The 54,933-nt window shown below is 71.9% G+C and carries 53 protein-coding genes (1 of these 53 running past the window's edge); 21 read left to right on the top strand and 32 right to left on the bottom strand.

Annotated elements, in window-relative coordinates; translation table 11 throughout:
* Positions 1-37 precede the first annotated feature (37 nt).
* Complete coding sequence (locus ACIQNU_RS07720) at positions 38-1,114, bottom strand: alkene reductase (RefSeq protein ID WP_401362064.1); 1,077 nt, start codon at positions 1,112-1,114, stop codon at positions 38-40.
* A 193-nt stretch (positions 1,115-1,307) separates the two neighbouring features.
* Here ACIQNU_RS07720 and ACIQNU_RS07715 point away from each other — a divergent pair, with 193 nt between their 5' ends.
* A complete protein-coding gene (locus tag ACIQNU_RS07715) occupies positions 1,308-1,859 on the top strand; it encodes a MarR family winged helix-turn-helix transcriptional regulator (protein WP_401362061.1) in 552 nt (183 codons plus the stop codon).
* A gap of 439 nt (positions 1,860-2,298) precedes the next feature.
* Here the strand turns inward: ACIQNU_RS07715 and ACIQNU_RS07710 are convergent, their stop codons facing one another.
* From ACIQNU_RS07710 to ACIQNU_RS07695, 4 genes are all read right to left on the bottom strand, one after another.
* Complete coding sequence (locus ACIQNU_RS07710; RefSeq protein ID WP_401362060.1) at positions 2,299-3,357, bottom strand: aminotransferase class V-fold PLP-dependent enzyme; 1,059 nt, start codon at positions 3,355-3,357, stop codon at positions 2,299-2,301.
* Positions 3,358-3,426: 69 nt separating this feature from the next.
* Complete coding sequence (locus tag ACIQNU_RS07705) at positions 3,427-4,185, bottom strand: DsbA family oxidoreductase (RefSeq protein WP_401362057.1); 759 nt, start codon at positions 4,183-4,185, stop codon at positions 3,427-3,429.
* 72 nt (positions 4,186-4,257) lie between these two features.
* Positions 4,258-4,872: a DUF1349 domain-containing protein gene (locus ACIQNU_RS07700; protein WP_401362054.1), complete on the bottom strand. Its 615-nt coding sequence runs from the start codon at positions 4,870-4,872 to the stop codon at positions 4,258-4,260.
* A 4-nt stretch (positions 4,873-4,876) separates the two neighbouring features.
* Complete coding sequence (locus tag ACIQNU_RS07695) at positions 4,877-6,406, bottom strand: aldehyde dehydrogenase (NADP(+)) (protein WP_401362052.1); 1,530 nt, start codon at positions 6,404-6,406, stop codon at positions 4,877-4,879.
* 115 nt (positions 6,407-6,521) lie between these two features.
* Here ACIQNU_RS07695 and ACIQNU_RS07690 point away from each other — a divergent pair, with 115 nt between their 5' ends.
* The 6 genes from ACIQNU_RS07690 to ACIQNU_RS07665 all read left to right on the top strand — a co-directional run bounded on the left by ACIQNU_RS07690 (position 6,522) and on the right by ACIQNU_RS07665 (position 12,664).
* Entirely contained in the window at positions 6,522-7,325 is an 804-nt protein-coding gene (locus ACIQNU_RS07690) for an IclR family transcriptional regulator (protein ID WP_401362049.1), read from the top strand.
* A gap of 35 nt (positions 7,326-7,360) precedes the next feature.
* Positions 7,361-7,834, top strand: a complete 474-nt coding sequence (locus ACIQNU_RS07685; RefSeq protein ID WP_401362548.1) for a GNAT family N-acetyltransferase — start codon at positions 7,361-7,363, stop codon at positions 7,832-7,834.
* A gap of 131 nt (positions 7,835-7,965) precedes the next feature.
* Positions 7,966-9,042, top strand: coding sequence for a hypothetical protein (locus ACIQNU_RS07680; protein WP_401362046.1), 1,077 nt, complete (start codon positions 7,966-7,968; stop codon positions 9,040-9,042).
* Positions 9,039-10,385: a sensor histidine kinase gene (locus tag ACIQNU_RS07675; protein WP_401362044.1), complete on the top strand. Its 1,347-nt coding sequence runs from the start codon at positions 9,039-9,041 to the stop codon at positions 10,383-10,385. The genes ACIQNU_RS07680 and ACIQNU_RS07675 overlap by 4 nt, the downstream gene beginning before the upstream one ends.
* Positions 10,382-11,062 carry a response regulator gene (locus ACIQNU_RS07670; protein WP_401362041.1) on the top strand — a complete coding sequence of 227 codons (681 nt, stop codon included), beginning with the start codon at positions 10,382-10,384 and terminating at the stop codon, positions 11,060-11,062. Before ACIQNU_RS07675 ends, ACIQNU_RS07670 begins: the two co-directional genes overlap by 4 nt.
* Before the next feature lie 144 nt (positions 11,063-11,206).
* Positions 11,207-12,664, top strand: a complete 1,458-nt coding sequence (locus ACIQNU_RS07665; RefSeq protein WP_401362039.1) for a peptidoglycan D,D-transpeptidase FtsI family protein — start codon at positions 11,207-11,209, stop codon at positions 12,662-12,664.
* A gap of 25 nt (positions 12,665-12,689) precedes the next feature.
* Here ACIQNU_RS07665 and ACIQNU_RS07660 read toward each other — a convergent pair whose 3' ends face one another.
* Positions 12,690-14,141: an NCS2 family permease gene (locus ACIQNU_RS07660; protein ID WP_401362036.1), complete on the bottom strand. Its 1,452-nt coding sequence runs from the start codon at positions 14,139-14,141 to the stop codon at positions 12,690-12,692.
* A gap of 137 nt (positions 14,142-14,278) precedes the next feature.
* Entirely contained in the window at positions 14,279-14,866 is a 588-nt protein-coding gene (locus ACIQNU_RS07655; RefSeq protein ID WP_401362033.1) for a TIGR03086 family metal-binding protein, read from the bottom strand.
* 156 nt (positions 14,867-15,022) lie between these two features.
* Between ACIQNU_RS07655 and ACIQNU_RS07650 the strand changes: the two genes are divergently transcribed.
* Positions 15,023-16,204 (top strand): MFS transporter, encoded by a 1,182-nt coding sequence (locus tag ACIQNU_RS07650; protein WP_401362031.1) that lies wholly within the window; start codon positions 15,023-15,025, stop codon positions 16,202-16,204.
* On the opposite strand, the gene ACIQNU_RS07645 is transcribed toward ACIQNU_RS07650, so the two are convergent.
* Complete coding sequence (locus ACIQNU_RS07645; RefSeq protein WP_401362028.1) at positions 16,201-17,385, bottom strand: hypothetical protein; 1,185 nt, start codon at positions 17,383-17,385, stop codon at positions 16,201-16,203. The two genes, ACIQNU_RS07650 and ACIQNU_RS07645, sit on opposite strands and share 4 nt — an antisense overlap.
* Positions 17,382-18,314, bottom strand: a complete 933-nt coding sequence (locus tag ACIQNU_RS07640; RefSeq protein ID WP_401362025.1) for a 5-dehydro-4-deoxyglucarate dehydratase — start codon at positions 18,312-18,314, stop codon at positions 17,382-17,384. Before ACIQNU_RS07640 ends, ACIQNU_RS07645 begins: the two co-directional genes overlap by 4 nt.
* 283 nt (positions 18,315-18,597) lie before the next feature.
* Between ACIQNU_RS07640 and ACIQNU_RS07635 the strand changes: the two genes are divergently transcribed.
* The 7 genes from ACIQNU_RS07635 to ACIQNU_RS07605 all read left to right on the top strand — a co-directional run bounded on the left by ACIQNU_RS07635 (position 18,598) and on the right by ACIQNU_RS07605 (position 25,286).
* A complete protein-coding gene (locus tag ACIQNU_RS07635; RefSeq protein ID WP_401362022.1) occupies positions 18,598-19,485 on the top strand; it encodes an NAD-dependent epimerase/dehydratase family protein in 888 nt (295 codons plus the stop codon).
* A gap of 335 nt (positions 19,486-19,820) precedes the next feature.
* Positions 19,821-20,582, top strand: a complete 762-nt coding sequence (locus ACIQNU_RS07630) for a DeoR/GlpR family DNA-binding transcription regulator (RefSeq protein ID WP_401362020.1) — start codon at positions 19,821-19,823, stop codon at positions 20,580-20,582.
* A gap of 124 nt (positions 20,583-20,706) precedes the next feature.
* The gene (locus tag ACIQNU_RS07625; protein WP_401362017.1) at positions 20,707-22,077 is read left to right on the top strand and encodes an ABC transporter substrate-binding protein; all 1,371 of its coding nucleotides are present in this window, start codon (positions 20,707-20,709) and stop codon (positions 22,075-22,077) included.
* Positions 22,074-23,021 carry a carbohydrate ABC transporter permease gene (locus tag ACIQNU_RS07620; protein ID WP_401362014.1) on the top strand — a complete coding sequence of 316 codons (948 nt, stop codon included), beginning with the start codon at positions 22,074-22,076 and terminating at the stop codon, positions 23,019-23,021. Before ACIQNU_RS07625 ends, ACIQNU_RS07620 begins: the two co-directional genes overlap by 4 nt.
* Positions 23,018-23,932, top strand: coding sequence for a carbohydrate ABC transporter permease (locus ACIQNU_RS07615; RefSeq protein ID WP_401362011.1), 915 nt, complete (start codon positions 23,018-23,020; stop codon positions 23,930-23,932). The genes ACIQNU_RS07620 and ACIQNU_RS07615 overlap by 4 nt, the downstream gene beginning before the upstream one ends.
* Positions 23,929-24,927, top strand: coding sequence for a zinc-dependent alcohol dehydrogenase family protein (locus ACIQNU_RS07610; RefSeq protein ID WP_401362009.1), 999 nt, complete (start codon positions 23,929-23,931; stop codon positions 24,925-24,927). The genes ACIQNU_RS07615 and ACIQNU_RS07610 overlap by 4 nt, the downstream gene beginning before the upstream one ends.
* 131 nt (positions 24,928-25,058) lie before the next feature.
* Positions 25,059-25,286 (top strand): hypothetical protein, encoded by a 228-nt coding sequence (locus tag ACIQNU_RS07605; protein ID WP_401362007.1) that lies wholly within the window; start codon positions 25,059-25,061, stop codon positions 25,284-25,286.
* Between the two features lie 13 nt (positions 25,287-25,299).
* Here ACIQNU_RS07605 and ACIQNU_RS07600 read toward each other — a convergent pair whose 3' ends face one another.
* From ACIQNU_RS07600 to ACIQNU_RS07590, 3 genes are all read right to left on the bottom strand, one after another.
* Positions 25,300-26,508 carry a TerD family protein gene (locus ACIQNU_RS07600; protein ID WP_401362545.1) on the bottom strand — a complete coding sequence of 403 codons (1,209 nt, stop codon included), beginning with the start codon at positions 26,506-26,508 and terminating at the stop codon, positions 25,300-25,302.
* A gap of 128 nt (positions 26,509-26,636) precedes the next feature.
* Positions 26,637-27,659 (bottom strand): 1-aminocyclopropane-1-carboxylate deaminase, encoded by a 1,023-nt coding sequence (locus ACIQNU_RS07595; RefSeq protein WP_401362005.1) that lies wholly within the window; start codon positions 27,657-27,659, stop codon positions 26,637-26,639.
* A 108-nt stretch (positions 27,660-27,767) separates the two neighbouring features.
* Positions 27,768-28,415 carry a GntR family transcriptional regulator gene (locus ACIQNU_RS07590; protein WP_401362002.1) on the bottom strand — a complete coding sequence of 216 codons (648 nt, stop codon included), beginning with the start codon at positions 28,413-28,415 and terminating at the stop codon, positions 27,768-27,770.
* A gap of 162 nt (positions 28,416-28,577) precedes the next feature.
* On the opposite strand from ACIQNU_RS07590, the gene ACIQNU_RS07585 reads away from it, so the two are divergent.
* Both ACIQNU_RS07585 and ACIQNU_RS07580 read left to right on the top strand, forming a co-directional pair.
* A complete protein-coding gene (locus ACIQNU_RS07585) occupies positions 28,578-30,884 on the top strand; it encodes a protein kinase (protein WP_401362001.1) in 2,307 nt (768 codons plus the stop codon).
* Positions 30,881-33,199, top strand: a complete 2,319-nt coding sequence (locus ACIQNU_RS07580) for a protein kinase (protein ID WP_401361998.1) — start codon at positions 30,881-30,883, stop codon at positions 33,197-33,199. The genes ACIQNU_RS07585 and ACIQNU_RS07580 overlap by 4 nt, the downstream gene beginning before the upstream one ends.
* A gap of 75 nt (positions 33,200-33,274) precedes the next feature.
* Here ACIQNU_RS07580 and ACIQNU_RS07575 read toward each other — a convergent pair whose 3' ends face one another.
* The 6 genes from ACIQNU_RS07575 to ACIQNU_RS07550 form a co-directional block, all read right to left on the bottom strand.
* On the bottom strand, positions 33,275-34,744 hold the full coding sequence (locus ACIQNU_RS07575; protein ID WP_401361995.1) for an alkaline phosphatase PhoX: 1,470 nt from the start codon (positions 34,742-34,744) through the stop codon (positions 33,275-33,277).
* Positions 34,745-34,946: 202 nt separating this feature from the next.
* Positions 34,947-36,407, bottom strand: a complete 1,461-nt coding sequence (locus ACIQNU_RS07570; RefSeq protein WP_401361992.1) for a hypothetical protein — start codon at positions 36,405-36,407, stop codon at positions 34,947-34,949.
* A 113-nt stretch (positions 36,408-36,520) separates the two neighbouring features.
* Positions 36,521-37,258 (bottom strand): SRPBCC domain-containing protein, encoded by a 738-nt coding sequence (locus ACIQNU_RS07565; RefSeq protein WP_401361990.1) that lies wholly within the window; start codon positions 37,256-37,258, stop codon positions 36,521-36,523.
* Between the two features lie 77 nt (positions 37,259-37,335).
* On the bottom strand, positions 37,336-37,917 hold the full coding sequence (locus ACIQNU_RS07560) for a dihydrofolate reductase family protein (RefSeq protein ID WP_401361988.1): 582 nt from the start codon (positions 37,915-37,917) through the stop codon (positions 37,336-37,338).
* The gene (locus ACIQNU_RS07555; RefSeq protein WP_401361985.1) at positions 37,914-38,591 is read right to left on the bottom strand and encodes an ArsR/SmtB family transcription factor; all 678 of its coding nucleotides are present in this window, start codon (positions 38,589-38,591) and stop codon (positions 37,914-37,916) included. The genes ACIQNU_RS07560 and ACIQNU_RS07555 overlap by 4 nt, the downstream gene beginning before the upstream one ends.
* Before the next feature lie 79 nt (positions 38,592-38,670).
* Positions 38,671-39,441 carry an antibiotic biosynthesis monooxygenase gene (locus ACIQNU_RS07550; RefSeq protein WP_401361982.1) on the bottom strand — a complete coding sequence of 257 codons (771 nt, stop codon included), beginning with the start codon at positions 39,439-39,441 and terminating at the stop codon, positions 38,671-38,673.
* A 181-nt stretch (positions 39,442-39,622) separates the two neighbouring features.
* Between ACIQNU_RS07550 and dapA the strand changes: the two genes are divergently transcribed.
* Positions 39,623-40,567 carry a 4-hydroxy-tetrahydrodipicolinate synthase gene (gene dapA / locus ACIQNU_RS07545; protein WP_401361979.1) on the top strand — a complete coding sequence of 315 codons (945 nt, stop codon included), beginning with the start codon at positions 39,623-39,625 and terminating at the stop codon, positions 40,565-40,567.
* Here dapA and ACIQNU_RS07540 read toward each other — a convergent pair.
* The 12 genes from ACIQNU_RS07540 to ACIQNU_RS07485 all read right to left on the bottom strand — a co-directional run bounded on the left by ACIQNU_RS07540 (position 40,554) and on the right by ACIQNU_RS07485 (position 50,201).
* Positions 40,554-41,135 (bottom strand): hypothetical protein, encoded by a 582-nt coding sequence (locus ACIQNU_RS07540; protein WP_401361977.1) that lies wholly within the window; start codon positions 41,133-41,135, stop codon positions 40,554-40,556. The two genes, dapA and ACIQNU_RS07540, sit on opposite strands and share 14 nt — an antisense overlap.
* Before the next feature lie 47 nt (positions 41,136-41,182).
* Positions 41,183-42,172, bottom strand: coding sequence for a 2,3,4,5-tetrahydropyridine-2,6-dicarboxylate N-succinyltransferase (gene dapD / locus ACIQNU_RS07535; protein WP_401361974.1), 990 nt, complete (start codon positions 42,170-42,172; stop codon positions 41,183-41,185).
* Positions 42,173-42,323: 151 nt separating this feature from the next.
* Entirely contained in the window at positions 42,324-42,875 is a 552-nt protein-coding gene (locus ACIQNU_RS07530) for a TetR/AcrR family transcriptional regulator (protein ID WP_401361971.1), read from the bottom strand.
* Positions 42,875-43,195: a DMT family transporter gene (locus tag ACIQNU_RS07525; RefSeq protein ID WP_401361969.1), complete on the bottom strand. Its 321-nt coding sequence runs from the start codon at positions 43,193-43,195 to the stop codon at positions 42,875-42,877. Before ACIQNU_RS07525 ends, ACIQNU_RS07530 begins: the two co-directional genes overlap by 1 nt.
* 105 nt (positions 43,196-43,300) lie before the next feature.
* The gene (locus ACIQNU_RS07520; RefSeq protein ID WP_389891180.1) at positions 43,301-43,636 is read right to left on the bottom strand and encodes a metal-sulfur cluster assembly factor; all 336 of its coding nucleotides are present in this window, start codon (positions 43,634-43,636) and stop codon (positions 43,301-43,303) included.
* On the bottom strand, positions 43,633-44,091 hold the full coding sequence (gene sufU, locus ACIQNU_RS07515) for a Fe-S cluster assembly sulfur transfer protein SufU (RefSeq protein ID WP_401361966.1): 459 nt from the start codon (positions 44,089-44,091) through the stop codon (positions 43,633-43,635). Before sufU ends, ACIQNU_RS07520 begins: the two co-directional genes overlap by 4 nt.
* Positions 44,092-44,132: 41 nt before the next feature.
* Entirely contained in the window at positions 44,133-45,395 is a 1,263-nt protein-coding gene (locus tag ACIQNU_RS07510; RefSeq protein WP_401362543.1) for a cysteine desulfurase, read from the bottom strand.
* A gap of 2 nt (positions 45,396-45,397) precedes the next feature.
* Positions 45,398-46,162 carry a Fe-S cluster assembly ATPase SufC gene (gene sufC / locus ACIQNU_RS07505; RefSeq protein WP_401361963.1) on the bottom strand — a complete coding sequence of 255 codons (765 nt, stop codon included), beginning with the start codon at positions 46,160-46,162 and terminating at the stop codon, positions 45,398-45,400.
* Positions 46,163-46,169: 7 nt separating this feature from the next.
* A complete protein-coding gene (locus ACIQNU_RS07500) occupies positions 46,170-46,511 on the bottom strand; it encodes a non-heme iron oxygenase ferredoxin subunit (protein WP_401361961.1) in 342 nt (113 codons plus the stop codon).
* Positions 46,508-47,707 (bottom strand): Fe-S cluster assembly protein SufD, encoded by a 1,200-nt coding sequence (sufD, locus tag ACIQNU_RS07495; RefSeq protein WP_401361958.1) that lies wholly within the window; start codon positions 47,705-47,707, stop codon positions 46,508-46,510. Before sufD ends, ACIQNU_RS07500 begins: the two co-directional genes overlap by 4 nt.
* A 188-nt stretch (positions 47,708-47,895) precedes the next feature.
* Positions 47,896-49,317 carry a Fe-S cluster assembly protein SufB gene (sufB, locus tag ACIQNU_RS07490; RefSeq protein WP_401361956.1) on the bottom strand — a complete coding sequence of 474 codons (1,422 nt, stop codon included), beginning with the start codon at positions 49,315-49,317 and terminating at the stop codon, positions 47,896-47,898.
* A complete protein-coding gene (locus ACIQNU_RS07485) occupies positions 49,314-50,201 on the bottom strand; it encodes a helix-turn-helix transcriptional regulator (RefSeq protein ID WP_401361953.1) in 888 nt (295 codons plus the stop codon). The genes sufB and ACIQNU_RS07485 overlap by 4 nt, the downstream gene beginning before the upstream one ends.
* A 170-nt stretch (positions 50,202-50,371) precedes the next feature.
* Between ACIQNU_RS07485 and ACIQNU_RS07480 the strand changes: the two genes are divergently transcribed.
* The 3 genes from ACIQNU_RS07480 to ACIQNU_RS07470 all read left to right on the top strand — a co-directional run bounded on the left by ACIQNU_RS07480 (position 50,372) and on the right by ACIQNU_RS07470 (position 53,190).
* Positions 50,372-51,295, top strand: coding sequence for an ABC transporter ATP-binding protein (locus ACIQNU_RS07480; RefSeq protein WP_401361951.1), 924 nt, complete (start codon positions 50,372-50,374; stop codon positions 51,293-51,295).
* Positions 51,292-52,107, top strand: a complete 816-nt coding sequence (locus tag ACIQNU_RS07475; RefSeq protein WP_401361949.1) for an ABC transporter permease — start codon at positions 51,292-51,294, stop codon at positions 52,105-52,107. The genes ACIQNU_RS07480 and ACIQNU_RS07475 overlap by 4 nt, the downstream gene beginning before the upstream one ends.
* A 78-nt stretch (positions 52,108-52,185) precedes the next feature.
* Positions 52,186-53,190 carry a heme A synthase gene (locus tag ACIQNU_RS07470; RefSeq protein ID WP_401362540.1) on the top strand — a complete coding sequence of 335 codons (1,005 nt, stop codon included), beginning with the start codon at positions 52,186-52,188 and terminating at the stop codon, positions 53,188-53,190.
* A gap of 13 nt (positions 53,191-53,203) precedes the next feature.
* Here the strand turns inward: ACIQNU_RS07470 and ACIQNU_RS07465 are convergent, their stop codons facing one another.
* Together ACIQNU_RS07465 and ACIQNU_RS07460 are read right to left on the bottom strand one after the other, a co-directional pair.
* Positions 53,204-54,307, bottom strand: coding sequence for an amidohydrolase family protein (locus ACIQNU_RS07465; protein ID WP_401361946.1), 1,104 nt, complete (start codon positions 54,305-54,307; stop codon positions 53,204-53,206).
* Positions 54,307-54,933, bottom strand: partial view of a glutamine synthetase gene (locus tag ACIQNU_RS07460; protein WP_401361943.1) — the 3' end only. 702 nt of this gene lie beyond the right edge of the window; 627 of the gene's 1,329 nt are visible here — the last part of the coding sequence; its start codon lies off the right edge, out of view — the gene reads right to left on this strand; it ends in the stop codon at positions 54,307-54,309. The genes ACIQNU_RS07465 and ACIQNU_RS07460 overlap by 1 nt, the downstream gene beginning before the upstream one ends.

Here is a 54,933-nt window from a genome sequence, read left to right as displayed (position 1 = left end):
CCGCGTCGTGTGCGGTTCCGGGCCCTCCGACGGTGCGTCAGACTCCTTGCAGGGCCGGGTAGTCCGTGTAGCCCTTGGCGTCGCCGCCGTAGAAGGTGGCGCGGTCGGGGGTGTTGTAGGGGCCCGCGGTCCTGAGGCGGGCGGGCAGGTCGGGGTTGGCCAGGAACAGGGTGCCGAACGAGACCAGGTCGGCGGTGCCGTCCTCGATGAGCGCGAGCGCGTCGTGGTCGGTGGAGTGCGGTGCCGTGGCCGGGTTGAGCACGAGGGCACCGGAGAACTGCTTGCGCAGGGCGAGGGTCAGCTCCCGGGTCTCGGTGGAGCACTCGGAGAGGTGCAGATAGGCGAGCCCGAGCGGTTCCAGCTCCTTGACCAGCGCGGTGTACGTGGGCTCCGGGTCCGGCTCGTCGATGTCGTTGAACGCGTTGCCCGGGGAGAGCCGGATGCCGGTCCTCGCCGCGCCGATCTCGGCGGCGACCGCCTTCGTGACCTCGACGGCGAAGCGGATACGGCCCTCGTCGGAACCGCCCCACTCGTCCTCGCGGACATTGGAGTTCGGCGCGAGGAACTGGTGGACGAGATAGCCGTTGGCGCCGTGCACCTCGACGCCGTCGAAACCGGCGTCCACGGCGTTACGGGCCGCCGCGGCGAAGTCCCGTACGGTGGCCCGCACTTCGGCGTCGGTCAGCTCCCGGGGCACCACGAACACCTTGGGCCCTTCGGGGGTGAAGACCTGGCCCTGGGCGGGCACGGCCGACGCGCCGACGTTCTCCAGTCCGTCCGGCAGCAGGACGGGGTGGCCGATACGGCCCGCGTGCATGAGCTGGGCGAAGATCCGGCCGCCGGCCGCGTGCACCGCGTCCGTGACTCCGCGCCAGCCCGCCACCTGCTCGGCGCTGTGCAGACCCGGTGTGCTCGGGTAGCCCTGGCCGACCGGCGACGGCTGGATGCCCTCGGTGATGATCAGGCCCGCGGTGGCCCGCTGCCCGTAGTACTCCGCCGTGAGATCGGTGGGGGCCCCGCCCCCGCCGGCCCGGCTGCGGGTCATCGGCGCCATGGCGATGCGGTTCGCGAGCTGGACGCCGGACAGGTCGATCGGGTCGAAAGCGGTGGTCATGATGCTCCCGGTACGGAGTTTATTGGTCGGCCAAGTAGTTCGGCCGGGGGCTACTGTAGCGCATTACTTGGTCGACCAAGGTAATCTCTCGGTATACCTGTGGAGGCCAGTGCCGGTGCGGTGGTTGCCGGTCCGCCGACCGCTGGTATCCATGTCCCGTTCGCCGCCGCACAGGTCCGCGCAGGAGCATCCGATGAAGGCACCGACCCGTCACTCCACGGCAGCACCGTCCGACCCCGACTGTCCCGAGCCGCCGAGCGCGGTCGAGGGCGGTCCCGTCAGCCATGCCCTGTCGCGGGTCGCGCGGCTGCACCGGATCGCGGCGGGAAAGCGGTTGCGCGGCGCTGGGCTCTATCCGGGGCAGGAGTTCGTGATGATGCATCTGTGGGACAAGGGGCCGGTGCGGCAGTCGGAGCTGATCAAGGCGTGTGATCTGGATCCGTCGACGGTCACGAAGATGCTTCAGCGGCTGGAGTCGGCCGGGCATGTGCGGCGGAGTCCCGATCCGGTGGATCGGCGGGCGGTGTTGGTGGAGGCGACGGAGGAGAGTTGCGCGCTGCTGAGTCAGGTGCGGGGGGCTTGGGGCGACCTGGAGGGCGCGACGTTGGCGGGGTTGGGGGGCGGTGAGCGGGCGGAGTTGATGAGGTTGTTGCGGAAGGTGGAGGCGAATCTTTGTGGGGAGGCGGCGGAGGGCGATTCGGCGGGGGGTTGCGCAGTTCCCCGCGCCCCTGATGGGGGTGGTTAGCCCGGGGGGCAGCCTGCGGGTCCGCTTTGGCTGGGTGCGCAGTTCCCCGCGGCGGCCCTGCCGGGCGCCTCGGCAGATCCGACGCGGGCGTAGTCAGTCAGGTGCGGGTCCGTCGTGGCGGGTTGCGCAGTTCCCCGCGGTGGCCCTGCCGGGCGCCTCGGCAGATCCGACGCGGGCGTAGTCAGTCAGGTGCGGGTCCGTCGTGGCGGGTTGCGCAGTTCCCCTCGCCCCTGATGGGGGTGGTTAGCCCGGCGGTCAGCCTGCGGGTCCGCTGGGGCTGGGTGCGCAGTTCCCCGCGCCCCTTGAGGGCGGCTGGTGTGCCGGGCGCCTTGACAGAACCCCGTTCCCCGCGCCCCTTGAGGGGCGACTGGCGTGCCCGGCGCCTTGACAGAAGCCCGTTCTCCGCGCCCCTTGAGGGCGACTGGCGCGCCGTACGCCTCTATGTCGACAAGGCGTTCAGCAAGTGGTCCACGTTCTCTTCCGTGTTGTAGAGGTGGAAGGCCGCTCTCAGGTTTCCTGCTCGGTTGGAGACTTCGATTCCTGCTGTGCTCAGGGTTGGCTGGCGGTGGCCCAGGTTCGGGACCGAGACGATGGGGGAGCCGGGGGACGGTACGGGGGTGTGGCCCAGGTCGGCGAGGCCGGTGCGGAAGCGGTCCGCCAAAGCCAGGTCGTGGGCGCCGATCGCCGCCACGCCCAGTTCTTCCAGGAGGGCCAGGGAGTGGCGGGCGCCCGCGTACGAGAACAGGCTCGGGCTCTCGTCGAAGCGGCGGGCCGAGTGGGCCAGCTCCTCGACGGGTCCGTAGCAGCTCTCCCACGGCTCCTCGCCCGCGACCCAGCCCGCGAACACCGGCGACAGGCCGCCCAGGTCGTCGGGGACGATCAGGAACGCGACGCCGCGCGGGCAGAGCAGCCACTTGAAGGCGACGGACGCCACGAAGTCGTAGCCGTCGGCGGCCACGTCCATGGGCAGCCAGCCCGCGGCCTGCGACATGTCGACATAGGTACGGGCGCCATGGGTGCGGGCGGCCTCGCGGAGCGCGGGCAGATCCACCAGCCGGCCGTCGGCCGACTGGGCGGCGCTCACCGCGACCAGGTCGGTCCCGGGCCGTACGGACTCCGCGATCCGCTCCAGCGGGACGGTGCGCACCTTGAGGTCCTGGCGGACGTGGAACGGCGTGACGACCGAGCTGAAGTCCTGCTCGGCCGTCAGGACCTCGGCGCCCGGCGGCAGCGAGGCCGCGATGAGTCCTGTGTAGACGGCGACGGACGCGCCGGCCGCGACGCGCCGTGCCGGTACGCCCATCAGCCGGGCGAAGGAGGCGCGGGATGCCTCGACGTCCGCGAACATGTCGGCCGGGGCGCCCTGGGCCACGGACTCCACGGCGTGCCGCATGGCGGCCACCGCGCGGGCGGGCAGGAGGCCGGTGCTGGCGGTGTTCAGGTAGGTGGTGCCGGGGGTGAACTCGGTGCGGACGAGGCTGTCTGCGAGAGGCTCCATGAGCCCACTGTGCCGCCCCCGGGGTTAGGGGTCCATTGCGAGTTTCTGACGGGTTTCTCCAAGAAACGCTTATGCGTGGTCGCTGACCTGCGCGTTCCGGGCGTTCTGCGGTACGGCGCAGCCGTCGGGGCCGCACGCCTCGCCGCTGTCGCCCGTGTCCCCGGCCGGCGTGAGCGTGGTCAGCGGTGACCGGGCGCCCCACGCCTGCTCCAGTGCCTGGGCGAAGAGGTCGGCCGGCTGGGCGCCGGAGACGCCGTACTTGCGGTCGAGGACGAAGAACGGCACCCCGTTCGCGCCGAGTTCGGCGGCCTCGCGCTCATCGGTCCGTACCTCGTCGGCGTACCGCTGCGGGTCCGCGAGGACCGCGCGGGCGGCGTCGGCGTCGAGCCCCGCCTCCTCGGCGAGCGCGACCAGGCGCTCGTCGTCACCGAAGACGGAGCGCTCGTCGGCGAAGTTCGCGCGGTAGAGCAGTCCGATCAGCTCGTCCTGGCGGCCGTGCTCCTTGGCGAAGTGGAGCAGCCGGTGCATGTCGAAGGTGCTGCCGTGGTCCCGGCCCTCGGTGCGGTAGGGGAGCCCTTCCGCCGCCGCGTTCTCGCCGAGCCGCTGCTCGGCTTCGCGCGCCTGCGCCTCGCTCATGCCGTACTTCTTGGCGAGCATCGGCAGGACCTCGGCGACGTCGTCCTTGGCCCGGTGCGGGTCCAGCTCGAAGGAGCGGTGCACGACCTCGACCTGGTCGCGGTGCGGGAAGGCCGCGAGAGCCTTCTCGAACCGGGCCTTTCCGACGTAGCACCAGGGGCAGGCGATGTCACTCCAGATCTCGACACGCATCACGAACATCTCTCCCGGGAAATAGGTTTGTCCGGACGCGTCAACAGAAGAGAGCGCGCCGTCATTCCCGGGTCAGCTGCCGTCCCGCAGCGCCTTCGGCCACGAGTCCAGATACTCGACGTTCTCGAAGGTGACCACGCACCCCTCCCCCACCGGCGACTGCGCGAGGAACCCGACCAGGGCGTGGGCCGCCTCCTCGGGCGTGCCGAGCGAGAAGATCCGTACGAAGGTCCAGTACGAGCCGTCCGTCGACGCGTGGAACGCGAAGGCGCCGCCCGTGCGGCTCACCCGCAGCCAGACGGTGCTGCCCTCGACGACGAAGGAGTTGGCGTCGTCGGAGTGCCCCCGGGTGACCACCGAGCAGATGGTCGGCAGGTCCGGGGACCGCTCCAGACAGAGCTTCGCCCATTCCCGCTCGCCGACATGGACGTACAGCACTCCCGCGTCGAAGGCGCCCGCGAAGCCCACCGTGACCTTGGCGATCAGCTGGAAGTCGCCCTCGGGAGGCGCCCCGAGCAGCCGGGGCGCGTCCGACGCCGGTTCCAGGCTCTCCCCGGTGGGCGCCACGAAGCGGTCGTGCCGGGCGCCCGCCCAGCCGGTGAGCACCCCGTCCTCGTACGACCAGTCGCCGTCGGGGCCGTAGGGGCGCAGGGGGAAGGGGAGTTCGGGGAGTGCCAGTTCGTCCATGCCGTCAGTGTTCCAGGCGGCCGTCGATCCTGCGGGGCAGACCGAGCGGGTTGTCGTCGCGCAGCTCGGGCGGAAGGAGGGCTTCCGGCGTGGTCTGGTAGACGACGGGCCGCAGCCAGCGCTCGATGGCCGTGCCACCGACGGATGTCGAGGTGGAGGTCGTCGCCGGGTAGGGGCCGCCGTGGTGCTGGGCGGGGGCGACGGCGACGCCGGTGGGCCAGCCGTTGACCAGGACGCGCCCCGCGAGCGGGGTCAGCTCGGCGAGGATCTCGGCGCCCCGCCCCTCGCCCGCCGCCTCGCCGGCGGAGAGCTGCACGGTGGCGGTGAGGTTGCCGGGGAGCCGGGACAGGACGGCGGCGGCCTCCCCCTCGTCCGCGTACCGGGCGACCACGGTGACCGGCCCGAAGCACTCCTCCAGGAGCAGATCATGGGCGCCGGGCCCGGTGAGCCGCCGCGCGGGCACGGTGAGGAAGCCCGCGCCGACGCCGTTCTCGCCGTCCGCGCCCGGTGTGACCGGGGCCTGGACGTCGGGCAGCGCGGCGCGCTCGGCGACCCCGGCGACGAAGTTGTCCCGCATCCGGTGGTCGAGGAGCACCCCGGCGCCGGTGGCGCCGACGGCCTCCGTGAGGGACTTCACCAGCCGGTCGCCGCCCTCGCCGGACGGCGCGAGGACCAGGCCCGGCTTGACGCAGAACTGGCCGACACCCAGGGTCATCGAGCCCGCGAGCCCGGCGCCGATCTCCTCGCCGCGCTCGGCGGCGGCGGCCTCGGTCACCAGGACCGGGTTGAGGGAGCCCAGCTCGCCGTGGAAGGGGATCGGTACGGGGCGTGCGGCGGCGGCGTCGAAGAGGGCGCGCCCGCCGCGTACGGAACCGGTGAAGCCCGCCGCGGCGACCAGCGGGTGCTTGATCAGTTCGACGCCGGCGTCGAAGCCGTGGACCAGGCCGACGACGCCCTCGGAGATGCCGTGCGCGGCGGCGGCCCGGCGCAGCAGAGCCGCGACCCGCGCGGAGAGCCCGGGGTGGTCGGGGTGGGCCTTGACGACGACCGGGCAGCCGGCGGCGAGCGCGCTGGCGGTGTCGCCGCCCGCGACGGAGAAGGCGAAGGGAAAGTTCGACGCGGAGTACACGGCGACGGTGCCCAGCGGGATCTTGTAGCGGCGAAGGTCGGGCACCGGCGGGGTCGCGGCCGGGTCCGGGTGGTCGATGACGACGCCGAGGAAGGCGCCCTCGTCCACGATGTCCGCGAAGGCCCGCAACTGGTAGGTGGTACGGGCCAGTTCGCCGGTGAGCCGGGCCGGGCCGAGCGCGCTCTCGGCGTCGGCGACCTCGACCAGCCGGTCCCGGGCCTCGTCCAGGAGGCCGGCGGCGGTCCGCAGGAACGCGGCGCGTACCGTGCGGTCCGTGAGGGACGCGCGGGCCGCGTGGGCGGCACGGACGGCCGCGTCCACGTCGGCGGCCGTGGCCTCCACGGCAACCTGTTCCCGGCGCTTCCCGGTTCGGGGGTCGACACTCCAGACTGGTGCTGCTGTCACCGCGGATTCCTCCAGATGTACGCCACTCACCAGGGCTGTTCGGTATGCTGAACACTGTCTCTGATGATGAACCTGCCGCGAGCGTATTTCGCGGCGAACGAAGGGGTCAAGGGCGATGTCGGCTGGTGACGGGGGTACCCCCAAGCGTGCGGCCCTGCCGGACAGCGGCGGTGCGCAGGTCAAGTCCGCGGTGCGGACCGTCGAGCTGCTCGAATACTTCGCGGGCCGCCCCGGAATGCACTCCCTGGCCGCCGTGCAGGAAGCCGTCGGCTACCCCAAGTCGAGCCTCTACATGCTGCTGCGCACACTGGTCGAGCTGGGCTGGGTGGAGACGGACGCGACGGGCACCCGGTACGGCATCGGGGTGCGCGCGCTGCTCGTCGGCACGTCGTACATCGACGGCGACGAGGTGGTGGCGGCGGCCCGGCCGACCCTGGACCGGCTCTCCGACGACACCACGGAGACCATCCACCTGGCCAGGCTCGACGGCACGAACGTCGTGTACCTCGCCACCCGGCAGTCCCAGCACTATCTGCGCCCCTTCACGCGCGTGGGACGCCGTCTGCCCGCGCACTCCACGTCGCTCGGCAAGGCGCTCCTGGCCACCCACACCGACGAGCAGGTCCGCAAGCTGCTCCCGGAGACGCTGCCCGCGCTGACCGAGCACACCATCACGGACCGCGAGCAGCTCATCGACGAGCTGCGCCAGATCCGGGAGCAGGGCTTCGCGGTGGACCGCGAGGAGAACACGCTCGGACTGCGCTGCTTCGGTGTCGCGATCCCTTACCGCACACCCGCGCGCGATGCCATCAGTTGCTCGGTGCCAGTGGCCCGGCTGACGCCCGCGCACGAACAGATGGTCAAGGACGCCCTGTTCGACGCGCGGGACCGTCTGACGCTCGCCACTCGGAGGCTCTGATGGACCCGACGGCTCCCATGCCTCCGGTGCCTCCGATGGACGTCGCCCTGCGCAAGGTGCACGACAGCGATCTGCCGGTGTTCTTCCGGCAGATGGCCGACCCCGAGTCGAACCAGGTCGCCGCGTTCACCGCGAAGGACCCCACCGACCGCGACGCCTTCGACGCCCACTGGGCGCGCATCCGGGCGGCGGACGACGTCCTCACGCGCGCGGTGCTCGCCGACGGCGACGTCATCGGCAGCGCGGCGGTGTACGGGCCGCCGGAGGAGCGCGAGGTGACGTACTGGATCGACCGCGCCTACTGGGGCCGCGGGGTGGCGACCGCCGCACTGCGGGCGCTGCTCGCCGAGGAGACCGTACGGCCGCTCTACGCGCGCGTGGCGGCGGACAACGCGGGCTCACGGCGGGTCCTGGAGAAGTGCGGGTTCCGGATCACGGAGCGGACCCGGGGGTTCGCGGAGGCGCGGGGCGAGGAGATCGACGAGCTGGTGCTCACGCTGGACGCGTGACGCCGTCTCCTTGACGAGGGTTCTCCCGCCTCGGTCGGGGCGGTCTCGATGAGGGTTCTCCCCCGCGCGGCGGAGGCGGATCGTCTCCGGGCATGAGGTGGGTGCCCGCCCGCGCGCGGGAGCGTGGACGCATGCCACAGACGCGCGCCCAGGCCACCGGACCCGGCTCTCCCGAAGCCCCCCACTCCCCCGGGCCCTCCAGCGCCCCCGCCCCTCCCGTACCGCTCAGCCGTGCGCGCCGCGCCCTCCGCGCCGTCGCCGTCGTGTCGTGCCTGCCGTACATGACCCTCAAGTCCGCCTGGGTCGCGGGCAGTCACGTCGGCATTCCCGAGGGCAGCTCACTCCTGGAGCACAACACGACGCTCGCCGTCGCCAATGGCATCGGCGTGCTGCTGGACGCCGTCGTCGTGGTGCTCGCGCTTTTGTTCACCCGCCCGTGGGGTCTGCGGGTCCCCGCCTGGCTCCTGGTGTTCCCGATGTGGGTCGCTACCGGGCTGCTGACGCCGATCATGGCCGGATATCCGCTGCAACTGCTGGTCAAGGCGGTAGGCGGGACAGTGAACCGATCCGCGGGCGAAGGCAGTGAACCCTTCCTGCACGAATGGGTGTTCGGGATGGTGTACACCGGCTTCATCGTCCAGGGACTCGCCCTGGGCGCCCTGTTCGTGCTGTACGCGCGCGACCGCTGGGGCCATCTCTGGCAGGGCCGCGTCCATGAACTGCCGGTCAGCCGCGTCGCCGCCGCCCAGCGCGCGACCGCCGTCGCGGCTGCCGTCCTGGCGCTGCTGCCCGCCACGATGCACGCCCTGTGGGCCTGCGGCGGAACGGCGGGGCTCGCCCCGGCCCGGATCGCGGACCGCACCAGCGACTTCTACGTACTGGAGATCTCCGACGCCCTCTTCCTCGCGGCGGCCGTCGCCGGCGGCTGGCTGCTCGCGTTCCGGCGGGTCCCGCGCGCGTGGCGCGTGAGAACGCCGTTCGCCCTGCCCGTGAAGGTGCCGCTCGCGCTCGCCTGGACGGGTTCCGGCGCGCTGACCTGCTGGGGCGGCTGGCTGTCGATGGCGTCGCTCGGCGGCGTGGACGACCTCGCCCGGCGGCCCAGCGAGCTGATGAACCTCACCTACTCTGTGCAGATGATCGTCGGCATCCTGGTGGCGAGCGTCGGCACGCACTTCCTCGCGGAACGCGCCGGGTCCCCGGCCCCATGAGGACGTGCGCCGCCGCCCTGATCGGGCACCGGGCCCGCCGCCGCTGGATCCATCTCGTACTCGGCGGCGCGCTCGCCATGCCGTACGTCCTCGTCGGCGCCGTCGTCGTCGGCCCGCTGACCGGCACCACGGACATCTTCTCGTCCCTGCCCCTGCAACTGTCCTCGCTCGCCGTGGGACTCCCGCTCGCCGCGCTCACCGCGCTGTTCCCGCTCACCCGTCCCCTGTCGGTGGCCGCGGTCCGCGCGCTGTGCGGTGTCGACGGCGTGCGCGACCGTGGTGCACTCGAACCTGGCGCACCCGAACCTGCCGCACCCGACCTTGGCGTACTCGCCGACGGGCCGGCGCGCTCGGCCGCGGCAAGGGTGCGTACGTCCGCGTGGTTCGTGCTGCATCTGGGGACCGGCGCCGTGATCAGCGGAATGACGCTCGCCACGCCCCCGTTCGCGGTCGCGCTGATGGTGCTGCCGCTGGTCCCGGCGTGGCACGACGACGCCCGGTTCCGGCCAGGGCTGCTGCCCGCGGGCGACCTCGGACTCGTGCTCGCACCGGTCGTGGGCGCCGCGCTGCTCGTGGCGCTCGCCGGGTGCGCGGCCCTCGCCGCCGGGCTCCTCGCGCGCGGTGCGCCGATGCTGCTCGGCCCCGCGCCCGCCGACCGGCTCGCGGCGGCCGAACGGCGCGCCGCCGATCTCGCCGTACGCAACCGGCTCGCCCGCGAACTCCACGACTCCGTGGGCCACGCCCTCAGCGCCGTGACCCTTCAGGCGGGCGCGGCCCGCCGGGTGCTCGACAGCGACCCGGAGTTCGTCCGCGAGGCGCTCGCCGCGATCGAGGACACCACGCGCCGCACGGTCGGCGAACTCGACACCGTGCTCGGCGTGTTGCGGGACGGCGACCCCGGCACGCCGACCGCGCCCGCACCGACCCTCGCCGCCGATCTCGACGGGCTGCTGCGCCGGACCCGCGCCGGCGGCCTGCGCGTCGACGCGGCCGTGGACCCCGGGCCGCACGGCCTGGACGCCCTGCCGCCGCCGGTCTCCCGCGAGGCGTACCGCATCGTGCAGGAAGCCCTCGGCAACGCGCTGCGCTACGCGGGCACCGGCGCCACCGTCACGCTGCGGGTCGCCGTGGCGGACGGGTCGCTGGAGATCATGGCGGCCAATCCCCTCCCGCCCGCCGACGCCCCACCCGTACGGCTGGGCGGCGGCCACGGGCTGCGCGGTGTCACCGACCGGGCCCGGCTGCTCGGCGGCACCGCGTCGGCGGGACCCGGGGCCGACGGCTGGCTCCTGCGCGTACGCCTGCCGCTGGCGGGCCCCGATCCCCTGGAGGAACCCGTATGACGGCCGCCTCCCCTCCCCCCGCCCCTCCCGTGCGCGTGGTCGTCGCCGACGACGAGCGCATGGTGCGCACCGCGCTGCGGGTCATCATCGACGCGGAGGACGACCTGACCGTGGTCGGTGAGGCGGCGAGCGACGCGGAGGCGGTCGCCGTGGTGCGGGAGCTGCGGCCCGACGTCGTCCTGATGGATGTCCGGATGCCGGAGACCGACGGCATCCGCGCCACCGAACAGATCCTGCGGAACCTGGCCGATCCGCCGCGGATCGTGGTGGTGACGACCTTCGAGAACGACGCGTACGTGTACGAGGCCCTGCGCGCGGGGGCGTCGGGCTTCCTGCTCAAGCGGGCCGAGGCGGACGCGCTGGTGCAGGCGGTCCGGGTGGTCGCGCGCAGCGACAGCTTGCTGTTCCCGGCCGCCGTCCGCGCGCTCGCGGGCCGGTACGCGGCCGGGCGGCGGGCCGCTCCGGCGTGGGTGGCCCGGCTCACCGCGCGCGAGGACGAGGTGCTGCGGCAGATGGCGCGGGGGCTGACCAACGCGGAGATCGCGCGCCGGATGGGCGTGGGCCCGGCGACCGTGAAGACGCATGTCGCGTCGGTCCTGGCGAAGACGGGCGCACGGGACAGGACCCAGGCGGTGATCGCGGCGTACGAGGCGGGGCTGATCGAGAGCGGGAGCTGAACTGGGGGCGGTGCCGGGGGCGGTCCCGGGGGGGGCGGCGCCGGATGAGGAATTCCTGAGGAAACCCGCAGGAATCCCTGAGGAAAGCCGCACAATCGTGCCATCGGGGAACTCACGCCCCACCCGCGTCGTCCTTCCCTGCGTATGAACAAGACGATCAGGCGCGCCGCCGTCTTCACGCTGCTCCTGGTGATCGCCCTGCTGGTGCGGGCGACCTGGGTGCAGTTCTACGACGGGCAGGCGCTGGCCGACAACAAGAACAACCGGCGCAAGGCGATCGAGCAGTACGCCTACCCGCTCGGGGACATCGTCGTGGGCGGAAACGCGATCACCGGTTCCGCGCGCACATCGGGCGGCGACCTGGCGTACAAGCGCACGTACACGGACGGCGAGCTGTACGCGGCGGTGACGGGCTACAGCTCGCAGGTGTACGGCGCGAACCAGTTGGAGGGCATCTATCAGGACCTGCTCGACGGCACGGACATCCGGCTCGGTACACCGGTCGACACGCTGACCAACAAGCGCGCCGACCCCGGCGACGTCGTCACGACGATCGACCCGGCCGTCCAGAAGGCGGGGTACGAGGCGCTTGGCGGCAACAAAGGCGCGGCCGTCGCGATGGATCCGGTGACGGGCAGGATCCTGGGCATGGTGTCGACGCCGTCGTACGACCCGTCGACGATCGCCGGGTCCGGCTCGGCTGACGCGGCGGAGTGGCAGAAGCTCGGCAAGGACGCGGACAAGCCGCTGGTGAACCGTGCGATCCGGCAGCCGCTGCCGCCCGGTTCGACGTTCAAGCTGGTCGTCGCGGCGGCGGCCCTGGAGGACGGTGTCTACTCGTCCGTGGACCAGAAGACGGACAGCCCCGATCCGTACCGCCTGCCCGGCACGGTGAGGGACCTGGAGAACGAGAACAAGTCGGCACCCTGTGAGAACGCGTCGCTGCGGGTCGCCCTCCAGTACTCCTGCAACAACGTGTTCGCCAAGCTCGCCGTGGACCTCGGCCAGGACAAGGTGAAGGCGATGGCGGAGAAGTTCGGCTTCAACGAGGAGAAGCAGGACGTGCCGGTGCGCGCGTATGCGAGCGTCTACCCCTCGGGCATGGACAAGGCGCAGACGGGTCTGTCGGGCATTGGACAGTTCGACGTGACGGCGACCCCGCTCCAGATGGCGATGGTGTCGGCGGCCATCGAGAACGACGGGGTGCTGGTGTCGCCGCACATGGTGTCGCAGGTGACGGACGCGGACGGGACCGTGCTCCAGAGCTATGACGACCCCGGCTCGCAGCGGATCGTCAGCGAGTCCACCGCGCGGGAGCTGCAGTCCGCGATGGTGACGGTCGTCGAGGAGGGCACGGGCACGAACGCCCGGATATCCGGCGCGACGGTCGGCGGCAAGACGGGCACCGCCCAGCACGGCGAGAACAACAGCAAGACGCCGTACGCCTGGTTCACGTCGTACGCGACGGACTCCGCCACCGGCAAGCAGGTCGCCGTCGCGGTCATGGTCGAACAGTCCGACGCGGCCCGCTCGGAGGTCAGCGGCAACGGCCTGGCGGCCCCGATAGCGAAGGCGATGATGCAGGCGGCCCTCAAGAACTGAGCCCTCGCGTCAGGAGCTGGGCCGCCTATTTCACCCCGATCAGCTGCTCCACCGGATCGATCGCGAAGTACACCAGGAACAGGGCCGACGCGCCCCACAGCAGCCAGTGGACCTCGCGGGCGCGGCCCAGGACCGTCTTGATGAGGACGTAGGCGAGGAAGCCGGCACCGATGCCGTTGGTGATCGAGTAGGTGAAGGGCATCACGACGATGGTCAGGAAGGCGGGGACGGCGATCTCGTAGCGGTCCCAGTCGATGTGTTTGACCTGGGTCATCATCAGGAAGCCGACGGCGACGAGGGCGGGCGCCGCGGCTTGCAGCGGGACGATGGTGAGCAGCGGCGCGAGGAACAGGGCGAGCGCGAAGAGGCCGCCGGTGACGAGGTTGGCGAATCCGGTACGGGCGCCTTCGCCGACGCCGGCGGCGGACTCGATGTAGGAGGTGCTGGACGATGCGGACGCGGCGCCGCCCGCGACGGCCGCGGCGCCGTCGATGAGCAGGACGCGTCCGAGGTTCGGCACCTTGCCCTCGTCGTCCAGGAGGCCCGCCTCGGCGGTGATGCCGACGACCGTGCCCATGGTGTCGAAGAAGTCCGACAGGACGAGCGTGAAGATCAGCAGTACGACGGTGAGCGCGCCGGTCCTCCCGAAGGCGCCGAACAGGCTGAAGTCGCCGAGGAGTCCGAAGTCGGGGGCGGCCACGATGTCGTCGGGGAACTTCGGTGTCGTCAGGCCCCAACTCTTCACGTCGGCCACCGACTCGACGATCAAGGCGACAACAGTCATCACGACGATGCTGATCAGGATGGCGCCCTTCACCTTGCGGGCGAGGAGCGCGACGGTCAGCAGCACTCCGACGCAGAAGACGAGGACGGGCCAGCCGCCGAGCGTTCCGGTGGAGCCGAGCTGGACCGGCACGGTGCTGCTCGCGGCGTCCGGGATCCGTGTGACGAATCCGGCGTCCACGAAGCCGATGAAGGCGATGAAGAGGCCGATGCCGACGCTGATGGCCTGTTTCATCGCCCTGGGTATCGCCCGCATCACCGCCTCGCGCAGCCCGGTGACGACGAGGACGCAGATGAGGAGCCCTTCGAGGACGATGAGTCCCATCGCGTCGGGCCAGCTCATCAGCGGGGCGATCTGGAAGGCGACGACGGCGTTGAGCCCGAGACCGGCGGCGAGGGCCAGCGGCAGATTGCCGCCGACGCCCATGATCACCGTCATCACGGCCGCCACCAGGGCGGTGGCCGTGACGAGTTCGGCGCCGTCGAGCTGATGCCCGAACTTGTCCTTGGCGCTGCCGAGGATGATCGGGTTGAGCACCAGGATGTACGCCATGGTGAAGAACGTGGCCAGTCCACCGCGGGCCTCACGGAGGAACGACGAGCCGCGATCCGTGATCCGGAAGTACCGGTCGACAGGGTTGACCGCCACTCCCACCACGGGCGGCTCGTCCACCACCTTGCTGCTCTCAGCCATGACCGGGCTCCTCGGGTTCCAGACAGACGAACGCTGCCAGGATTGTTCCCCTCAGAAACCCACCACAGGTTTTCCCCGTGTTACGGATCTCGCCGGATTCGACCCCGGATCAACTCACGTACAGGCCGGACACCTTGTCAGCCGCCGGGGGTCCACTCCGGGTTCCGGCCGCTCAAGCCGATCATTCGGTCGAGGAGTGGGGCGTCGGCCGGTACGGGTACCGCTGGGGCGAACAGGCCGTTGCTGGGTGGGGCTTCGGCGGCCGGGGCCAGGAAGGTGTGGGCGGCCTCCAGGGCCGCGGTGTCCGGGGCGTAGTCCTGGCCGGTCGCGCGGGCGAGGTCCCAGCCGTGCACGACGAGTTCGTTCATGGCGATGAGTCCGGCGACCTGGCCGGGCAGCGGGACACCGCCCGCGCGGGTCTCGCCCTCCCACGCGCGCGGGTCGCGCCACGCCTCGGCCAGTTCGTCGAGCCGCTTGGGCAGCTCGGCGCGCCAGTCCGGTCCGATGTCCGGCACGCCGCTGGTCGGCGGGGTGTCCGTCGTCGGTCCCAGGTCCTTGCGGGCGGCGTCCCGGAAGGCGGTGGCGAGTCCGACGAGATGCCCGAGGAGATGGTGCACCGCGTAGGCGGGGCAGGGGGTGGGGCCGTCCAGTTGGTCGTCGGTGACGCGCTCGGCGATCCGGGCGATCAGCCGGGCCTGGGGTCCGAGGTCGACGGTGTCGGTCATGTGGGGCTCCTCAGCGGGCGGTCTGCGGTCTGTGAAGTTTGGACCGCCGGCGCGCCCGGAACTCATCGCTGCGCCGCCCGGCGCGTCCCCGGCCGCCCCGAAGTAAGGCATCCGCCCGATGTCCGCGCGGGGGCCTCAGGGCGACGATCGCTGCTCATGACATGGACGGTGGGCAGGGTCCTGCGGGACCACAACGCGGGGCTGTATCTGGGCGGGGTCGTGGTGTCGGGGTTCGGCAGCTCCGCGATGTGGCTCGTGGCGGGGATCTGGGTCAAGAGCCTCACCGGGTCCGACAGCCTGGCCGCGCTCTGCACCTTCGCGCTGTGGCTGCCGACCCTGGCGGGCCCGCTGCTCGGCACCCTCGCGGACCGTACGCGCCGCCGCCCGCTGCTGGTCGGGACGAGCCTCGGTCTGGGGCTGCTGCTCCTGTCGCTGTTCGCGGTGGACTCGGCGGACCGGCTGTGGATCCTGTTCGCCGTCCTCGTCGTGTACGGCGCGGTCGGCGTGGTGCACGACGCCGCCGAGTCGGCGCTGGTGGCGGCGGCGGTCGACAAGGACCTGCTCGGTGACTTCAACGGGCTGCGGATGACCGCGAACGAGGGCATGAAGCTCGTGGCACCCCTGGCGGGCGCGGGCCTCTTCGCCGCGTACGGGGGCGCCCGCGTCGCACTCCTGGACGCCCTGACCTTCCTGCTCGCGGCGGGCCTCTACGCGCTGCTGCGGGTCCGCGAGGAGCCACCGGTACGGGAGGCGACGGGCTGGTGGGAGCGGACGGCGGCGGGGGCGCGTGACCTGTGGGCGGACGGGCGGCTGCGTCCGCTGGTCCTGGCGGGCGGCGCGACGATGCTGCTCGCGGGCCTCAACGGCGCGCTGATCTTCGCGGTGGTCGACGACGGTCTGGGCCGCTCGCCCGGCTTCGTCGGGGTCCTGTACGCGGTGCAGGGCGCCGGTTCGGTGGCGGTGGGCCTGGTCTCGGGGGCGCTGCTGCGGAGGCTGGGCGCGTACCGTTTCGCCGCCGCGGGGACCGCCCTGTTCGCCGTGGCGGTGGCGGCGCGCGCCCTGCCGTACGACGTGGTGGTCCTGGCGTCGGGCGTGGCCGTCGGTATGGGGCTGCCGTGCGTCCTGATCGCGGCCCTGACGACGATCCAGCGGGAGACCCCGGACAGCCGTCTGGGCCGCGCGACGGCCACCGCGAACACCCTGATGTTCGCGCCGAACGCCCTGGCACTCGCGCTGGGCGCGGGCCTGACGGCCGTGGTCCCGCACACCGTGCTGCTCCCGGCGGCCGGGGCGTGCGGCGTCCTGACGGCGGTGTGCCTGCTGCGGGCCGCGCCTTAGAGAGCGTCCAGGCCCTGGCGTACGAGGTCCAGGTCCCCGTCCGACGCCAGGCCCGCGTGGTAGAGGCGGAGTTCCGTGGCGCCCTGTTCCGCCGCGCGGGCCGCGTCTTCGGCCAGGGTGGCCGGGCTGCCGCCCATGCCCGTGACGACGGTGAGGTTGGCCGCGACGACCGCGTCGGCGCGCGCGTCCGCGAAGGGCGCGAGGAGCGAGGTGCCGCCGGTGCAGGGGACGACCACGCCGTCCGCGACGGACAGGATGTGCGCGGGGTCGACCCCGGCGTTCGCCCCGCAGTGGTACGACACCGGGTCGGCGTGGAGCAGCACCTGGAAGCCGTCGGGCGCGGCGGCGCGTACCGCCGACACGGTCTCCTCCTGGAGGCCCCGGGCCGTGGCATCACGCCACGCGCGCGTGGCCGCCGCGCGCTCGGCGCCGAGCAGCTTCTCGACGGCCGCCCAGGCCCCGTCCGGTTCCGCACCTTCCGTACCGCGCCACACGGGCTCCAGGGCCCGCCGTACCGTGTCGCGCAGGGCATCGGCGTCGAGGCCCGACGCGAGGTACCCGGCGCCGCAGTCGGGGCAGAAGCAGAGCGACATGAGGTACTGGGCCGCCTCGCCGAGCGCCACGCCCGCGATCTTGTCGTGGGCGTGCAGATGGGCGAGCCCGTACCAGCCGAGGGATTCCAGTTCGGTGCCGGAGGCGCCGGGCCGTACCGCGGCGTCGGCGGCCAGGGCGGAGAGGTACGCGCGCGTGGCGGGCTGTGCGATGCAGGGCGCCCAGGGGTAGCGGTCGCCGTAGGCGTTGACGACGGAGGTGTCCGGGCGTTCGGCGCCCAGGCGGGAGTTGTGGGCGAGGACGACCCAGGTGTGGACCTCCAGACCGGCGTCCCGGAGCGCGGCGGACGCCTCGCCGTGCGCGTCGCCGTCGGCCCAGGACCCGGCCGCGTACGGACGCAGGGGGCGCCCTTCGCCGTTGCCGTCCCGGGTGGCCAGGGCCGACGGGTAGAGCAGGGCGGCGTGTGCGGCGGTGACGATCCGGTGGCGCGGGTGGCGGGGGGTCAGCGCGCGCGTGGAGTGGTAGGCGGCGGCGAGGGTCACCGAGCGGACCCCGAGGGCCGCGGTGCGCGCGGCGGCGTCCGGGTCGCCGACGACGTCCCAGGGGTAGAGGAAGGCGGACGTCTTCACGCGTCCTCCTCAAGGAGCGCGTAGCCGCGCTCGATCAGTGCGGCGAGCTGTTTGACGTGGTCCTCGGTGGGTTCGTGGAGCGGTGGGCGCACCGGTCCGACGTCGAGCCCGCGCAGCCGTACGCCGGCCTTGACGAGGGAGACGGCGTAGCCGCGGCCCTGGTCGCGCAGGTCGACCAGCGGCCGGTAGAAGCCGTCGAGCAGCCGGCCCACGGTCGCGTCGTCGCCGGTGGTCAGCGCGCGGTGGAAGGCGAGGGCGATCTCGGGTGCGAAGCAGAAGACGGCCGACGAGTAGAGGGTGACGCCGATGCCGCGGTAGGCGAGGCCGGTGAGTTCGGCGGTGGGCAGGCCGTTGAAGTAAAGGAAGTCGCCGGGCACTTCGGACCGTACGGTGCTCACGATCCGCTGCATCAGACCGAGGTCGCCGAGGCCGTCCTTGAAGCCGATGATGCCGTCGGTGCGGGCGAGTCCGACGACGGTCGCCGGGGTGAAGACGGCGTTGTCGCGCTGGTAGACGATGGTGTCGAGGGAGGTCGCGGCGGCGAGTTCGGCGTAGTGCCGCAGCAGCCCTTCCTGCCCGGCGACGACGAGGTACGGGGGCATCGCGAGCAGTCCGTCGGCGCCCGCGTCCTCGGCGAGGCGCGCGTACCGCACGGCGAGTGCGGTGCCGTATCCGGCGCCCGCGACGACCGGCACGCGTCCCGCCGTCTCCTCGACCGCGGCGCCCACGCACGCGCGGAACTCCTCGGGGGTCAGCGCGTGGAACTCGCCGGTGCCGCAGCACGCGAAGACGGCTCCGGCGCCCGCCTCGACACCGCGCCGCACATGGGCTCGGTAGACGTCGAGGTCGACGGAGCCGTCGGGGCCGTACGCGGTGACGGGAAAGAACAGGAGTCCGCCGAGTCGAGCGGCGAGAGGGGCTGACGTCACGGGCTCTCCCTAAGCGTGCGGGCGACCAGCGAAACGCACACCACACCTTGTGCACGTTTCTGATCCACGTCCATATTTCTGAACACGTCTACGCTAAGACGCCCACATAGGGGTGGTCAAGCGCGCCACCACGCAACACTCGGGCGGATTACCGGACTCCGCCCGGACCCCGCCAGGACACTTGACGCGACCGAGCACCCCTCCCTAGCGTGTCCACGGATGTGAATGTCATACACGAATGCAGCCGTACCCACCGTCCGGGGCGGCGGTCTGGAGACTGCGTATGCCCGACACGCCCCGCACCCCCGCGCCCCGCACCCCCACGCCCCGCACCCCCACGCCCCGCACCCCCACGCCCCGCACCGTCCTCCTCACCGGCGCCGCCGGCGGCCTCGGCACCCTGATGCGGGGGCTGCTGCCCGCGTACGGCTACGAACTGCGGCTGTTCGACATGGTCCCGATCGAGGGCGAGCCGGACGCGATCACGGCCGACCTCGCGGACACCGGGGCGCTGCGGGAGGCCGTGCGGGGCGTGGACGCGGTCCTCCATCTCGCGGGCATCTCCCTGGAGTCCACCTTCGACAAGATCCTCCGGGCCAACATCCAGGGCACCTACCACCTCTACGAGGCGGCGCGCGAGGAGGGCGTGCGGCGGGTCGTCTTCGCCTCGTCCAACCACGCCGTGGGCTACACGCCCCGGCCGCAGGGCGAGCCCCCCTTCCGGCCCGACCGGCTCATCCCGATCGACACCCCGCGCGCGCCGGACACCTTCTACGGCCTGTCGAAGTCGTTCGGCGAGGACCTGGCCCAGCTCTACTGGGACCGGCACGGCCTGGAGACGGTGTCCGTCCGGATCGGCTCGTGCTTCGCGGCGCCCAGCAGCGTCCGGATGCTGTCCGTCTGGATGAGCCCCGAGGACGGCGCCCGGCTGTTCCACGCGGCCCTGACCGCCGAGGACGTCGGCCACACCGTCGTGTACGGCTCCTCCGCCAACACCCGCCTGTGGTGGGACCTCTCCACGGCCCGCGCCCTCGGCTACGAGCCGCGGGACGACTCCGAACCGTTCGCCGAAAAGCTCATCGCCGAACAGGGCGAACTGGACCCGGACAACCCGGCCCACGCCTACCTCGGCGGCCCCTTCGTCACCGATCCGCCGATCTGGCCCCACTGAGCGAGGGCGCGGGTCGCACCCCGGCGACGGACCCGGCAACGGTCCCCCGGCGACGCCGTCAACCATGGGCGGGCACCGAACGGGCCCGCCCATCCCGGCATTCGGACATCCTCCGTGCCCGTTCACCCGTCCCCGCACGCCCCCGCGCAGGTCCACGACGGGCGGCCACTCGCGGCAAGCGGGCACACACGGGCAGCATCGGGCCCGTAACAGACCTGGCCCGCACCCCGGACCCGCTGTAGAACTTCCCCATCGGGTCACCACGGTCACCGCCGGGCCCGAACGGGCACGGGAGCAACGAGGCGACCGAGGACCACGGAGGGCGGGTGACGGCCATGAGCGCCGAGGAACGACAGCGGGAGATCGTCCGCGCGGCACGCAGCGCCGGATCGGTCGACGTGGCCACGCTGGCGCACGAGCTGGGCGTCGCCAAGGAGACCGTCCGCCGCGATCTGCGGGCCCTGGAGGACCACGGTCTGGTGCGCCGCACCCATGGCGGCGCGTACCCCGTGGAGAGCGCCGGCTTCGAGACGACCCTCGCCTTCCGCACCACCATGCACGTCCCCGAGAAACGGCGGATCGCGGTCGCCGCCGCCGAACTCCTCGGCGACGCCGAGACGGTCTTCGTCGACGAGGGCTTCACCCCTCAGCTGATCGCCGAGGCGCTGCCCAGGGACCGGCAGCTGACCGTCGTCACCGCGTCCCTGGCGACCGCCGGGGCGCTCGCGGAGGCCGACAACACCACGGTGCTGCTGCTCGGCGGCCGGGTACGGCCCGGCACCCTCGCCACCGTCGACCACTGGACGACCCGCATGCTGTCCGGTTTCGTCATCGATCTGGCGTACATCGGCTCCAACGGCATCTCCCGCGAGCACGGTCTGACCACTCCGGACCCCGCCGTCAGCGAGGTGAAGGCTCAGGCGATGCGGGCGTCACGGCGCACGGTCTTCGCCGGGGTGCACACCAAGTTCGGCGCCGTGAGCTTCTGCCGGTTCGCGCAGGTCAGCGAGTTGGAGGCGATCGTGACGAGCGGTCAGTTGCCCGCGTCCGAGGCGCACCGCTACTCCCTCCAGGGACCTCAGGTCATCCGCGTCTGAACCGTCCGCATGCGGAGTACGTCCCACCCCACCACGTTCCCGGGCCTCCCCCATGGGCCCGGGACCGACCACGCACACCCTCGTACAGACATACCTCCCCATCCGAACCGATCAGGAGCCATTCATGCGCACCCTAAGCCGACGGAGGCCGCGCGCTTCGCTCGCCGCGGTCGCCGCGGGGACGCTGCTCGCGCCGCTGCTCACCGGCTGCTGGACCGGGGCCGGCGGGACCGGTTCCGGCGGCGACTCCCTCAACGTCCTGATGGTCAACAACCCGCAGATGATGGAGCTTCAGAAGCTCACCGCCGCGCACTTCACCAAGGAGACCGGCATCAAGGTGAACTTCAGCGTGCTCCCCGAGAACGACGTCCGCGACAAGATCAGCCAGGACTTCGCCAACCAGGCCGGGCAGTACGACGTCGCCACCCTGAGCAACTACGAGATACCGATCTACGCCAGGAACGGCTGGCTGCACGACATGGACGACTACGTCCGTGAGGACACCGCCTACGACGAGAAGGACGTGCTGCCGCCGATGCGGCAGTCGCTCACCGGCAACGACGGCAAGCTCTACGGGCAGCCGTTCTACGGCGAGTCGTCGTTCCTGATGTACCGCAAGGACGTCCTCGCCAAGAAGGGCCTGACGATGCCCGCGCAGCCGACCTGGGAGCAGGTCGCGGACATCGCGGCGAAGGTCGACGGCGCCGAGGAGGGCATGCGGGGCATCTGTCTGCGCGGCCTGCCCGGCTGGGGCGAGGTGATGGCGCCGCTGACGACGGTCGTGAACACCTTCGGCGGTACGTGGTTCGACAAGGACTGGAAGGCCCATCTGGACGCCCCGGAGTTCAAGGCGGCGACCAAGTTCTACGTCGACCTGGTGCGCGAGCACGGCGAGGCGGGCGCCGCCCAGTCCGGGTTCGCCGAGTGCCTCAACAACGTCACCCAGGGCAAGACCGCCATGTGGTACGACGCCACATCGGCCGCCGGCTCCCTGGAGTCCAAGGACTCCCCGGTCAAGGGCAAGATCGGCTACGCGCCCGCGCCGGTCCAGGAGACCAAGAACTCCGGCTGGCTCTACACCTGGGCCTGGGGCATCCAGCACGCGTCCCGCAACCCCGACAACGCGTGGAAATTCATCTCCTGGGCGTCCAGCAAGGAGTACGAGCAGCTCGTCGGCGAACAGATCGGCTGGTCGAACGTCCCGGCGGGCAAGCGCGCCTCGACCTACGACATCCCCGCGTACCGCGCGGAGGCCGCCACCTTCGCGGAGACCACCCGGGACGCCATCGCCGGGGCGCAGCCCGAGAACCCGGGGGTCCAGCCGAGGCCCGCACCGGGCATCCAGTTCGTCGGCATCCCGGAGTTCACGGATCTCGGCACCAAGGTCTCGCAGGAGATCAGCGCGGCCATCGCCGGACGCCAGTCCGTCGACGCGGCCCTGAGCAAGTCCCAGAAGCTCGCCGAGCAGATCTCCGAGGAGTACGAGGGACGATGAGCGCCACAACGACCACCCCAGTGAGCGCGCCCCCCGCGCGCGTGGTGAAACAGCCATCGGGCCGGATGCGCGCGTGGGTGACGCGGGCGCCGCTGCTGCCCGCCCTGATCTTCATGATCGTCGTCACACAACTGCCGTTCGTGGCGACCCTGGTGATCTCCTTCTTCGACTGGAACGCCCTCTATCCCGACGCCCGCAGCTTCGCCGGCTTCGCCAACTACAGCGAGGTCCTGACCGAGCCGGATCTGCGCCGCTCGGTGTGGACGACCGTGCTGCTCACGGTCACCGTCGTCCTGGTAAGCCTGGTCCTGGGGCTGCTGCTCGCCCTGCTCCTGGACCGGAAGTTCCGGGGCCGCGGACTGGCCCGTACGCTGCTGATCGCGCCGTTCCTGCTGGTCCCGGTGGCCGCCGCGCTGCTGTGGAAGCACGTGCTCTACAACCCCGAGTACGGGCTGTTCAACGGCGTGTTGCGCTGGTTCGGCGGCGACGGCGCCACGCAGCCCGACTGGGTGTCGAACACGCCGCTGCTCGCGATCGAGGCGTCGCTCGTGTGGCAGTGGACGCCCTTCATGATGCTGATCCTGCTCGCCGGGCTCCAGAGCCGTGACCCGGAGCAGATGGAGGCGGCCCGGGTGGACGGCGCCAGCAACTGGCAGGTCTTCCGCCATCTCACGCTGCCGCATCTGCGCCGCTATCTCGAACTGGGCGCCCTGCTCGGCTCGGTGTACATCGTGCAGAACTTCGACGCGGTGTTCACGATCACCTCCGGCGGCCTCGGCACCGCGAACCTTCCGTACACCGTCTACCAGAGCTTCTACCAGGCACACGAGAACGGACTCGCGTCCGCCGCCGGTGTCCTCGTCGTCATCGGCTCCATCATCATCGCGACATTCGCCCTGCGGGTCGTCTCGTCCCTGTTCCGTGAGGAGGCGTCCCGCGCATGAGTACGACTGTCTCCGGTGCCGCTGCCGCTTCGGGCGTGTCCGGCGCTTCCGGCACCCGCCCCGCCACCGCCGTACGCTCCACTCCCCCGCGCCGCCGCAAGGGCGCCCTGCTCGGTGTGGCCGCCTGGGTGGCCGCGCTGCTGTTCTTCCTGCCGATCGCGTGGATGGCGCTCACGTCCCTCCACTCCGAGGAGGACGCGGCGACCAACCCGCCCTCGGTGGCGGCGTCCCTGACCCTCGACGGCTACCGCGAGTTCTTCGGCGCGGGCGGCGGCGCCAGCCCCTGGCCGGCGCTCGCCAACTCCCTGGTCGCGTCGGGCGTCTCGACGCTGTGCGTGCTGCTGCTGGCGCTGCCGGCCGCGTACGCGCTGTCGATCCGGCGGGTCCGCAAGTGGACGGACGTCCTGTTCTTCTTCCTGTCGACGAAGATGCTGCCCGTCGTGGCGGGCCTGCTGCCGATATATCTCTTCGCGAAGAACGCCGGGATGCTCGACAACATCTGGCTCCTGGTCATCCTCTACACCTCGATGAACCTGCCGATCGCGGTGTGGATGATGCAGTCGTTCCTCGCCGAGGTGCCGGTGGCGATCATCGAGGCCGCGCAGATCGACGGCGCCCGGCTGCCGACCATCCTCGCGCGCGTGGTGGCGCCGATCGCCGCGCCGGGCATCGCGGCGACCGCGCTGATCTGCTTCATCTTCAGCTGGAACGAACTCCTCTTCGCACGGGTGCTCACCGGCGTGGTCGCGCAGACGGCACCCGTCTTCCTGACCAGCTTCATCACCAGCCAGGGGCTGTTCCTGGCGAAGGTGTGCGCCGCGTCGCTCGTCATCTCCCTGCCGGTACTCGCCGCGGGGTTCGCCGCCCAGGACAAACTGGTCCAGGGCCTGTCGCTGGGAGCCGTCAAATGAAGGCCGCCGTCATCGAGTCCGTCGGCAAAGCGGTTGTCGCCGAGGTACCGGACCCGACGCCAGGGCCCCGCGAGGTCGTCGTGGAGGTCGCCGCGTGCGGCCTCTGCGGCACCGATCTGCACATCCTCCAGGGCGAGTTCGCGCCCACGCTGCCGGTCGTGCCGGGGCACGAGTTCGCGGGCGAGGTGGTGGGCGTCGGCCGGGATGTCACGGAAGTGGCGGTCGGCGACCAGGTCGCCGTCGACCCGTCGCTGTACTGCTTCGAGTGCCGGCTCTGCCGCAGCGGCCACAACAACCTGTGCGAGCGGTGGGCGGCGATCGGCGTCACCACGGCGGGCGGCGCCGCGCAGTACGCCGTCGCGCCCGTCGCCAACTGCGTGAAGCTGCCCGAGCACATCCGTACCGAGGACGCGGCGCTGATCGAGCCGCTGTCCTGCGCGGTGCGCGGCTACGACGTGCTCCAGGCGCGGCTCGGCGCCCATGTGCTGATCTACGGCTCCGGGACGATGGGCCTGATGATGCTGGAGCTGGCCAAGCGGACGGGTGCCGCGCGCGTGGACGTCGTCGACCTCAACCCGTCGCGGCTCGCGACCGCGCGGCAGCTCGGGGTCTCGGCGTCCGCCGCGAACGCCGACGAGCTGGACCGGCCGCAGGGCTGGGACGTGGTCGTGGACGCCACGGGCAACGCGGCGGCCATCCAGGACGGCCTCGACCGGGTGGCGAAGGCGGGCACCTTCCTCCAGTTCGGTGTCGCGGACTACGCGACGCGCGTGCAGATCGACCCGTACAAGATCTACAACCAGGAGATCACCATCACCGGCTCGATGGCGGTGCTGCACAGCTTCGAGCGGGCGGCGGAACTCTTCGCGAACGGGGTGCTCGACCCGGAGGTCTTCATCAGCGACCGGCTGCCGCTGGGGCGCTACCCGCAGGCGCTCGACCAGTTCGCATCGGGCACGGGACGCAAGATCGTGGTGCTGCCGCAGGCCGGTTGAGCCGGGGCCTGATCGGTGCCGGGGCGGGTGGAGCCGGTGCCTCGCGGTGCCTGATGCGGTGCCCGATGCTGTGGCTGGTGCGGTGCCTAAAACGGTGGCTCGGGGCGCGGTCGGGTGTCTACCATCCGACCGTGCCCCGTCCTCATGGATTCAGCTACGTACGCCATGCCGACGGCACCGTGGTCATCACGCACCACGGCCGCCCGGCCGGCACCTTGCGCGCCGCGCGGGCGGAGCGGTTCCTGTCCGAGGTGGAGTCCGGGGACGCCCAGCTGGTGATGGCGCGATGGACGGGCGCGTACAAGCACGGCAACGAGCGGGCGGCCCGGCAGCATCCGCGAAACCACCGCCGGACCTGACCGCCCGCAGAGTTCAGAGCGCCTGCGCCGCCGGCTTCACCATCCCCCGCACCGTGCGGGACTTCACGAAGTCGCCGATGGCCGTCATCTCCCACTCGCCGGTGAACTGGCGGATCAGCTTGCACATCATGACGCCGGTCTGGGGCTGGGCGCTGGTCAGGTCGAAGCGGACCAGCTCTTCACCGGTCGCCGCGTCCAGCAGACGGCAGTACGCCTTCGCCACCTCCGTGAACTTCTGGCCCGAGAACGAGTTCACCGTGAACACCAGGCCCGTGGCCTCCTGGGGCAGGCGGCCGAGGTCGACCACGATCACCTCGTCGTCCCCCGCGCCCTCACCCGTGAGGTTGTCTCCGGAGTGCTTGATCGCGCCGTTCAGAATGGAGAGCTTGCCGAAGTAGCAGCTGTCCAGGTGGTTGCGCTGCGGGCCGTACGCGATGACCGACGCGTCGAGGTCGATGTCCTTGCCCCGGAACGCGGGCTCCCAGCCGAGGCCCATCTTGACCTGCGACAGCATCGGACGGCCCCCCTTCACCAGGGACACCGTCTGGTTCTTCTGGAGGCTGACGCGGCCCTTGTCGAGGTTGATCTTGCCGCTGCCGGGCGCCGGGGCCGCCGCCGGGGTGGCCGGTGCCGCGGCGGGGGGCGGCGGGGCGTGCGGGACGGGTGCGGCCATGGGCGCGGGGGGCGCGACCGGTGCAGGGACCGGTGCAGGGGCGGCGGCGGGGGCGGGTTCTTCCACCGTCACGCCGAAGTCCGTCGCGATACCCGCCAGGCCGTTGGCATAGCCCTGGCCCACCGCGCGCGCCTTCCACGCGCCGTTGCGCCGATAGACCTCCACGATGACAAGCGCCGTCTCGGAGCCGAGTTGGGGCGGGGTGAAGGTGGCGAGCACGCTGTTGTCGTCGGCGCCGCGGATCGTCGCCGTGGGCTCGATGCCCTGGAAGGTCTGGCCCGCCGCGTCCGGACTCGCCGTAACGACGATCTTCTCGATGCCCGGCGGCACCGCCGTCGTGTCCACGACGATCGCGTCCGGTGCGGAGCCCTGACCCGAGCGGTAGGTCACCCCCGGGCCCGAGGGCTGGTTGTAGAAGATGAAGTCGTCGTCGGAGCGCACCTTGCCGTCGGCGGTGAGCAGCAGGCCCGATACGTCGAGCCGCACGGGAGCGGCGACGTCCACCGCCACCCGGGTGGCGGTCAGAGGGATGTTCGAGCCGGGGGTCATAGCGGTCATGCCAGGGGTAACGAACGACCTCGCTTTACCGTTCCCTTACCAACCCGAATGGTTCCGACCCCTTCGAGAAGCCGCGCCGCGCGAGACGGAACGCGAGACAGATGGAGACGCGATACGGGTCAGAAGAGGGCGCTGTACGCGTTCAGGGCCGGCTGGCCGCCCAGGTGCGCGTACAACACTGTCGCGTCCCTCGGGATCTCCGCCCTGGTGACCAGGTCCACCAGGCCCGCCATCGACTTCCCCTCGTACACCGGGTCCGTGATCATGCCCTCGGTCCGCGCCGCGAGGCGCATCGCGTCGAGGGTCGCCTCGTCGGGGACGCCGTACGTACCGCCGTGGTAACGCTCGTCCAGCTCCACGTCCGTGACGCCGATCTCTCGCCGTACGCCGATCCGGCGGGCGGTGTCCGCCGCGATCCGGGCGATCTGCGCGCGCGTGCGAGCGGGTTCGGCCGAGGCGTCGATCCCGAGGACGCGCCGCGCCCGCCCTCCGGCCTCCTCCAGGGCCGCGAACCCCGCGACCATCCCCGCCTGCGTCGACCCCGTCACCGAGCAGACCACGACGGTGTCGAAGAAGACGCCCAGCTCATGTTCCTGCACGGCCACCTCATGGGCCCAGTTCGCGAAGCCGAGCCCGCCGAGCGGGTGGTCGGACGCGCCGGCCGGGATCGCGTACGGCTTGCCGCCCGACTCCTCGACCTCCCGCAGCGCCTGCTCCCAACTCTCCTTGAAACCGATGCCGAACCCGGCCCGCACCAGCCGGACGTCCGCCCCCGCGAGCCGGCTGATCAGGATGTTGCCGACCCGGTCGTACACGGCGTCGGGCCACTCGACCCAGCTCTCCTGGACGAGTACGCACTTGAGGCCCGCGTGCGCCGCGACCGCCGCGACCTGCCGGGTGTGGTTGGACTGCACCCCACCGATCGACACGAGGGTGTCGCAGCCCTGCGCGAGGGCGTCCGCGACGAGGTACTCCAGTTTGCGGGTCTTGTTCCCGCCGAAGGCGATACCCGAGTTGCAGTCCTCCCGCTTCGCCCACAGGGAGGCTCCGCCGAGCTGCCGGGTCAGCCGCTCCATGGGGTGCACCGGCGAGGGTCCGAAGAGCAGCGGATGACGGGTGTACGAGGCGAGGGACGGGGACATAGGGACGGCCTCCCGGGCTGGATTCACGTACAGGTCAGGTCAGGTCAGAAGTGATCGCGCGCACGAGTCAGGGACAGTCGGTGGGATCAGGGGCGGTCGGTGGTGGGATCAGGGGCCGTCCGCCAACTCCTCCAGGGCGCGCCAGATCTCCGTCGTCACGGCGACCGCCCCCTCCACGTCCCGGGCCCCGCACGCGTCGATCAGCCGCTCGTGCAGATCCGCCGAGCGACAGCTCAAGGCGTCGCCGAAGCGGCGCCGCTCCAGTCGGCGGATGAGCGGGGTGTACCGGGCGATCGTCGCGGCGGCGGCACCGTTGCCCGCGACTCGCACGAGGACGTCGTGCAGCGCGTCGTCCTCGCCCAGTGCCGCGTCGAGGTCCCCGGCCCGGACGGCGGCGGCGAACCGCGTGTTGGCCTCCCGCATCTCCTCGACGTCCTCGCGCGCGAGGAGGGGCACTGCCGTACGCGCGACGAGTTCGTGCAGGACACGGACGACGGCCGCCGCGTGCCGGACCTCGGCCGCGACGAGGACCGTCACCCGTGTATAGCTCTGCGGCTTGGTCTCCAGCAGACCCTCGTCGACCAGCCGGGAGAACGCCTCGCGGACCGGAGCGCGGGACAGCCCGAGTTCCTGGGCGAGTTCGGCGTCCCGCACGACCGCGCCCGGCGGGATGTCCCCGCTCACGATCGCGTCCCGGATCGCCTCGTACGCCTGGTCCCTCAGCAGGGTCCGGTGCACGGGCTTGATGGCTGGCATGACTGAAATGTTAGATGTCAGCCTTTCCCTGAGACAAGACCCGGGTACGAGATCCGCGAACAAGGCCACCCGGCGCTGCAACCCGACAGCGCCCGCCAGGCGTCGCATTGATCGTCAACGTCGTATCCGGTCGCCGCGCGTCCGGCCGAGAGGGAGCCGTTCATGGTCGAGTTGGGGGACTTTCGACTCGTGGCACCGCTCGGCGAGGGCGGGACGAGTCAGGTGCACCTCGCCCGCTCGGCGTCCGGACGGCTCGTCGCCGTCAAGGTGGTACGCGGTCATCTCGCCGCCGACGCCCGCTTCCGGGAGCGGTTCCGCCGCGAGGCCGAGGCGGCGCGCGCCATCGCGGGCCCCTTCACGGCGGCGGTCCTGGACGCGGACCCGGAGGCCGAACGCCCTTGGCTGGCCGTCGAGTTCTGCGCGGGCCCCTCGCTCTCGGAGGCGCTGACCGCGCTGGGGCCGCTGGGCCCCGGCGACCTCGCGACGCTGGGCGCCGCCCTCGCCGAGGCGCTGGCCGCCGTCCACGCGGCCGGTCTGGTGCACCGCGATCTGAAGCCGGCGAACGTCGTCGTGACGGCGGACGGCCCGAAGGTCATCGACTTCGGGATCGCCCGCCCGGTACCGGACACCGTGGAGGACGGGGAGCGCACCCGCACAGACACTCTCACCGCGACCGGCGAACTGATCGGCTCGCCCGGCTTCATGGCCCCCGAACACATCACGCGCGACGGCGAGACCGGCCCCCCGGCGGACGTGTTCGCGCTCGGCGCGCTGCTCGCGCTGTCGGCCACGGGCCGCAATCCGCACGGCTCCGGATCGGCGCCGCAGGTGCTGTACCGCACGCTGCACGAGGAACCGGACCTGGTCGGCGTCCCCGACACGGAGTGGACCGCCTTCCTGACCCGCTGCCTCGCCAAGGACCCGGCGGACCGCCCCACCGTCCGGGAGGTGCTGGAGTGGTGCGCGCCGCGCGCGTCGGCACCCTGGTGGGAACAGCCGTCGGTGACGACCCTCATCCGCCATTACGAGGACCAGGCGGACGAGGCGGTCCAAATAGCGGAGGCAGCGGACGGCGGCGACGCTACGGACCTGAAGGGCCTGACGGGTCTGACGGGTCTGACGGGTCTGACAGACCCCGTTCCGCCCCCACCCGCACCCCCCACCTCCGCACCGCCCACCTCCCCCTCCCCCACCCGCCGCACCCTCCTCCGCTGGGCGGGCGCCGGACTCGCCGTCGCCGTCGCCGCGGGTACCACCACCGCCCTGGTCCTCTCCCAGGACGGTTCGGGCGACCAGTCGTCCGGCGCGAAACCGGCCGGCTCCCCCACGTCCTGGAAGCGCGGCACCACTCTCTGGAGCAAGGAGGTCGGCGCCATGAAGTACGGGGGCGCCTTCCGCCTCGACGGCAGGGCGCTGTACGCCCGTACCGGGACGACGCTCACCCGGCTCGACGCCCGTACCGGCGCGGTCGGCTGGAAGGACGAGGAGGTCGCGGACGTGGTCCCGCGCGGCGACACCGCGTACGTCCTGAAGAGCACACTTTTCGACGCCGAGATAGTCGCCCTCGACGCGTCGTCCGGAGCGACGCGCTGGCGTACGGTCTCGCTCACCCAGCACCCGGACCGGCCCCTCCCCTCCATGGAGCCGGGCGCACATGTGGACGGTCAGCAGGCGACGCTCGCCGTGTCGGCGCACCGGGCGTGCCTGGTGACCTGCTGGTCGTACGGCACCGCGTGGGCCCGGCGCACCGCGCAGCGCATGCCGTGGCGCGCGTACGGCTACGACCTGGCAGAAGGCGCCCCGCTCTGGTTCCACGAGGGCACGGCCGCCGAGGTCGTCGCGGTGGATGTCGCGGACGGGGAGTTCGGGCTCGCGCTCAACTCCGGTGCGCTGCGGGACGATGCGCCGACGGGTCCGCTGGTGCTGCTCCGGGAGCGGGACGGCGAGGTCGCCGGGCAGGTGGCGGGGGGCGCGGCACGGCCCGATGTGCGGCCCGGCGCCCGGGGCGTCGGCTACTACGCGGGGTCCGCCGCTGTCGAGGGCGTCGACCTGGCCACCGGGCGGGCCCGCTGGTCGCACCACGTGGACGGAGCCCGGGTCACGTCCACGGCGCGCGGCGGCCTGGTGCACTTCGCGACGTACGACACGGTCGGCGCCCTCGACGCGGCGAGCGGACGGGTGCGCTGGCGGCGCGACGACGTGGCGCGGCTCGACGACTCCGACGTACCGCCGCTCGTCGCCGACGGGCTGCTGTACGCCGCCGGATCCGACCCGGGCGCCAAGCCCGACGCCGCGTCAGGGCGCAGGCCCGCATGGGGAGTTCACGCGCTGGACGCGGACACCGGTGACCTGGTCTGGGCGGTGCCCGTGGAACGGCTGACGGATGTGACGGCGACGGCCGGCGGTGGCCTGGTCCATGTCGTCACGGGCAGCACCTTGACGACGCTGAGCGGACCGGCGACACCATGAGCGGGACCGCCTCCGTCGCCGGTGAGCCGCTGCTGCCCGGGGACCCCGAGCGGCTGGGCGGGCACCGGCTGCTCGGGCGGCTCGGGGCGGGCGGCATGGGGCAGGTGTATCTGGCGCGCAGTCCGGGCGGCCGGCTCGTCGCGGTGAAGACGGTGCACGAACACCTCGCCGACGACCCGCACTTCAGGGAGCGGTTCCGCCGTGAGGCGGCGGCGGCCCGCTCGGTGACCGGGGCGTACACGGCCGCCGTCGTGGACGCCGATCCCCAGGCGCCGGTGCCGTGGCTGGCGACGGCCTATCTGCCGGGCGTCACCCTCCGCCGCGCGGTGGTCCTGACGGGTCCGTTGCCGCCCGCCGCCGTACGGGCGCTCGGCGGCGCGCTCGCCGAGGCGCTGCGCGGCATCCACGCGGCGGGTCTGGTGCACCGCGATCTGAAACCGTCGAACGTGCTGGTCACCGGCGACGGGCCGCGCGTCATCGACTTCGGTATCGCGCGGGGCGCCGGTGACCGTCCGGGCCTGACCGGGACGGGCGACATGATCGGGACGCCCGGGTACATGGCGCCCGAGCAGATCGTCGAGGGCCTGCCGGTGTCCCCCGCGACGGACGTCTTCGCGCTGGGCGCGGTCCTCGCGTACGCGGCTTCCGGGCGCGCCCCGTTCGGGCCGGGGAACGCGGCGGTACTGCTGTACCGGGCGGTGCACGACGAGCCCGAACTCGCCGACGTACCGGACGAGTCCGGTCTGCGGGAGCTGATCGCGGACTGTCTGCGCAAGTCACCGGAGCGGCGCCCCGATCCGGAGGCGGTACTGCGCCGCACGGCGGACCGGGCGGCGCCCCTGTGGTGGCGTACGGAACCACTGCGGTCGCTCGTGACGGGCGCCGCAGCCGCACAGCCACCACCGGAACCCGAAACAGAACCCGCACCCGCACCCGCACCCGCACCGGACGACGACACCCGCAGACACCGCACCGCCGCCGACCTCGCCCGCTCCGAGCGCCGCGCAACCCTCGCCCGCCGCACCCTCCTCGTCACCGGCCTGGCCGGTGTCACCGGGCTCATCATCTACAGCACCCGACTCCCCACCCCGGACACGGGCGACGGCGCCCCGGACTGGACGGTCCGGCAGGGCTCGACGGCCCCCGGCGAGACGCGCTGGACGCTGACAGCGGCGAGCGGTGAGATCGACGGGATGCTCGCGACGGAATCGGGTGTGGTGCTGCACGGCACGGAGGGCGCGGGCTCCTTCGACGGCACGGTGCAGGCCCGTGGCGCGGAGCGCGGCGACCGGCTCTGGGGTACGGAGGCCACGACGGCGCATCCCACGGCGTGGGGTGTCGGCGACGGCTTCCTCACGGCGGGCGACATCGGGGTGCCCGCGCTCGACACGGCCACCGGGCACGAAGTGAAGACCAAGGACCAACTGCCGTCCATCCTAGGGTGGTTCACGATCGTGGGCACCACCTTGATCTGCCAGTACCAGGACAGCGAGGACCCCGCGAGGAACGTGACGCACGCCCTGGCGCTGCGGTCGGGCGAGCGCGCCTGGCGGCACACCGGTCCCTTCGACTGGCGGGCGCCCGCCGTACTGGGCGACAGCCTGCTCCTCACGTACGGACTCGGCGGCACCACCCCGCACCCCCGCTGCGTCGGCGCCTACGACGGGCGCACCCGCTGGGAGTACGAGGGCACGGACGAGGCGCCGCTGCTCGTGGGCGGCATCGCCAGGGACCGTTTCGCCCTGCTCACCGCCGACGGGCTGGTGCACGTCATCGACGCGGACGACGGCGGCGCGGTGCGCAGGGCGCGGAAGTCAGGCGTGACGGTGTCCCCCGGCTCGACGGCTCTCGACCGCCTGGGCAAGGCGGGTCTGCTGCTGTCAGGGGAGCACCTGTACGGCCTCGCCCCCGACTCCGGCGCGGTCCTCTGGGACCGTCCGGCGCTCGGCCTCGACACCTGCTGGGCCCTGCGGCCCGGCGGGACCCGGACCTGTGTCGGCGCGGGCGGCCTGCTGCTGCACTGGTCGGCGAACAGCACCCTGGAGGCGATCGACCCGTCGACCGGCCGCCCGCGCTGGACGGCACGTGACCTCGGCGACGGCCCCGCCCAGTGCCCGCCGGCCGTCGCGGGCGACACGGTGTACGCGGCGGCGGGCGGCGAAGTCGTCGCACTCGGCTCGACCGACGGAAAGGTCAGGGGCCGCTGGCCCCTGACCGCCCCCGTCACAGCCCTGACGGCCGACCGGCTGGGGCCCTACGCCCTGACAGGCCGCACGACGGTGTCTGCCCACAATGCGCCTCGCGGCGCCGCTTGACCCGTCCCGCTCCGGCCGTGGCGGCGGAGTGGGGGGCCGAGCCCCCCAGCGAACCGGTCACACTCAGCGTGAGCGTCACCGTGAGCGCTGCCTCTTCCAAGGGCCCTTGATCGCCAGCATGATGCCCGGTTCCTGGATGTTCGCGTACAGGGTGCGGCCGTCCGGGGAGAACGTCACTCCCGTGAACTCGCTGTACTCGGGCTCCTCATCGGTGCCCTGGTTGAGTTCGTTGCGGGCGATCGGATACGTACGGCCGCTGTCCGTCGCGCCGAACAGGTGCTGCACGCCCGCGCCGTCCTCGGCGATGACGAGGCCGCCGTACGGCGAGACGGTGATGTTGTCGGGCCCGTCGAAGGCGCCGTCGCGCTCCGGGTCCGTGTTCACACCGAGGAGCACCTTGAGGGTGAGGGTGCGCCGCTTCGGGTCGTAGAACCAGACCTGCCCGTCGTGGTGGACGGGGCTTTCGTCGCGGGCGTAGGACGACACGATGTACGCGCCGCCGTCGCCCCACCACATGCCTTCGAGCTTGCGGGCGCGGGTGACCTGGCCGTCCGTGAACTGCTTGCGTACGGAGACGGTCCGGGCGTCCCGGTCGGGCACGTCCACCCAGTCGACCCCGTACACCGTGCCGATCTTCGTGGCGCGGGACAGATCGTCCACGAAACGGCCGCCGGAGTCGTAGCACTGGGTGGCCTGGAGGGCCCCGGCGTCCTCGGCGAGGGTCCGCAGCTTGCCGCGACCGTGGTGGAAGCCCTTCGGCGGGGTCCAGCGGTACAGCAGGCCGTTGGGCTCGTCGGCGTCCTCGGTGAGGTAGAGGTGACCGCGCGCGGGGTCGACGACGACGGCCTCGTGCGCGTACCGGCCGAGCGCCTTGACCGGCTGCGGGCTCCGGTTGGCGCGCCGGTCCTCGGGGTCGACCTCGAAGACGTAGCCGTGGTCCTTGGTCATGCCGTTCTTGCCGGCCTTGTCCTCGGTCTCCTCGCAGGTGAGCCAGGTGCCCCACGGCGTGGTCCCGCCCGCGCAGTTCGTCGCGGTGCCCGCGATGCCGACCCATTCGGCGACCTGACCGCCGGGCCGGATCTCGACCACCGTGCAGCCACCGGAAGCGGCCGGGTCGTAGACGAGGCCGTCGGCGAGCGGCACGGGGTGCGCCCAGTTCGCGCGGGGGCCCTTCAGCTCGTGGTTGTTGACGAGCAGCGTCGTACCGCGCGGCCCGGCGAAGGCGGCGGTGCCGTCGTGGTTCGACGGTGTGCTCTCGCCGGACTCCAGCTTCGTCTTTCCGCTGTGGGTGATGATCCGGTACGAGAATCCGGCGGGCAGCGCGAGGATGCCGGCGGGGTCGGGGACGAGGGGGCCGTAGCCGACGCCGTCGTGGTGGTGGCGGTCGGCCGACGCGTCCGCGCCCTCGGCGTCCCCGGCGTGCTCGATGTCCTGCGAGGCGAGGGCGCCGGGCGCGGTGGCGAGGACGCCGGCGCTGCCCGCCAGCGCGACACCGGCACCGGTGACCGCGGATCGTCGGGCGAAGTCCCTGCGGGTGAGCGACATGCTGTCTCCTGGGAGGCGCGAACGACGGGGCGAAAAAGTCCGGCCCCACAGTGCCGCGTCCGGCTGAACACCGGTTGAACTCCTCGCCTACCGCGGGTGGCTTTCCACCCGCACGCCGTACGCCGCACCGCCCCGGGCACCGGCCCCGGGGCCGTCAGACCCCAGGGCCGTCATGTCACAGCCCGGCCCCGGCGGCCCGCGCTCACCCTCCTTGCTGGGACCGTGCCTTGAAGGCCGCCTTACGGGCCCGCTTGGCGACCGACTTGTCCGGGTGCAGGCGGCCCATCGCCTCCAGGACGTCGGGGGTCGCCGGGTGGTCCACCCGCCAGGCCGCGTCGAAGAAGCCGCTGTGCTGCGCCGCGAGCCCCTCCACGAGGGCCTGGAGTTCTTCCGAGTTGCCCTCGGCGGCGAGCTGCGCGGCGATGGTGTCGACGGTCAGCCAGAACACCAGCTCCTCGGACGGCGGCGGTACGTCCGCCGCCCCGTGCTCGGCCAGCCACACCCGGGCCAGACCGCCCAGCTCGGCGTCGTCCAGGACCTCGCGCAGCGCCGGTTCGGCCTCGGTGCCGACCAGCGAGAGGGCCTGCTGGCAGCGGAGCCGCCGCAGCGGGGCGCCCGGGTCGCCGCCGCGCGCCGCGGCCAGCAACTCCCGCGCCCCGGCGAGGCGTTCGCGGCGGCTGAGCCACTCCTCGATCTCCGCCTGCGCGGCGCGCTGCGGGAAGGAGGCGGTGCCGTCGAGCAGTGCGTCGGCGCCCTTGTCCGCGAGGTCTCCGACGGCGGGCGCGTCGACCCCGGCCTCCAGCATCCGCGCGCGCACCCCGTACAGGCCGAGCGGGGTGAGCCGGACCATGCCGTAGCGGCTGACGTCGGTGTCGTCCTCGTCGGCGAGGTCGGCGGGCTCCTCGTCGGCGTCGGCCATCAGTGCCTCGTCCACCGGCTGGAACTCGACGAGCCCGACCGGTGCGAGCAGCCGGAACTGGTCGTCGAGCCGCATCATCGCGTCCGACACCTGCTCCAGGATGTCGTCGGTGGGCTCGCCCATGTCGTCGGGCACGATCATCGACGCGGCGAGCGCGGGCAGCGGCACCGGCCCGTCGCCGGGGCCGTCCTCGCTGACGGTCAGCAGATAGAGGTTGCCGAGCACTCCGTCCAGGAACTCGGCCTCGGCCTCCGGATCCCAGTCCAGGCTGCCGAAGTCGACGGTGCCGCCGTCGCCCATGGCGTCGACCAGGTCGTCCAGGTCGGGGACGCTCGCGTCGGCGAGGACGGTGTCCAGGGCGCCCAGCCAGAGCGTGAGGACGTCCTGCGGGGAGCCGGAGGTGAGCAGGGCGAGGTCGGCGCCGGGGGCGACCGTGCCTTCCTCCTCGTCGGCGATCTCGACCAGGCCGATGTCGACGGCGACCCGCCATGCCTCGCTCGCGTAGGCGGCGGCGTCGCCGTCGGGGCCCTGGGGGCCTTCGGGGCCGTCGGTGAGTCCCAGCTCCACGGCCGCCGCGGGCAGCTGCTCGTCGACGAGTTCGCCGCCCGCCCCGACCCGGGTGTCGGGGCCCGCCCAGCGGGCGAGGCGGACGGCGCGGGTGAGCAGGGGGGCGGCGAGGGCATCGCGGGCCAGCTCCGCGTCGGAGTGCAGCCGCACCGGGGGCAGGGGGGAGCTGTCTGACATCGGCTGGTTCTCCTCCGGAGGGTACGTCTCGGTGTCGACGGCTCAGCCTAGACGGATTTCACCCGGTGCCGCCCGGTTCATGTACCCGTCAAGCGCGGTACCCCGGATGGCGGTCAGGCGAAGACCTTCTCCAGCCAGCCCTGCCAGCCACTCCCGCTCTCCCGCGCCTCGCCGCCGAGGGCGCTCGGCCCGAAGTCGTGGACGGCGACCCCGACCGGGGCGCCCCAGTGGTTGCGCCCGAAGAAGCGGTACATGGCGTCGTCGGTGCGCAGGCCGATGAAGTACGGGTCACGGTAGTCGACCACGGCGTCCAGGACGCGCCCGTCGGGCCCCTGGACGCGCAGCCGGGTGCCCTCACCCGCGTCGTCGAACAGTCCGAGCGCGCGGGCGACGGTGACGAAGGCGTCGGGTGCGGTGGACGCGGCGGGCCCGTTGACGGCGGTGTACGCGGCGGGGCGGCCCGTGAAGTGGGTGAGGTACTGGGTGAGGGTGTGCAGATAGAAGGTGGTGTGCTTGGTGGCGCCGTCGTACTGGTTGTCCCAGTCGTCGGTGAGGATGCCGCTGTGCACATAGCGCACCCATGCGCGCTTGCCGTCGTCGCGGGGCTCCACGGTCTGGTCGAGCAGGTTGAGGGACTGCCCCGGCATGTCGTCGCTCTCCACGCGCGTGGTGAAGCGGTGCGGCGGGTCCCATGCGGTGACGACGCCGCCGCCGGCGGTGGCTCCGCCTTCGCGCGGCTCGAACTCCGACGGCCAGAGCCAGCCCGCGGTGCCGGTGGTGATCGCGTCCCACACCTGCTGCGGCGTGGCGTCGACCTCCAGTTCGCGGACGATCTCGAATTCCTTGGACATGGTGGTGGCTCCTGTGCGGTGTGAGGTGTGCGGCGGCCTGGCGCGAGCGCGGGGCCGGGGAAATGGAGAGATGGGGGTCAGCTTTCGGTTTCGGTTTCGGTGGGCGCGTAGACGATGTGCTGGACGCCGCTGCCGAAGGATTCCGACGAGACGACCCGCAGGGACGTCGTGGCCAGGCCCTCCTCGAAGAGGCGCTGCCCCTTGCCGACGACGATCGGGTGGACGAGCAGATCGATCTCGTCGACCAGCCCCTCGGCGAGCAGGAACTGCACAAGCCGGGCGCTGCCCATCACGATGATGTTCTTGCCGTCCCGTTCCTTGAGCGCGCGGATCGCGTCGGCGATCCCGTCGCCATCGCCGTCACCATCGCCGGAGACGACGGTCGTGTTGTGCCAGTCGGGCTCCTCCAGTGTGGAGGAGACGACGTACTTGGCGATGCCGTTCATCTCGGCGGCGCCCGGCGTGTCGGCCGGCAGCTTGGGCCACGCGGCGGCGAACCCGTCGTAGGTGGTACGCCCGAGGAGCAGTCCGTCCGCGTCGCTCATCCAGCCCGCGACGACCCGCGTCATGTCGTCGTCGAAGTACGGGAAGTGCCACTCGTGGGGCGCCTCCACGACTCCGTCGGCGGCGATGAACTCGGTGACGATCAGCTTCCTCATGACAACTCCTTCTCGACTGTGCCGCCCGGTCCGGTGTCCGGCCCGGGTTCGGGGGCGACGGCGGGTACGGATTCCGCGGCGGCCCGCGCCTCCGCCTTGACCTTGGGATGTACGGCGATGACGATCCGGTGGTCCCGGCCACTGTCCGCCGTACCGTCGTGGTACTTGCGGATCAGCGCGCCGACGCCCTGCGTCAGCTCGTCGATGAACGCGGCCCGGTCGGCGGCGGACGCGAAGCGCACCTCGCCGTCGAGCGCGTACGTCGCGAGCCGCTTACGGGCCCGTGCCGCGCCCGTGATCAGGGTGCCGACGTCCTGCACCAGGCGGGCGGCCACGGAGAGCAGCCACCGCGCCGAGAGCTGGTCGCGGGCGCGGTCCGGGTCGGGCTGCACGGAGCCGAGCGCGCCGGGCAGGATCACGTACGACGCAGCGGTGGCCCGCATCAGCCGCTCGGTGACATTGCCCTTCCTGCGCTCCCCGGCCAGCTCGACCAGGCCGTGCCGCTCCAGCGCCTTCAGGTGGTAGTTCACCTTCTGCCGGGGCAGCCCGACCTTCGGCGCCAGCATGGCGGCCGACGCCGGGCCCGCCGCCAGCTCCGCCAGCAGGCGGGCCCTGGCCGGGTCCAGCGAGACGGCCGCTGCCGCCGGGTCATCGATCACGGTGACGTCCAACATGGCTTCACTCTCTCACCGAAAACTTTTCTTGTCCAGACGACTGGAGTCGTCGGTGAGAACGTCCCGGCGCCGCGCGCGCCTACTCCACACCACCGTCGGGCAACAACTGATACGCGAGCACATACCGGTTCACGCCACCCGCATCCCCCCGCAGCCCCGGATACTGCTGGACGCGCCGCCAGCGCTCGTCCGGGGTGCCGATGCCTTCGCCGGGGGTGGCGAGTGCGGCGATGTGGGCCTGCGCGCTCTCCCACTCCGCGTAGTTGACGACGGTCGTGCCGTCGAGCGAGAGGTGGAAGTGGGCGGAGATCCCGCCGGGCCGGTCGGCGATGCTGCCGTCGGCCGTGTCGCCGGCCAGCGCGTCGAACACGGCGTCGACCCAGGCGCGTTGCCGGTCGGGGTCGGGGCCGTCGAACACGGCCTGGACGACGACGACCGCTCCGGGCACCCGCTCGTCACCGGGTTCGCTGCCGCTGCGGTACCGGCGGGTCTTCAGCAGTCCGAGCCGCCGGATGCCGGGCACCGCCCGGTCGATCTCCTCGTTGCGTGCGTCGCGGCCGTTGCCCGCCGCTTCGAAGAAGTCCTGATAGGCCCGCTCGTCGCGCCACTGCGAGTGATGCATCAGCGTCACGCCGTCCTCACCCGCGTAGACGCTGTACGAGAGCAGCCCGTCGTGCGGCCAGTCCCGGGACTCCCAGGCGCGCGCGATGGCGTCCAGGGTGGGGCGCAGGTCGGCCGGGGCGGGAACCCGCCAGGTACTGAAGAAGGCGAGCCCGGCGTCGGGCCGCTCGGGGTCGGGGTACTGGTCGGTGCGCCGGGTCGAACGGTGTGCGGGCGCGGGCGTGGCCATCGGAGCCTCCGTCGTGGCGATCGGGTGGTTGCGTACTCCCACGTTCGGATGTCAACCAAGGTTGAGGTCAAGGGCGAGACCCTCTACTCATCACCAGAGGGATCACCTCGCAGCATCGCTTACTGATTCCCGGTAGAAAAATTAAGTAGCGCTTCGATATCGGAGGGCCGACACTGCTGGTATGACGACGCCGATGACGATGCCGATGACGACGACACGGTTGAGGCCCGCGCGGCCCTTCGGGCGGACGCTCTGTGCCATGGTCACGCCGTTCACGGAGTCCGGCGCGTTCGATCTCGACGGCGCGGGGACGCTCGCGGACCGGCTGGTCGCCGGGGGCTGCGACGGTCTGGTGCTGTCCGGCACGACGGGCGAGTCACCGACGACCACGGACACCGAGAAGGCCGCGCTGGTACGGGCGGTGCGCGAGGCCGTCGGCGACCGGGCGTCGGTCGTCGCGGGCGTCGGCACCGCGGACACCCGGCACACGGCCGAGCTGGCGGCGGACGCCGAAAAGGCGGGCGCGGACGGCCTGCTGGTGGTCACCCCGTACTACAGCCGCCCTCCGCAGGAAGCCGTCGAGGCCCACTTCCGTGCGGTCGCGGACGCATCGGGGCTGCCCCTGATGCTGTACGACATCCCGGGCCGCACGGGCACCCGGATCGCACCGGAGACGATGCTGCGCCTCGCGGAGCACCCCCGTGTGGTCGCCGTGAAGGACTGCGCGTACGACCTGCTCGGCACCCAACGGGTGCTGTCCGGCAGCGATCTGGCGTACTACACGGGCTGCGAGGAGTTCATCCTGCCGCTGTACGCGATCGGCGGCGCGGGCTATGTGTCGACGGTGGCGAACGCGGCGCCGGGCCCGCTGCGCGCGATCCTGGACGCCTTCGACACGGGCGACACGGCGGGCGCGGCCCGCGCCCAGCTCCGGGCGGCCCCGCTGATCGCGCGCATGATGGCCGCGGGCCTGCCAGGCACGGTCACAGCAAAGTCCCTGCTCACCGCACTCGGCCTACCCGGAGGCCCCCCACGCCCACCCCTGCTGCCGGCACCGCCCGAAGCGGCGGAGGAACTACTCGCGCACTACGAGGAGTTGACGCGCGCCGAGGTCACCGCCGGGTAAGGACGGCCGGCCGGCCGGTGCCGTGGTACGCCTGCCGGCCCGCCACGGGGTGGGCGCACTCCGTGGCACGGAACTTCGCGAGGGACGTGGTCATCTGGCCGTCGGCGTCGGCGCCCTTGACACGGCCGGCGAGGTAGCGGACCTGGCCGGGCGAGAGCGCCGCCAGGTCCTCGGTCGAGAAGCTGACGCTGCCGGCCGACCAGGAGTTGTCGTAGGTGGAGCCGTACAGCTTGTAGTCCCGGCCGGGGGCGAGCGGTGCCATGGGCTTCCTGGCGGACCAGCCGTCCTCGCCCGCACCGGAGAGCGGCCACGTGCTGTAGCCGGTGAGAGCGCTTCTGGTCCGCGTCCACCTGCCGAGCGCCTGGCTGCCCTCGCCGGCCCGGTCGCTGTCGCTGTACATCAGGGCGACATCGACGTGGTCGTGGCAGATGAGCATCACGCCGAGCGGCTGTCCGTCCTCGGTGACGGAGACGCCGGTCCTCCCCGCCGAGGGCACCCCACATCCGGGCAGAACCGTCATCGCCGCGCACACGGCGCTCCCCAGTGCGATACGCCGGATCCACGCCATGATCGCGCACCCCCGCCGGGCGGCGCCGTGCGGTGGTGCCGGAGTGCTCAGTTGTGGCTGTGCAGGACCTCGTTCAGGCCGCCCCAGACCGCGTTGTTCGGGCGGGCCTCGACGGCGCCGGTGACCGAGTTGCGGCGGAAGAGGATGTTCGAGGCGCCGGACAGGTCGCGGGCCTTGACGATCTGGCCGTCGGGCAGCGTGATCCGGGTGCCCGCGGTGACGTAGAGACCGGCCTCGACCACGCATTCGTCGCCGAGCGCGATCCCGACGCCCGCCTCGGCGCCGACGAGGCAGCGCTCGCCGATGGTGATGCGGACATTGCCGCCGCCGGACAGGGTGCCCATGGTGGAGGCGCCGCCGCCGATGTCGGAGCCGTCGCCGACGACGACGCCCGCCGAGATCCGGCCCTCCACCATCGACGTACCGAGCGTGCCCGCGTTGAAGTTCACGAAGCCCTCGTGCATGACAGTGGTGCCGTCGGCGAGGTGCGCGCCGAGGCGGACCCGGTCGGCGTCGGCGATCCGGACGCCCTTCGGCGCGACGTAGTCCGTCATGCGCGGGAACTTGTCGATCGACGTGACCTGGAGGTGCAGGCCGTCCGCGCGGGCGTTCAGCCGGACCGTCTCGACGGCGTCGACGGCGACCGGGCCGAGCGAGGTCCAGGCGACGTTGGCGAGGAGGCCGAACAGGCCCTCCAGGTTCTGGCCGTGCGGCTTCACCAGGCGGTGCGAGAGGAGGTGCAGACGCAGATAGGCGTCGTGCGCGTCGAGCGGCTTGTCGTCGAGGGACGCGATGACCGTACGGACGGCGACGACCTCGACCCCGCGCCGCGCGTCGGGCCCGACGGCACGCGCGGCGCCCTCGCCCAGGAGGTCCACGGCCCGCTCGGCGCTCAGCCGTTCGGTGCCGGCCGGGCCGGGCTCGGCGGACAACTCCGGTGCGGGGAACCAGGTGTCGAGGACGGTGCCGTCGGCGGCGACGGTGGCGAGGCCTGCGGCGACGGCGCCGGTGGTACGAGTAGCAGTCGTGTCGGTCATGCCAGCAACCTAACCGCCCGGAGGGCGACGACGCGAACCCGCGCCGGACCCGTCTCAGAACCCGGCCGCCAACCCGCCGCCGACCGGCCGCCGACCGGTCCCACCAGGCACGCGACCCCGCCCCCGACACCCCGAGGACACCCCTGCCGACTCACGCCCGCCCACCCCCACCGACGACCCGCCCCAACATCTCCCGCGCATACGCCTCGTCGTACTCGCCGCCCGTCAACAGCACCTGCAGACAGAAACCGTCGACCAGCGCGACCAGCGCCCGCGCGGTGACCGGGTCGGTGCGCCGGGCGAGCTGTTGGGCGAGGCCCTGGCACCACTCGGCGGCGACCGGCCGCAGCGCGGGCCGGCGCAGCGCCGCGAGATACAGCTCGTACTCCAGCTCCACCCCCGTACGGTCCCCGGCCAGCCACTCCCCCGTCAGCGCGGCGAGTTCGGCGGCGACGTCGACATCCGGATCGCCGAAGGAGCCCCGGCGCTCGACCACCTTGGCGAACCCCTCGTTGGCCTGCCGCAGCGCGGCGACCATGAGTTCGTCGAGGGTCGCGAAGTGGTACGTGGTCGAGCCGAGCGGCACATCGGCGGCGCGGGCCACGGAACGGTGGCTGAGCCCTGCGATGCCCTTCTCGCCGACCACCCGGATCGCGGCGTCGATGATCCGCTGCCGCCGCTCGGGGTCGTACCGGCGGACCATCAGTGGGCCCCGCCGATGTTGAGCAGCACGACCCCGGCGATGACCAGCGCGATCCCGGCGACCTTGGCCGCGGTCAGCGCTTCGCCGAGGAACACCATGCCGATCGACGCGATGACGGCGGTGCCGACCCCGGCCCATATCGCGTAGGCGGTCCCGACCGACACCGTCTTGAGCGTCTGCGCGAGCAGCGCGAAGGCGATCACATACCCGGCGACGGTGACGACGGACGGCCACAGCCTGCTGAAGCCCTCGCTGTACTTCATGGCGGTGGTGGCGCCGACTTCGGCGGCGATGGCTCCGGCGAGGAGGACGTATCCCATGCGTACGAGAGTACACATCGATGCGTACGCCCGTACATAGCGAGTTCGCGGGGCATGACGGAACCCCCGGCGCGAAAGGCGCCGGGGGTTCACTGGAGGAAACACTCAGACGTTGAACCCGAGCGCCCTAAGCTGCTCGCGCCCGTCGTCCGTGATCTTGTCGGGCCCCCACGGCGGCATCCAGACCCAGTTGATCCGGAGTTCGTTGACGATGCCGTCCGTGGCCGACCGGGCCTGGTCCTCGATGACGTCGGTCAGCGGACAGGCCGCCGATGTGAGCGTCATGTCGACGGTCGCGATGTTCGCGTCGTCCACGTGGATGCCGTAGATCAGGCCGAGGTTGACGACGTCGATGCCCAGTTCGGGGTCGACCACATCCATCAGGGCCTCGCGGAGTTCCTCCTCCGAGGCCGGCTTCATCAGCGTGTCGTTGTCGGTCATGCGGTCTTCGCCTCCTCCGCGAAGGCCTGGGCCGTCGCGTCCTTCCACGCCATCCAGCTGAGCAGGGCGCACTTCACACGGGCGGGGTACTTGGAGACCCCGGCGAACGCGACCGCGTCCTCCAGGACCTCCTCCATCGCGTCGTCCGGTTCGATGCGGCCCTTCGACTGCATCAGCTCCAGGAAGACGCCCTGAATCTTCTGGGCCTCGGCCAGCTCCTTGCCGACCAGGAGATCGTTCAGCACCGAGGCGCTGGCCTGGCTGATCGAGCAGCCCTGCCCCTCGTACGAGACGTCGACGATCCGCGAACCGTCGTACTTCACGCGCAGCGTGATCTCGTCGCCACACGTCGGGTTGACATGGTGCACCTCGGCGTCACCGTCCCGCAGACCACGCCCGTGCGGGTGCTTGTAGTGGTCCAGGATGACGTCCTGGTACATCGAGTCCAACTTCACAACGACCTACCTCGCGTCCTGTCTGCCTCTGCCGTCTGCCGTCAGCCGAAGAAGTTCCGTACGTGCTCCAGGCCGTCGACCAGTGCGTCGATCTCGGCCGGTGTGGAGTACAGATAGAACGACGCTCGCGTGGTCGCAGGAATTCCGTACCGCAGGCAGACCGGCCGTGCGCAGTGGTGGCCGACCCGGACCGCGATGCCCTGCTCGTCGAGGACCTGGCCCACGTCGTGCGGGTGGATGTCACCCAGTGTGAAGGAGATCGCCGCGCCGCGCTCCTCGGCCGTCGTCGGGCCGATGATCCGCAGGTCGGGGACGTCAAGGAGCCGCTTGACCGCGTACTCGGTCAGTACGTGCTCGTGCTCGGCGATCCGGTCCATGCCGATGGCGTCGAGATAGTCGACCGCCGCGCCCAGGCCCACGGCGCCCGCGATGGGCGGGGTGCCCGCCTCGAACTTGTGCGGGGCGGGGGCGTAGGTCGACGAGTGCATCGACACGGTCTCGATCATCTCGCCGCCGCCGAGGAACGGCGGCAGGTCCTCCAGAAGCTCCTGGCGGCCCCAGAGGACACCGATACCGGTCGGACCGCACATCTTGTGGCCGGTGAAGGCCACGAAGTCGGCCTGGAGCGCCTGCACGTCCAGCGGCATGTGCGGGGCGGCCTGCGAGGCGTCGATGAGGACCAGCGCGCCGACCTCCTGGGCGCGGCGCACGATGGCCTCGACTGGGTTGACGGTGCCCAGGATGTTGGAGACCAGGACGAACGAGACGATCTTCGTCCGCTCGGTGATGACCTCGTTGATGTTGGACAGGTCGAGGCGGCCGTCGTCGGTGAGGCCGAACCACTTCAGCTTCGCGCCGGTGCGCTGCGAGAGCAGCTGCCACGGGACGATGTTGGAGTGGTGCTCCATCTCCGTGATGACGATCTCGGTCTCGTGGTCCACGCGGTAGGGCTCGTCGGCCCAGCCGAGCATGTTGGCGACGAGGTTGAGCGACTCGGAGGCGTTCTTGGTGAAGATCACCTCGTTGCGGCTGGGCGCGTTGATGAAGGCGGCGACCTTGTCACGCGCGCCCTCGTACAGCGCCGTGGCCTCCTCGGCGAGCACGTGCACACCGCGGTGGACGTTGGCGTTGTGCTGCTCGTAGTACTCGCTGAGTACGTCGAGGACCTGGCGCGGCGTCTGCGAGGTCGCCGCGTTGTCCAGGTACACCAGCTTCTTGCCGTCGTGGACCACGCGGTCCAGGATCGGGAAGTCCTTGCGGAGCGCCTCGGTATCGAGGAGGCCGGGGAGCCCCTGGCGGGCCACTGTCACGCGGATGCGCCACCCTTCACATATGCCTCGTAGCCCTCGTTCTCCAGCTTGTCGGCGAGTTCGGCGCCGCCGGACTCCGCGATCCGCCCCTGGGCGAACACGTGGACGTAGTCGGGCTTGATGTAGCGCAGGATGCGCGTGTAGTGGGTGATGAGGAGGGTGCCCACCTCACCGGTCTCGCGGACGCGGTTGACGCCCTCGGAGACGACGCGCAGGGCGTCGACGTCGAGGCCGGAGTCGGTCTCGTCGAGGATGGCGATCTTCGGCTTGAGGAGTTCGAGCTGAAGGATCTCGTGGCGCTTCTTCTCACCGCCGGAGAAGCCCTCGTTCACATTGCGCTCGGCGAAGGCCGGGTCCATGTGGAGACGCTCCATGGCCCCCTTGACCTCCTTCACCCAGGTACGCAGCTTCGGGGCCTCACCGCGGATGGCGGTGGCCGAGGTGCGCAGGAAGTTGGAGACGGAGACACCGGGGACCTCGACCGGGTACTGCATCGCGAGGAACAGCCCCGCGCGCGCCCGCTCGTCGACGGTCATCTCCAGCACGTCCTCGCCGTCGAGGGTGACGCTGCCGCTGGTGATCGTGTACTTGGGGTGTCCCGCGAGGGAGTAGGCGAGGGTCGACTTGCCGGAGCCGTTGGGGCCCATGATGGCGTGCGTCTCGCCCTGCTTCACGGTCAGGTCGACACCCTTGAGGATCTCCTTCGTGGCGTTGTCGGCCTCGACGGTGACGTGCAGGTCTCGGATTTCAAGCGTTGCCATGGGTGCCTCAGGACTCCTGGGTGAGGGAGGCGCGTACGTCGACGAAGACGCTGCCTCCTTCGATCTTTACGGGGTATACGGGAACAGGGCGCGTCGCGGGCAGCCCCGAGGGCTTGCCGGTGCGGAGGTCGAAGCTGGAGCCGTGCAGCCAGCACTCGATCTGACAGTCCTCCACCTCGCCCTCGGACAGCGAGACGTTCGCGTGCGAGCAGATGTCGTTGATCGCGAACACCTCGCCCTCGGTGCGTACGAGGGAGACGGGCGTGCCGTCGAGTTCCACCCGTTTCGGGGTGTCCTCCTCCAGCTCGCTCAGCCCGCAGGCGCGTTGGAACACCGATGCGTCACTCATGCGACCGCGGCCTCCAACTCCTCTTCGATCTTCGTGAGGAGGCGCTCCTGGACGTCGGGCAGTCCGATCTGCTGGACCAGCTCGGCGAAGAAGCCACGCACGACGAGCCGCCGGGCCTCCGGCTCGGGGATGCCGCGTGCCATCAGGTAGAAGAGCTGCTCGTCGTCGAAGCGGCCGGTCGTGGACGCGTGTCCGGCGCCGACGATCTCACCGGTCTCGATCTCCAGGTTCGGCACGGAGTCGACGCGGGCGCCGTCGGTGAGGACGAGGTTGCGGTTCATCTCGTACGTGTCGGTGCCCTCGGCCTTGGCCTCGATGAGGACGTCGCCGATCCACACCGCGTGCGCGCCGTCGCCCTGGAGTGCGCCCTTGTAGACGGCGTGCGACTTGCAGTGCGGGGTGTTGTGGTCGACCAGGAGGCGGTGCTCCTGGTGCTGGCCCTTGTCGGTGAAGTACAGACCGAACAGCTCGGCCTCGCCGCCGGGGCCCGCGTAGCTGACGCGCGGGTGGAGGCGGACGAGGTCGCCGCCGAAGGTGACCACGATCGACTTGAAGGAGGCGTCGCGGCCCACGAGCGCGTTGTGCTGCGCCACGTGCACGGACCGCTCGTCCCAGTCCTGGACGGAGACGACGGTGAGCTTGGCGCCGTCCCCGATGAGGTAGTCGACATTGCCGGCGAGTACCGCGTCACCGGTGTGGTCGATGACGACGACGGCCTCGGCGAAGGCACCCAGCTCGATGACCTGGTGGCCGTAGGCGGTGCCGCCCTCGCCGTGCACGGCGATCCGGATCGGCTCGGTGAGGACGGTCTCCTTGGGGACGGTCACCACGGACGCCGACTCGAAGCCCGCGTACGCCTGTGCGGCGACGCGGTCGACCGGGGTGCCGGCGCGGCCGAGCCGGGCGTCGTCGCGGCCGACGGTCTCCACGGTGACGCCCGCCGGGGCCTCGACGGCGATCTTGACGCCGGAGCCGGTGGCGACGGCGGTGCCGTCGTGGAGCCCGCGCAGCCGCTCCAGGGGCGTGAACCGCCACTCCTCCTCACGACCGTGCGGGACCGGGAAGTCCGCGACGTCGAAGGAGGGCGGCGCGCTCATACGGGTGGCGACGGTCGACTCGGCGGCCACCGCCACCGCTCCCGCCGTGAGGGAGCCGGAGGTGGTCGCACCCGCCGGGATGTTCTGGGCCTGAGCCATGGCTTTCGTCTTGCTCGCTTTCTGCCTCGTCGTGCTCGCTCGCCATCGGCGGCGATCGGTCCGGCGGCACCTCTCGGTGCCGCCTGCCCGCCGCCTCGCGGCAAGCTCGGGGGCTCAGCGAGTGAGCCCGGTTCCGTCGGTCGTGGTTCCGTCGGTCGTGCGGGTGGGTGGGGCGGGCGTGGGGGGCGTCAGCCGACCGCGCCTTCCATCTGCAGCTCGATGAGCCGGTTCAGCTCCAGGGCGTACTCCATGGGGAGTTCCTTGGCGATCGGCTCGACGAAGCCGCGCACGATCATCGCCATCGCCTCGAACTCGGTCAGACCACGGCTCATCAGGTAGAAGAGCTGGTCCTCGGAGACCTTGGACACGGTCGCCTCGTGGCCCATGGACACGTCGTCCTCGCGGACGTCGACGTAGGGGTACGTGTCCGAGCGGGAGATGGTGTCCACCAGGAGCGCGTCACAGAGCACGTTCGACTTGGAGCCGTGGGCGCCCTCGCCGATCTCGACCAGACCGCGGTAGGACGTACGGCCGCCGCCGCGCGCCACGGACTTCGAGATGATGTTGGACGACGTGTTCGGCGCCATGTGGACCATCTTGGAGCCGGCGTCCTGGTGCTGGCCCTCGCCCGCGAAGGCGATGGACAGGGTCTCGCCCTTGGCGTGCTCGCCCATCAGGTAGACGGCCGGGTACTTCATGGTGACCTTGGAGCCGATGTTGCCGTCGACCCACTCCATGGTCGCGCCCTCGTACGCCACGGCACGCTTGGTGACCAGGTTGTAGACGTTGTTCGACCAGTTCTGGATGGTCGTGTAACGGCAGCGGCCACCCTTCTTGACGATGATCTCCACGACGGCGCTGTGCAGCGAGTCCGACTTGTAGATCGGGGCGGTGCAGCCCTCGACGTAGTGGACGTAGGCGTCCTCGTCGACGATGATCAGCGTCCGCTCGAACTGGCCCATGTTCTCCGTGTTGATACGGAAGTAGGCCTGGAGCGGGATCTCGACGTGCACGCCCTTCGGCACGTAGATGAAGGAGCCGCCGGACCACACGGCCGAGTTCAGCGACGCGAACTTGTTGTCGCCGACCGGGATGACCGTGCCGAAGTACTCCTTGAACAGCTCCGGGTGCTCCTTGAGCGCGGTGTCCGTGTCGAGGAAGATCACGCCCTGCTCCTCCAGGTCCTCGCGGATCTGGTGGTAGACGACCTCGGACTCGTACTGCGCGGCGACACCGGCGACGAGGCGCTGCTTCTCCGCCTCGGGGATGCCGAGCTTGTCGTAGGTGTTCTTGATGTCCTCGGGCAGGTCCTCCCAGGACTCCGCCTGCTTCTCCGTGGAGCGCACGAAGTACTTGATGTTGTCGAAGTCGATGCCCGACAGGTCCGAGCCCCAGCTCGGCATGGGCTTCTTCTCGAAGAGCCGCAGACCCTTCAGACGCAGCTTGGTCATCCACTCCGGCTCGGACTTCTTGGCGGAGATGTCGCGGACGACGTCCTCGCTGAGTCCGCGCTTGGCGGAGGCACCGGCCGCGTCGGAGTCGGCCCAGCCGTATTCGTACGTGCCCAGGCCTTCCAGCTCAGGATGGGCAGTCTCCGTGGGCAGAGTCATGCGGGGTTCCTCCCGGCCGTGCTTGCTGATGTGTGGTGGGTGGTCTGGGGTGGTGTCTCCGGCCGCGGTGGCGGCCGAAGGGGCGGGCTCGGCGGCATCGGCCGCGCTGCGGCGCTGTGCTGCTCCGCGGCCTTGTGCTGCTGTGCGGCCGAGTGCTGCTCCGGCTGCTGGTCCGCCCGTGGGATGAACGTCGTGCAGACGCCGTCGCCGTGCGCGATCGTGGCCAGTCGCTGGACGTGGGTCCCGAGCAGGCGGGAGAAGAACTCCGTCTCCGCCTCGCACAGCTGCGGGTACTGCTCCGCGACATGGGCGACCGGGCAGTGGTGCTGGCACAACTGCTCGCCCTGCTGCCGACCGGGTGCGCTACGCGCCGTAGCAGCGTACCCGTCGGCGCTCAGGGCTTTCGCCAGCGCTTCGGTGCGCTCGCCGGGGGGCGCGGCCTCGATGGCGGCCCGGTAGGCGTCGGCGAGGGATTCGACGCGGTCGCGCGCGAAGGCGGCGACGGCGGCCTCCCCGGCGCTCCCGCCGCCGGCGGCCCGTGCGATCCAGCGCAGGGCGTCGGCCGCGAGCTGGTCGTAGGACTGGTCGAAGGCGTCCCGGCCGCAGTCCGTCAGGGCGAACACCTTGGCGGGGCGGCCCCGGGTGCGGGCCCCGTAGACCCGCTGCTCCCGCGCCTCGACGACGTCGTCGCCGACGAGTGCGTCCAGATGGCGGCGGACGGCGGCCTGGGTGAGGCCCAGGCGTCCGGCGAGATCGGCCACCGTCGACGGGCCGTGGTCCAGGATGGAGCGCGCGACGCGGTTGCGGGTGGACCGCTCACCGGTCGCGAGTTCCTCCTGCGGGGCCCTCGCGTGGGCCTCCTGAGCCTCGCCGACGTATTTCACAACGCCATTGTTGCGTAATTCCTCTGGACCCGACAAGCGACCCAGGTCGGGACGTACGGTGGCCTCGGTCACTAAGGGTTACCTAACCGGAAGGAGTCCGGCCCCCGGCCGTCCGGAGAGGACCGCCCCGCCGGTCCCGGGCCCTCGGCACGTCCCTAGACTTGCGCCTCATGCGAAGCGAGCCCGTCGTCCAGGTCCGGGGCCTGGTGAAGCGGTACGGAACGAAGACCGCCGTCGACGGTCTCGACCTGGAGGCCGCGGCGGGCATCACCGCCGTCCTCGGCCCCAACGGCGCCGGCAAGACCACCACCGTCGAGATCTGCGAGGGCTACCGGCGGCCCGACGACGGCACCGTGCGCGTCCTCGGGCTCGACCCGGCCGCCCAGGGCCCCGCGCTGCGGCCCCGCGTCGGCGTGATGCTCCAGTCCGGAGGCGTCTACTCCGGGGCCCGCGCCGACGAGATGCTGCGGCACGTCGCCAAGCTGCACGCCCATCCGCTGGACGTACCGGCGCTGATCGAACGGCTCGGCCTCGGGAGCTGCGGCCGGACCTCGTACCGGCGGCTGTCCGGCGGTCAGCAGCAGCGGCTCGCGCTGGCGATGGCCGTGGTGGGCCGCCCCGAACTGGTGTTCCTCGACGAGCCGACGGCGGGCCTCGACCCGCAGGCCCGCCGCGCCACCTGGGACCTGCTCCGGGACCTGCGCGCCGACGGCGTGAGCGCCGTCCTCACCACGCACCACATGGACGAGGCCGAACAGCTCGCGGACGACGTGGCGATCATCGACGCGGGCCGCGTGATCGCCCAGGGCTCCCCCGACGAGCTGTGCCGCGGCGGCGCCGAGAACACCCTCCGCTTCACCGGCCGCCCGGCGCTGGACCTGGCCTCGCTCCTCAAGGCCCTGCCGCCGGACTCGGCGGCCGACGAGCTGACCCCGGGCGCCTACCGGGTGCTCGGCACCGTCGACCCGCAACTGCTCGCCACCGTCGCCTCCTGGTGCGCCCAGCACGGTGTCCTGCCGGAGAAGATCTCGGTGGAGCGCCACACCCTGGAGGACGTCTTCCTGGAGCTGACCGGTAAGGAGCTGCGCGGATGACCGCCGAAGCCCACGCGTCCACCGAAGCCGGAGCCGAAACCGGACCCGGACCCGGTACGTACGCCCCCCGGCCCGGCGCCGCCCCGCTCGGCCGCATGATCGCCGCGCAGGCCGTCCTGGAGACGCGGATGCTGCTGCGCAACGGCGAGCAACTACTGCTCACCGTGGTCATCCCGACGCTGCTCCTGGTGCTCTTCTCCACGGTCGACATCGTGGACACGGGCGACGGCGAGGCCGTGGACTTCCTCGCGCCCGGCATTCTCGCGCTGGCCGTCCTGTCGACGGCGTTCACGGGCCAGGCCATCGCGACGGGCTTCGAGCGGCGCTACGGCGTGCTCAAGCGGCTCGCGTCGTCACCGCTGCCGCGCTGGGGCCTGATGACCGCGAAGACGCTGTCGGTGCTGGTCACCGAGGTGCTTCAGGTGGTCCTGCTGACGGTGATCGCCCTCGCGCTCGGCTGGTCCCCGCACGGCAACCCGTTCGCCGTGCTCCTGCTGCTCGTCCTGGGCACCGCCGCGTTCTCGGGGCTCGGGCTGCTGATGGCCGGAACCCTGAAGGCGGAGGCGACGCTGGCCGCCGCGAACCTGGTCTTCCTGCTGCTGCTCGTCGGCGGCGGCGTGATCGTGCCGCTCGACAAGTTCCCCGACGCCGCGCAGTCGTTCCTCGGTCTGCTGCCGGTCTCGGCCCTCTCGGAGGGGCTGCGCGACGTCCTCCAGCACGGCGCGGGCATGCCCTGGGGCAACCTCGGGATCCTCGCGGTGTGGGCGGTCCTGGGGCTCGGCGCCGCGGCGCGGTTCTTCCGCTGGGAGTGACGCGGTTGCCTGCCCGCCGAGGGTGCCCGGCACCACATTCGTCCCCCTCGTGAAGGCGTGCACAAGCGGCCCCCTACGATGTGGGGCGTGCTGAACGTGACCCGAGCCGATGCCGCTCAAGCCGTGCGCAATCCGCTCGCCTTCATCGCCGAGCGCTGGACCCCCTCACCCCGGACGGTCCGCCGCGCGGCCTTCACGGCCCTCGTGATGATGGTCGTCATCGTGGTCACGGGCGGCGCCGTCCGCCTCACCGGCTCGGGCCTGGGCTGCCCGACCTGGCCCAAGTGCACCGACGACTCGCTCACCACCACCAGCGCGATGGGCCTGCACGGCGTCATCGAGTTCGGCAACCGCATGCTCACCTATGTGCTCTGCGCGGCCGTCGGCTGGGCGATCATCGCCGCCCGTTCGCAGAAGCCCTGGCGGCGCGGCCTCACCCGGCTCGGCTGGGCGCAGTTCTGGCTGGTCATGGGCAATGCGATTCTCGGCGGCATCGTCGTCCTGGTGGGCCTCAACCCGTACACCGTCGCCGCGCACTTCCTGCTCTCCACCGCGCTGATCGCGGTCGCCGCCGTGATGTGGCAGCGCACCCGCGAGGGCGACAGCGAGCCGCGCCCGCTGGTCGGCAAGGCGGTGCGGCAGCTCGTCTGGGTCCTGGTCGTCACGTCGGCGGTGCTGATCGCGGTCGGCACGGTGGTGACCGGTGCGGGACCGCACGCGGGTGATTCGAGCGACGTGCCCCGGATGGCGGTGGACTGGGAGAACGTGACCAAGCTGCACGCCGTCCTGGCGTGGATCGTGGTGACGCTGACGTTCGCACTCTGGTTCGTCCTGAAGGCGGTCGACGCCCCGCGCGGCCCGCTCCTGCGCACCCGCGACCTGTTCCTGATCCTCCTCGCCCAGGGCGCCATCGGCTACGTCCAGTACCTCACGCAGCTCCCCGAAGTCCTGGTCGGCCTGCACATGTTCGGGTCCTGCCTGGTGTGGATCGGAGTGCTGCGCGTCCTCCTTTCCCTGCGGGAGCGTCCCGAGGTCACCCCGCAGGTCCCCGCCCAGGCGGACCCGCAGCTCTCCACTGTCTGACCGCGGGGCGCGCTCAGAGCCCGTACACCCGCCGCGCGTTGCCCGCCGCGATCATCCCCGCGACCCGCCGCGCGTCCTCGTACGCCCACGACCCGTCCCGCACCCACTCCCCCAGCAACTCCCCGACGGCGCTACGGAACAGCCGGGCGCCGACCACGAACAGCTCGGGCAGCGCGTAGCCGTCGGTCGAGAAGAGGAGCTTGCCGAACGGGGTGAGTTCCAGCATCTCGGCGAGTACCGCCTTGGCGCGGGCCCCGGTGTGTGTGAGCGTCAGGCCCATGTCGGCGTACACGTGCGGGAACATCGCGGCGAGATAGCCCGCCTCCCGGTGGTACGGGTAGCCGTGCAGCAGGACGAGGTCGCAGCCGAGCCCTTCGGTGGCCCGGACGAAGTCCGTGAGCAGGACGGGGTCGGCCCGGTCCAGGCGCAGATCCGGATCGCCGAAGCCGGTGTGCAGTTGCAGCGGCAGCCCGCTGGCGACCGCGCTCCACAGAAGGTGGCGCAGCAGTACGGGGTCGGTCAGCCGGCCTTCGGGGCGGCGGGCGGCGAGCCATTCCCCGGCCGCCCGTAACACCGCACCGGGCCCCGGCGGTTCGGGCGCGAGGGCGAGCCCGTGCCGGTAGGCGGCGATCGACTTGAAACCGGCGGCCGACTGGGCGGCGACATGCACGGCCTCGGCGAGATTGGTGACGAAGGACTCGGCGGTGCCGGAGGTGTCGGCGACCTGTTCGGCGAGGAGTTCGAGGCGGACGATCTCATGGGCCTCTCCCCCGGCGGCGAGGGCGAGTTCGCCGGGGCCCGTGAGGTCGCCGCGCAGGCCCGTGTCGACCAGGAAGGTACCGATGCCGGTGGCGCCGAGCAGTTTGCGGCCGGTCTCGTAGGCGCCGAGTTCACGGCGGCGGGCGAGATAGCGGGCGGGGGACGCGTAGGGGTCGAGGCCGAGCAGGGGCGGGCACCAGCGGCGTACGGCGAACCCGGTCTGGGTGTCGAAGAAGGTGGTACCCGGTGCCGCGGGCGCCGCCGACTCGGTGAGATGGGTCTCGAAGGAGCCGAGCCCGAGTTCGCCGAGCAGGACACCGTGGCAGTGCTGGTCCACCAGCGGCGGCAGCTCGAACATCAGTACCGCCAGCGGGTCGCGGCGGCGATGTCCCCGGGTGAGCTGCCCGCGAAGTCCTCGGCCTCGGCCCTGCGTACCGCGAGGACGGCGCCGTGCAGTGCCTCGCCCATCGCCTCGCGCAGCAGCGCCGACGCCTCGAAGTGTCCGGTGGCCTCGTCCAGCGTGCGGGGCAGCCGGCGCGCGCCGGGCAGCCCCACCGGGTCACCCGTCACCGGCTCGGGCAGCTCGGCGCGGTCGGCGATACCCGCGAGCCCGGCGGCGACGACCGCTCCGGCGAGCAGATACGGATTGGCCGCCGCGTCGAAGCACTTGACCTCGGCATGCCCGTCACCGGGGACGAGCCGGACGGCGGCCTCACGGTTCTCGACGCCCCAGCACTGGTGGACACCCGCCCAGCGCGAGGGCACCAGGCGCAGATAGCTCGCCGGGGACGGGGCGCCGACGGCGAGCAGCGCGGGCAGCCGGTCGAGTACCCCGGCGAGGAACGCGTCGGCTTCGGGCGCGAGGCCGTACGCGGTGTCCGGGGCGCGGTGCAGATCGGTGTCGCCGCGGTGCAGGCTGAGGTGGAGGTGGCAGCCGTTGCCGACGCGGTCCGGGGTGAAGCTGGGCGCGAAGGACGCCCGCAG

Origin of the sequence: Streptomyces sp. NPDC091292 (assembly GCF_044757265.1) — a bacterium.
Taxonomy (GTDB): Bacteria; Actinomycetota; Actinomycetes; order Streptomycetales; family Streptomycetaceae; genus Streptomyces.
The sequence above is the reverse complement of the archived record's forward strand: the minus strand, read 5'-3'. Positions and strand labels throughout refer to the sequence as shown.

Coding starts and splice junctions, on each gene's coding strand:
- ACIQNU_RS07720 (WP_401362064.1), bottom strand. CDS start 1,114: ATGACCACCGCTTTCGACCCGATCGACCTGTCCGGCGTCCAGCTCGCG.
- ACIQNU_RS07715 (WP_401362061.1), top strand. CDS start 1,308: ATGAAGGCACCGACCCGTCACTCCACGGCAGCACCGTCCGACCCCGAC.
- ACIQNU_RS07710 (WP_401362060.1), bottom strand. CDS start 3,357: ATGGAGCCTCTCGCAGACAGCCTCGTCCGCACCGAGTTCACCCCCGGC.
- ACIQNU_RS07705 (WP_401362057.1), bottom strand. CDS start 4,185: ATGCGTGTCGAGATCTGGAGTGACATCGCCTGCCCCTGGTGCTACGTC.
- ACIQNU_RS07700 (WP_401362054.1), bottom strand. CDS start 4,872: ATGGACGAACTGGCACTCCCCGAACTCCCCTTCCCCCTGCGCCCCTAC.
- ACIQNU_RS07690 (WP_401362049.1), top strand. CDS start 6,522: ATGTCGGCTGGTGACGGGGGTACCCCCAAGCGTGCGGCCCTGCCGGAC.
- ACIQNU_RS07685 (WP_401362548.1), top strand. CDS start 7,361: ATGGACGTCGCCCTGCGCAAGGTGCACGACAGCGATCTGCCGGTGTTC.
- ACIQNU_RS07680 (WP_401362046.1), top strand. CDS start 7,966: ATGCCACAGACGCGCGCCCAGGCCACCGGACCCGGCTCTCCCGAAGCC.
- ACIQNU_RS07675 (WP_401362044.1), top strand. CDS start 9,039: ATGAGGACGTGCGCCGCCGCCCTGATCGGGCACCGGGCCCGCCGCCGC.
- ACIQNU_RS07670 (WP_401362041.1), top strand. CDS start 10,382: ATGACGGCCGCCTCCCCTCCCCCCGCCCCTCCCGTGCGCGTGGTCGTC.
- ACIQNU_RS07665 (WP_401362039.1), top strand. CDS start 11,207: ATGAACAAGACGATCAGGCGCGCCGCCGTCTTCACGCTGCTCCTGGTG.
- ACIQNU_RS07660 (WP_401362036.1), bottom strand. CDS start 14,141: ATGGCTGAGAGCAGCAAGGTGGTGGACGAGCCGCCCGTGGTGGGAGTG.
- ACIQNU_RS07655 (WP_401362033.1), bottom strand. CDS start 14,866: ATGACCGACACCGTCGACCTCGGACCCCAGGCCCGGCTGATCGCCCGG.
- ACIQNU_RS07650 (WP_401362031.1), top strand. CDS start 15,023: ATGACATGGACGGTGGGCAGGGTCCTGCGGGACCACAACGCGGGGCTG.
- ACIQNU_RS07635 (WP_401362022.1), top strand. CDS start 18,598: ATGCCCGACACGCCCCGCACCCCCGCGCCCCGCACCCCCACGCCCCGC.
- ACIQNU_RS07630 (WP_401362020.1), top strand. CDS start 19,821: ATGAGCGCCGAGGAACGACAGCGGGAGATCGTCCGCGCGGCACGCAGC.
- ACIQNU_RS07625 (WP_401362017.1), top strand. CDS start 20,707: ATGCGCACCCTAAGCCGACGGAGGCCGCGCGCTTCGCTCGCCGCGGTC.
- ACIQNU_RS07620 (WP_401362014.1), top strand. CDS start 22,074: ATGAGCGCCACAACGACCACCCCAGTGAGCGCGCCCCCCGCGCGCGTG.
- ACIQNU_RS07615 (WP_401362011.1), top strand. CDS start 23,018: ATGAGTACGACTGTCTCCGGTGCCGCTGCCGCTTCGGGCGTGTCCGGC.
- ACIQNU_RS07610 (WP_401362009.1), top strand. CDS start 23,929: ATGAAGGCCGCCGTCATCGAGTCCGTCGGCAAAGCGGTTGTCGCCGAG.
- ACIQNU_RS07600 (WP_401362545.1), bottom strand. CDS start 26,508: ATGACCCCCGGCTCGAACATCCCTCTGACCGCCACCCGGGTGGCGGTG.
- ACIQNU_RS07595 (WP_401362005.1), bottom strand. CDS start 27,659: ATGTCCCCGTCCCTCGCCTCGTACACCCGTCATCCGCTGCTCTTCGGA.
- ACIQNU_RS07590 (WP_401362002.1), bottom strand. CDS start 28,415: ATGCCAGCCATCAAGCCCGTGCACCGGACCCTGCTGAGGGACCAGGCG.
- ACIQNU_RS07585 (WP_401362001.1), top strand. CDS start 28,578: ATGGTCGAGTTGGGGGACTTTCGACTCGTGGCACCGCTCGGCGAGGGC.
- ACIQNU_RS07580 (WP_401361998.1), top strand. CDS start 30,881: ATGAGCGGGACCGCCTCCGTCGCCGGTGAGCCGCTGCTGCCCGGGGAC.
- ACIQNU_RS07575 (WP_401361995.1), bottom strand. CDS start 34,744: ATGTCGCTCACCCGCAGGGACTTCGCCCGACGATCCGCGGTCACCGGT.
- ACIQNU_RS07570 (WP_401361992.1), bottom strand. CDS start 36,407: ATGTCAGACAGCTCCCCCCTGCCCCCGGTGCGGCTGCACTCCGACGCG.
- ACIQNU_RS07565 (WP_401361990.1), bottom strand. CDS start 37,258: ATGTCCAAGGAATTCGAGATCGTCCGCGAACTGGAGGTCGACGCCACG.
- ACIQNU_RS07560 (WP_401361988.1), bottom strand. CDS start 37,917: ATGAGGAAGCTGATCGTCACCGAGTTCATCGCCGCCGACGGAGTCGTG.
- ACIQNU_RS07555 (WP_401361985.1), bottom strand. CDS start 38,591: ATGTTGGACGTCACCGTGATCGATGACCCGGCGGCAGCGGCCGTCTCG.
- ACIQNU_RS07550 (WP_401361982.1), bottom strand. CDS start 39,441: ATGGCCACGCCCGCGCCCGCACACCGTTCGACCCGGCGCACCGACCAG.
- dapA (WP_401361979.1), top strand. CDS start 39,623: ATGACGACGCCGATGACGATGCCGATGACGACGACACGGTTGAGGCCC.
- ACIQNU_RS07540 (WP_401361977.1), bottom strand. CDS start 41,135: ATGGCGTGGATCCGGCGTATCGCACTGGGGAGCGCCGTGTGCGCGGCG.
- dapD (WP_401361974.1), bottom strand. CDS start 42,172: ATGACCGACACGACTGCTACTCGTACCACCGGCGCCGTCGCCGCAGGC.
- ACIQNU_RS07530 (WP_401361971.1), bottom strand. CDS start 42,875: ATGGTCCGCCGGTACGACCCCGAGCGGCGGCAGCGGATCATCGACGCC.
- ACIQNU_RS07525 (WP_401361969.1), bottom strand. CDS start 43,195: ATGGGATACGTCCTCCTCGCCGGAGCCATCGCCGCCGAAGTCGGCGCC.
- ACIQNU_RS07520 (WP_389891180.1), bottom strand. CDS start 43,636: ATGACCGACAACGACACGCTGATGAAGCCGGCCTCGGAGGAGGAACTC.
- sufC (WP_401361963.1), bottom strand. CDS start 46,162: ATGGCAACGCTTGAAATCCGAGACCTGCACGTCACCGTCGAGGCCGAC.
- ACIQNU_RS07500 (WP_401361961.1), bottom strand. CDS start 46,511: ATGAGTGACGCATCGGTGTTCCAACGCGCCTGCGGGCTGAGCGAGCTG.
- sufD (WP_401361958.1), bottom strand. CDS start 47,707: ATGGCTCAGGCCCAGAACATCCCGGCGGGTGCGACCACCTCCGGCTCC.
- sufB (WP_401361956.1), bottom strand. CDS start 49,317: ATGACTCTGCCCACGGAGACTGCCCATCCTGAGCTGGAAGGCCTGGGC.
- ACIQNU_RS07480 (WP_401361951.1), top strand. CDS start 50,372: ATGCGAAGCGAGCCCGTCGTCCAGGTCCGGGGCCTGGTGAAGCGGTAC.
- ACIQNU_RS07475 (WP_401361949.1), top strand. CDS start 51,292: ATGACCGCCGAAGCCCACGCGTCCACCGAAGCCGGAGCCGAAACCGGA.
- ACIQNU_RS07470 (WP_401362540.1), top strand. CDS start 52,186: ATGTGGGGCGTGCTGAACGTGACCCGAGCCGATGCCGCTCAAGCCGTG.
- ACIQNU_RS07465 (WP_401361946.1), bottom strand. CDS start 54,307: ATGTTCGAGCTGCCGCCGCTGGTGGACCAGCACTGCCACGGTGTCCTG.